Origin of the sequence: Mizugakiibacter sp. (genome assembly GCF_039680435.1) — a bacterium.
GTDB lineage: Bacteria > Pseudomonadota > Gammaproteobacteria > Xanthomonadales > Rhodanobacteraceae > Mizugakiibacter.
The window spans coordinates 1-56,849 of the sequence record NZ_JBDKSX010000125.1 but is presented as its reverse complement, the minus strand read 5'-3'; the positions used below and the strand labels follow the sequence as shown (position 1 = coordinate 56,849).

Here is a 56,849-nt window from a genome sequence, read left to right as displayed (position 1 = left end):
GTGCTGGCCGAGGCCGGCGTGCCGTTCGCGTTCACCGCGGCGGGCCTGAAGAAGCCGGAGAGCGAATTCTGGAAGCGCGTGCGCAAGGCCGTCGCCGACGGTCTCGACGAGCGCACCGCGCTGGCCGCGCTGACCACGCAGCCGGCGGCGATGCTGGGCGTGGCCGACAAGCTCGGCACGCTCGAGCCGGGGCGGTTGGCGCACTTCGTCGTCGCCGACGCCGACCTGCTGCGCGGCGACGACGCGCGCATCTACGAGACCTGGATCGACGGCAAGCGCTATCGCCAAGCCGACCCGGCCGCGCCGGACCCGCGCGGCGCGTGGAACCTTGCCTGGAGCGGCGGCAGCGGCCCGGCGTCGCTCGAGTTCCGCGGCAAGGACGGCGAGTTCGGCGCCAAGGCCGGCGGCGAGAGCTTCCCGGCGACGCAGGACGGCGCACGCCTGCTGCTATACATGCCCGGCAAGCTGCTCGGCAGCGCGCGCGAGCGCGTGGTCGTGGTCGCGCAGCTCGACGACGGCGCGCTGGACGGCCGCGCCGAGCTCGAGGACGGCCATCGCCTGCGCGTGCACGGCACGCTGGCGAAGCCGGCGCCGCGCGCGCTGGCCACGCTGCCGGCGAAGCCGCCGCTGCCATCCGAGCCGCTGCGCTTCCCGGCCGGCGCGTACGGACGCAACGGTCTGCCGCAGCAGCCCGCGGCGGTGGTCGTGCGCCACGCCACGCTGTGGACGCAGGGTCCGCAGGGCGTGCTCGAGGACGCCGACCTGCTGGTGGAAAAGGGCAGGATCGCGGCGCTCGGCAGGAACCTGAAGGCGCCGTCCGGCGCGCTCGAGATCGACGGCCGCGGCAAGTACGTCAGCCCCGGCATCATCGACCCGCACTCGCACATCGCGGTCAGTCGCGGCGTCAACGAGGGCACGCACGCGGTCACCAGCGAAGTGCGCATCGGCGACGTGCTCGACCCGACCGACATGATCATCTACCGCCAGCTCGCCGGCGGCACGACTTCCGCGCTGGTGCTGCACGGCTCGGCCAATCCGATCGGCGGGCAGTCGCAGATCATCAAGCTGCGCTGGGGCGCCGACGCCGAGGGGCTGAAGTTCAAGCGCGCGCCGGAGACGATCAAGTTCGCGCTGGGCGAGAACGTCAAGCAGTCGAACTGGGGCGACAACTTCACCACGCGCTATCCGCAGACGCGCATGGGCGTGGAACAGATCGACCTCGACAGCCTGCTCGCCGCGCAGGCCTACGGCGCCGCGCTGAAGGCCGGCCATGCCGCCGACGGCGGCCCGCTGCGCCGCGACCTGCGCCTGCAGGCGCTGTGGGAAGTGCTGCAGGGCGAGCGCCTGGTGCAGATCCACAGCTACCGCCAGGACGAGATCCTCGGCTTCATCCGCCTCGCCCAGCAGTTCCACATCGTGCCGACCTTCCAGCACGTGCTGGAGGGCTACAAGGTGGCCGACGCGATCGCCAAGCTCGGCGCCGGCGCGTCCACCTTCAGCGACTGGTGGGCGTACAAGTTCGAGGTGCGCGACGCGATTCCCTACAACGGCGCGCTGATGACGCGCCAGGGCGTCACCGTCTCGTTCAACTCCGACGACGACGAGATGGGCCGCCGCCTCAACACCGAGGCCGCCAAGTCGGTGAAGTACGGTGGACTGAGCGACGCCGAGGCGCTGGCGCTGGTCACGGTCAATCCGGCCAGGCAGCTGCACATCGACAAATACGTGGGCTCGCTGGAGCCGGGCAAGGACGCCGACTTCGTGATCTGGAACGCGCCGCCGCTGTCGACGCTGGCGGTGCCGCAGCAGACCTGGGTCGACGGCCGCAAGTACTTCGACCGCGCCGACGACCTCGCCGAGCGCGCGCGCATCGAAAGCGAACGCGCCGAGCTGATCGCCGCGGCGCTGCCCGAGCGCGTCAAGGCGCTGGCGCACGACGCCGGCAAGAAGGACGCCGACAAGCCCGGTGGAGCGCCCGAAGCCGCGCCGTCGCTGCTGCAGGGCGACGAGCTGCTGCGCCGCTACGCCGCGCGCCGCCCGATCTACCACGACGACGAGCCGGTGAACGGCTGCACCGACGCGGAGAGCCACTGATGAAGACCTCACTCTCCCTGCTGTTTGCCGCGCTGCTCGCCGCCGGCGCCGTCCATGCCGAAGCGCCGCGCGCCGACGGCACCGTGCTGCTGACCGGCGCCGACCTGGTCACCGTCAGCCACGGCACCATCAAGGGCGGCGAACTGCTGATCCGCGACGGCAGGATCGCCGCGCTCGGCGCCAAGGTCGACGCGCCCGCCGACGCCGAGCGCATCGACCTCGCCGGCAAGCGCGTGTATCCCGGCTACATCGCCGCCAACAGCGTGCTCGGCCTGACCGAGATCGAGGCGGTGCGCGCCACCAACGACATGGCCGAGGTCGGCGCGATCAATCCGAACACGCGCGCGCAGGTGGCGATCAACCCGGACAGCGAACTGCTGCCGGTCGCGCGCGCCAACGGCGTGCTGACCGCCAACGTGGTGCCGCAGCCGGGCAAGTCGGGCGTGATCGCCGGCCAGTCCGCGCTGGTCAAGCTGGACGGCTGGACCTACGAGGACATGACCCTGGCCACGCCGTCCGGCATGCACCTGTTCTGGCCGGAAGCGCGGCTGCCGGCGTGGCTGCCCGAGGACTTCCGCAAGCGCGCCAAGGAGGCCGCCGGGAAAAAGCTCGCGGCGCTCGACCTGGCGATGCGCGACGCCCGCGCCTACCAGGCCGCGAAGCGCGCGGGCACGGTGAAGACCGAAGACCTGCGCTGGGAGGCCATGCTGCCGGTGCTGGACGGCAAGGAGGCGCTGTTCGTCCATGCCGAGTCCAGCGCCGACATCCGCGATGCGCTGGCGTTCGCGCAGCGCGAGAAGATCGCGCGGCTGGTGCTGGTCGGCGGGCAGGACGCATGGCGCCTCGCCGACGAGCTGGCCGCGCGCAAGATCCCGGTGATCCTCGGCACCTCGCAGCGCCTGCCGCTACGCCGCTGGGAGGCCTACGACACCGCCTACGCCAACGCCGCGAAACTGGTGCAGGCCGGCGTGACCGTGGCGATCGCCAACCAGGGCGAATCGCAGGCGGCCTCGAACGAACGCAACCTGCCTTACCAAGCCGCCAGCTATGCGGCCTACGGCATGGGCGAGGACGCCGCGCTGCGCGCGATCACGCTGACGCCGGCGGAGATCCTCGGCGTGGCCGATCGCCTGGGCTCGCTCGACGTCGGCAAGGACGCCACCCTGTTCGTCGCCGACGGCGACGCGCTGGATGCGCGCACGCGCGTGCAGCGCGCGTGGATCCGGGGCCACGAGCTGGACATGGCCAATCGCCAGACGCGGCTGTACGAGAAGTACAAGTCGAAGTACGAGGGCAAGCCGCGGCCCTGACGGTCGCGGCGCCGCCGGCGCGGCTCAGGGCGTGCCGGCGGCGGGATCGCCCTCGACGTGGGCGGCGAGGGTCGGCGCGCGCCGCGCGCGTGTCGCCTGCTCGAAGGCGTAGGCGATGCCGAGCAGCCTCGGCTCGCTCCATTTGCCGGCGAAGAAGCTGATCCCCACCGGCAGGCCGTGCACGAGGCCGGCCGGCACGGTGATGTCCGGATAGCCGGCCACCGCGGCCGGCGTGGAGCTGCCGCCGTCGACGTGGTCGCCGTTGACCAAGTCGGTCGTCCAGGCCGGCCCGACCGTCGGCGCCATCAGCGCGTCCAGCCTGTGCGCCGCCAGCGCCGCATCGATGCCCTCCGGCCCCGCCATGCGCCTGGCCTTTTCCAGCGCATCGCGGTAGGCGGGATCGGCCAGCGAGCCACGCTTCAATGCGTCCTCCAGCCGATCCTGGCCGAACCACTGCAGCTCGCGGTCGGCGTGCGCGCGGTTCCACTCGACCAGATCGGCGATCGAGCGCACCGGCACGCCGCGGCGCGTGGCGAGGTAGGCGCCAAGGTCGGCCTTGAACTCGTAGCGCAGCAGGGTCATCTCGGCCTTGCCGAGCGCGTCGAGGTGCGGCAGCTCGACGTCGTCCACGACCTCGGCACCGGCGGCGCGCAACGCGGCGATGCTGCGCTCCAGCACCTCGCCGACACGCGGGTCGGCGCCGGCCAGTGCGCGCACCACGCCGATGCGCTTGCCGCGCAGCGCTCCGGCATCGAGGAAGCGGGTGTAGTCGGTGGCGTGCGCATCGGCCTCGGCGGTGGAGGGATCGCGCGGATCGCTGCCGGCGATGGCGCTCAGCAGCAGCGCGGCTTCCTGCACGCTGCGCGCCATCGCTCCGGCGGTGTCCTGGCTGCGGCTGATCGGCACGATGCCGGCGCGGCTGACCAGGCCCACCGTCGGCTTGATGCCGACGATGCCGTTGACGGCGGCGGGGCAGACGATCGAGCCGTCGGTCTCGGTGCCGACCGCGGCCGGCACGTAGCCCGCAGCCACCGCCACCGCCGAACCGGAGCTGGAGCCGCAGGCGTTGCGGTCCAGCGCGTACGGGTTGCGCGTCAGGCCGCCGCGGCCGCTCCAGCCGCTGGTCGAGCGGTCGGAGCGGAAGTTCGACCACTCGCTGAGATTGGTCTTGCCGAGGATCACCGCGCCGGCCGCGCGCAGCCGCGCCGCCACGCCGGCGTCGCGCGGCGCCGGCGCGCCGACCAGCGCCAGCGAGCCGGCCGTGGTCTGCATGCGGTCGCCGGTGTCGATGTTGTCCTTCAGCAGTACCGGAATGCCGTGCAGCGGACCGCGCAGACGGCCGTGCCGGCGTTCGGCGTCGAGCCGCGCGGCGATCGCGTCCGCGTCGGGGTTCAGTTCGATCACCGCATGCAGCGCGGGGCCGGACCGGTCCAGCGCGTCGATGCGCGCCCGCGCCTCGCGCGTCAGCGCACGCGCGTCCAGCGCACCGGCAGCCATCTGCTGCTGCAGCGTCTCGATCCCGGGCGGATCCTGCGGCGGCGCGGCGACGGCGCAGGCGCACGCGATCGCGCAGGAGACGGCGAAGGCGACATGCGGACGATTGCCGACCATGGGTTACCCTGCAGGCAGACGGGCCACGCGATCATGCCAGCGATCATGCCGGCCCGCGACCACACCGGCGCGGAAGTACAATGATGGACTTTCCTGCATTCGGGAGGCGATCGATGCGACCCAGGACACGCTACGTCCCGCGAACCGCGCTGGCGGCGCTGGCGCTCGGTGCGGCCTGTGCCGTCGCGGCGGCGCCCGCACTGGATTCGCTGGAACGGCGCATCGCCGCCTGCACCGGCTGCCACGGCGAGCGCGGGCAGGGCGGCCGCAACGACTACAATCCGCGCCTCGAAGGCCAGCCGGAAGGCTACATGTACGCGCAGCTCAAGCACTACCAGGCCGGCGCGCGCGCGTATCCGCGCATGGAGGCGATGGTGCAGTTCCTGCCCGACGCCTACCTGCACGAGATCGCGCAGTACTTCGCCGCGCTGCCGCCTTCGGGCCAGGCCGCCGGCGGCGTGGGCGCGGCGCCCGCCGTGCTCGAGCGCGGCCGCACGCTGGCCCTGCGCGGCGACGCCGCGCGCAAGCTGGATGCCTGCGCGTCCTGCCACGGCAGCGAACTCTCCGGCGTGCTGCCGACTTCGCCCGGCATCGCCGGCCAGCCGTACGCCTATCTCAGCGCGCAGCTCGGCGCCTGGCAGTCGGGCACGCGCCGCGCGGCGCATCCGGACTGCATGGCTGCAGTCGCGCACCGCCTCGGCGGCCGCGACATGCAGGCGGTGGCGGCGTGGCTGTCCACGCAGCCGGCGCGCGCGCCGCAGGCGATGGACGCGGCGACGCGCGAGGCGCTGTCGCGTTGCGGCAACGGGGGTGCGCCATGAGCCCGCGCTGGCTTCGCGGCATCTTCGCGCTGCTGCTCGTCGCGGCACTCGCCCCAGTGCACGCGGCCGACGACGCGGCGCTGGTGGCCAAGGGCGAATACCTCGCGCGCATCGGCGACTGCGTGTCCTGCCATACCGCGCGGGGCGGCGAGCCGTTCGCCGGCGGCCGCGGCATCCCGACGCCGTTCGGCACGGTATACGCGCCGAACATCACCCCGGATCGCACGCACGGCATCGGCGCGTGGAGCGCCGACGACTTCTGGCGCGCGCTGCACGAGGGCGTGGCGCCGGGCGGCGTGCTGCTGTATCCGGCGTTCCCGTACACCTCCTACACCTACGTGACGCGCGAAGATGCCGACGCGATCTACGCCTACCTGCGCACGGTGCAGCCGGCGTCGCACAAGAACCGCGAGAACGACCTGCGCTTTCCCTACAGCGTGCGCGCGCTGCTGCTCGGCTGGCAGGGGCTGTACTTCAAGCCGGCGACCTTCGCGCCCGATCCGCGGCGCTCGCCCGCGTGGAACCGCGGCGCCTACCTGGTGCAGGGCCTCGGCCACTGCGCCGCCTGCCACAGCCCGCGCAACGCGATGGGTGCCACCGATGCCGAGAACCGCTACGCGGGCGGCCTGATCCCCGAGCAGGACTGGTACGCGCCCAGCCTCAATTCGGCCGAGGCCGGGCTCGGCACCTGGAGCGAGGACGAGATCGCCGCGCTGCTGAAGACCGGGCGCTCGGCGCGCGGCGCCACCTTCGGGCCGATGAGCGAGGTGGTGTTCCACAGCCTGCAATACCTCACCGACGCCGACGCGCACGCGATCGCGACCTACCTGAAGTCGCTGCCGCAGCAGCCGGAGCCGCGCTCGGCGCGCGACGTCTACGTGTCGCGCTCGCTGGCCGCGCGGCTGACGACGCGCGGCGCGGAGATCTACCGCAAGGAATGCGCCGGCTGCCACGGCGACCGCGGCGAGGGTGTCGCCGGCATCTATCCGCCGCTGGCGAACAACCAGGCGGTGACCGCGCGCGTGCCGGCCAACCCGATCCGCATCGTGATGCAGGGCGGCTTCCAGGTGGCGACCGCGGCGAACCCGCGGCCGTACTCGATGCCGTCGTTCGCCGACCGCATGAGCGACGACGACGTCGCCGCGGTGGTCACCTACATCCGCGCCAGTTGGGGCAACAAGGGCCGCGCCGTGCTGCCGGACGAGATCAAGCTGTACCGCTCCGGCGAGTGAGCGCTCAGGCGCCGAGCGTGCCCTCGGCGTCGAGGTAGCGCACGCGCTTGGCGTCGCGGCGCGCCTCGACCAGCGTGCGCAGCGTCTCGCGCACGCTCGCCGCGTCGCGGATGTAGCGCAGGCGGATCACCGGCGTGGTTTCGTCGGTAGTGTAGACGGTGACTTCGCCGAGGCCGAACAGCCGTTCGAACAGCGACTGCTGGAAGCGGCTGTCGCGCACGCGGTACAGCTCGAGGTCGTCGGTGGTCTTGTTGAGCACGCCGCGCTTGAAAATAAGCCGCTGGTCGGTCAGCTCGTAGACGGTGCAGCGCGTCTGCAGCCAGCGCCACAGCGCGACAAAGACCGGCACGATCAGCCAGCACAGCAGCGTGCACAGCACGTACAGGCCGAGGTTGGAAAGCTGCGACGGTCCGCCCGTCCACGCGACTTTTTCATCCGGGGCCATGCGGGTCTCCTGGCGAGCGCCGCGCCGGTGCGGCGCGAGCGGATTCTAGCGCCGCCGCCAGCGCCCGCCACGGCGCCGGATCCCAGAAGCGGCGCGCCTGCCCGGAAGGCGAGGGCAGCACGAACACCGCGGTGGCGGCGATGCGCCAGTCTTGCGCGCCGTAGCGCACGGCGTGGCCGCAGTACGCCTGCGCGGCGTTCTTGCTGGTGAAGGCGACGTAGCGCGGCGCGTGACGCGCGATCTTGCGGCGCAACGCGAGCACGTCGAACGCGCCGTCGGGCAGCTCGTCGTCGTTGCCGTAATGGCGCTTGGCGAGATCGGTCAGGCCGATGCCGTAGTCGAGCAGGCTCGGGAACTCCTGCGGCGCGAGCCGGCGCGAGGTCAGCCCGACCGCGTGCAGCGTGCGCCAGAAGAAGTTGCCGGGATGCGCATAGTAGGCGCCGGCCTCCGCGGAGGCGCGGCCGGCCGCGGTGCCGCAGAACACCAGCTCCAGGCCGGGTTGCAGCAGGTCCGGCAGCACGTGGCGCGGAGTTCTAGCCGCCATCGGGATGCATGAAGAACAGGCCGAGGATGCCGAGCGCGTACAGCACGACGACGACAAACGAATCCAGCCCCATGCGCAGCAACTGGCGCTGCGGGCGGATCACCAGGCCGGCGATGTAGATCACGGTCAGCAGGATGCCGAGGCCGGTCAGGTAGAGATCGGTGGGGCGCGCATCCGGCAGCACGGCCTTGCCGGACAGCAGCGTCGCCATCAGGAACAGCACCGGCAGGAACGCGTTGCCGCCGAAGATGTCGCTGACCGCCATGCGGTAGTCCCCGAGGCGCATCGATTCGAGACCCGTCGAGACTTCCGGCAGCGCGGTCGCCGCGGCCAGCACGGTGGCGCCGAACAGCGCGCCCTGCATGCCGATCTTCGCCGCGATGTGCTCGCCGCTGATTTCCAGCGCGACGCCCGCGGCCAGCGTGACCAGCGCGCCGACGGCGAACACCAACGCGTGACGCGCCGTGCTGCGGCCGTTCGGCCGCGGCTTGCCGCCGCCGTCCGCGTCGCCGAAGCGCTTGCGCGTCTCGCCGATCACGAACAGCCCGGCGACCCAGAACAGCGCGATCAGCAGCGCGGCGGGCGTCATCCGCGCCACGATCAATCCGGCCGGCATGTGGTGGCCGATGATGGTCAGCGCCAGCACCGCGACCACCAGCGAGCCCTCGAGCACCAGCGTCGGCGACTCGGCGCGGTAGGTCAGCGCGGCGCTGCGGCCGAGCCCGAACAGATCGAGCGCCGCCAGCACCACCGTCTGGATGGCGATGCCGCCGAGGATGTTGCCGATCGCCACCTCCATCGCGCCGCGCGCCGCCGCGCTGCCGACGATGGCGATCTCCGGCAGGTTGGTGACGATCGCCAGCAGGATCATGCCGCCCAGCGCCTCGCCCAGGCCGAAGCGCGCGGCCAGCGCGTCGGTCGCATCCGACACGCGCGCGCCGGCGAACCACACCGCGGCGGCGGCCACGGCGAAGATGCCCAGCAGGGCGGACAGCGGCAGTGAGTCAGGCATGCGCTGCGTGCTCCGTTGCGCGTGATCATCGCATGCGGGGACGCGCCGATGCCGCAAGCGGCGCCATTCGAAGCGAGAAGCGGCCGTCCTGCGGACGGCCCCCTCACCCCGACCCTCTCCCCGCCGGGGAGAGGGAGACAAGACGGCTCGCGGGGGGGAGTGCGCGCAGACTCCCATCGCTTGATCCACGTGGCGAGGGCGTGGTGGGAGCAGGATGATGCGGCGTTACTCTTCCCCTCTCCCCGGCGGGGAGAGGGCAGGGGGAGGGGGACGCGCGCGCAGCGCGCGTTGCATGCGGACGAAGCCCAAGAGCGGCCGTCCTGCGGACAGCCCCCCTCACCCCAACCCTCTCCCCGCTGGGGAGAGGGAGACAAGACGGCGCACCGAGGGAGAGGGAGACAAGGCGGCGGCTCGCAGCGAAAGTGGCGTGACGAACGCTGGGGGCTCACTTCGTTCGACGCCGCCCATGCGCCGCCATGATGCACCGCCGCAAGCGCCATCGCGCCGTTCGTCCCTGTTGCGAGCCGCGGCTCGGGAGTATGGTCGGGCGATTGCCACGTCCCGATGGAGCCGTCCATGCGTCCGAATGCCCTTCGCCTCGCCCTGCTTTGCGCCGGCCTCGGCCTCGGTGCCGCTGTCGCGCCGGCGTACGCCGCGCCCGTGCCACAGTCGATGGTGGCCGGCCTGCAATGGCGTCTGGTCGGCCCGTTCCGCGCCGGCTGGAGCACGATGGCGGCGGGCGTGCCGTCGCAGCTCAACACCTACTATTTCGGTGCCGCCGGCGGCGGCGTGTGGAAGACCGAGGACGCCGGCCGCACCTGGCAGCCGCTGACCGACCACCTGCCCGCGGCGTCGATCGGCGCGATCGCCGTCGCGCCGTCCAACCCGGATGTGATCTACATCGGCAGCGGCCAGCCCGAGCCGCGCTACGACATCGCCGCCGGCAACGGCGTCTACAAGTCCACCGACGGCGGCAAGAGCTGGCAGCACCTCGGCCTCGACGCCACGCGCTACATCGGCGACATCGTGGTCGATCCGTCCGACGCGAACATCGTCACCGTCGCCGCGCTGGGCCACCTATTCGGCGACAACCCCGAGCGCGGCATCTACCGCAGCGAGGACGGCGGCAAGACCTGGAAGCACGTGCTGGCGATCGACGACGCCACCGGCGTGGTCGACCTCGCCGCCGATCCCGCGCATCCGCAGACGCTGTACGCCGCCGCCTGGCAGGCGCGCAACTTCCCGTGGCTGAGCTACTTCACGCCGATCGTCGGCAAGGGCAGCGGCATCTACCGCAGCGACGACGGCGGCAAATCGTGGGCGCGCGTCGGCGGCGAAGGCTGGCCCAGCGATCCGCTCGGCCGCATCGGCCTCGCCGTTACCGACACCGCGCAGGGCGCGCGCGTCTACGCCACCGTCGATTCCGAAAAGAGCGGCGGCGTGTACCGCTCCGACGACGGCGGCAAGCGCTGGCAGCGCGTCAACGACGACGCCGACACCTTCGGCAACTGGTACTTCAGCCGCCTCATCGTCGATCCGCGCAATCCCGACATCGTGTACGCCACCGGCCAGTCGATCCGCCGCTCCACCGATGCCGGCAAGACCTGGACCGAGTTCAAGGGCGCGCCCGGCGGCGACGACTACCACTACCTCTGGATCAACCCACAGCGGCCCGACCACATGATCGCCACCAGCGACCAGGGCACGGTGATCACCGTCGACGGCGGCAAGACCTGGTCGAGCTGGTACAACCAGCCGACCGGTCAGTTCTACCACCTCGCCACCGACAACCGCTTCCCGTACTGGATCTACTCCGGCCAGCAGGATTCCGGCACCGTCGGCATCGCCAGCCGCAGCGACTACGGCTCGATCACCTTCCGCGACTGGCATCCGGTCGGCGGCGACGAGCGCGATTACGACATCCCCGATCCCGCCGATCCGCTGATCGTCTACGGCTCCGGCCTCGGCGGCCGCGTGTCGCGCTACGACGCGCGCACCGGCCAGGTGGAGAACGTCTCGCCGTGGCCGGTGTCGAGCTACGGCGCGCGGCCCACCTCGGTGAAGTACCGCTACACCTGGATCGCGCCGCTGGTCGCCTCGCACAAGGCGCCCTATGCGCTGTACGCCGGCGCGCAGGTGCTGTTCCGCTCGACGGACCAGGGCCGCCACTGGGACATCATCAGCCCCGACCTCACCGGCAAGGTGGACGGCGCGCCGCGCTGCACGGGCGACGTCGCCGTCGCCGACGCGCGCGCCTGCGGCTACGGCGTGATCTACAGCATCGCGCCGTCGCCGCAGTCCAACGAGGAGATCTGGATCGGCACCGACGACGGCCTGGTCCAGCTCACCCGCGACGGCGGCAAGCACTGGAGCAACGTCACGCCGAAGCAGGTGCCGGCGTGGGCGCGCATCGACAGCGTCGACGTTTCCGCGCTCGACCCCGCCACCGCCTACGTCGCCGTCGACAACCACCGCCAGGACGACTTCCGCCCGCACGTGCTGCGCACGCACGACTACGGCAAGACCTGGCAGCAAGCGGACGCCGGTCTGCCGCCGGGCAACTTCGTCAGTGTGGTGCGCGCCGATCCGGTCAAGTCCGGCCTGCTCTATGCCGGCACCGACGCCGGCGCGTTCGTCAGCTTCGACGACGGCGGCCACTGGCGGCCGCTGCAACGGAACCTGCCCACCGCCTGGGTGCGCGACCTGCTGGTGCACGGCAACGACCTGATCGCCGCGACGCAGGGCCGCGCGATCTGGATCCTCGACGACGTCACGCCGCTGCGGCAGCTGGACGCGAAGCTGGCGAAGGCGCCGGCGCACCTGTTCGCGCCGGCCGACGCGGTGCGCGTGCGCCCGGACAACAACCACGACACGCCGCTGCCGCCGGAAACGCCGGTCGGCAGGAACCCGCCCGCGGGCGTCGCCATCGACTACTGGCTGGGCGCGCGCACCAAGGGCGCGGTCACGCTGGAAATCCTCGACGCGAACGGCAAGTTGGTGCGCCGCTTCGACAGCGAGGCCAAGCCGGAGACGGTGAACGCCAAGCGCTATTTCGCCGAGGATTGGCTGAAGCCGGCCGCGCCGCTGTCCGCCGCGCCGGGCATGCACCGCTTCTACTGGAACCTGCGCTACGCGCGCGCGCAGGCCATCCACTACGAATACAGCATCGCCGCCGTGTTCGGCGAGGACACGCCGGCCACGCCGCAGGGACCGTACGTGCTGCCCGGCAAATACACCGTGGTGCTGAAGGCCGGCGGCCGCGAATACCGCCAGCCGCTGACGGTGACGATGGACCCGCGCATCGACACGCCGCTCGCCGACCTGCGCGCCTCGCTGGACTTCTCCAACGCCATCGCCGCCGCGCTGGCCGACGCCTGGCGCGGCTACGGCGAGCAGCAGGCTGTGCACAAGCAGCTCGATGCGCTGGGCGACAAGCTGAAGCACGACGACGCCCACGCCGCGCTGCGCGACGAGGTCGCCGCCTTCGCCGCCAAGCTGTCGCCGAAGAACGACGACGCAGCCGCCGCCAGCCTCACCGATATCAGCGAAACCCTCGGCGCCATCGAAAGCGACGTCGAATCCGCCGACGTCGCGCCCACCGACGCCCAGCGCCAAGTCGTCGCCGCAGAGCAGGACAAGCTGAAGCGCGCGCTGGCGCAGTGGCAGACGCTGCGCGACGGCGACCTCGCCAAATTGAACGCCGACCTGCGCAATGCCGGCATGGCGGCGATCGGCGTGCCGGCGGTCGACAAGCTGGAGGTCGAATCGGTGGTGGAGGGGAAGGATTTGCCGTGAGGGGGCGATTTGCGAGCTCAACGGCAGAAATGGCTTCAAACAGACATCAGTGAACGTTGCGCTGTTTCCTGTGCCATCTTTGTGTTTAGCGCCGGGCGAGGAGTGTTGGACATGAAACGCGATATGGAACTCGTTCGCAAAATATTGCTTGCGCTCGAATCGGGCCAGGCAAACTTACCGATCGATGGATACGACGACGACATCATCAGGTATCACAAGGCCCTCGTCATCGAGGCAGGGCTCGCTGACGGATCGACGCTTAAGACCGGGGTCGGCTCCCGAGAAGTGCCCGCCGATGTAATGCTCACGAAGCTAACGTGGGCAGGGCATGAGTTTCTTGATACCGTCAGAAGCGACTCCGTATGGGCAAAGACGAAGCAGACGTTTGCTTCAAAGGGGCTAGACATGACGCTCGACTTGGTTAAGTCCGTTGCATCAAGTATAGCGACCGGCTTGATCCGCGGTGCGGCTGGCATCTAACAAGTGAAGAGCCAGAATGGTGTCCAGTACACATCTCTCTCGCTCGATAACACTGAGTCTGAAGCCACTCGTTTGTCTGGTCGGGCAAGTGAGGGTCTACATGCACAACCAATGAGAGACTGCTCAGTCAGGGGGGTAAGATATGGAGATTGATAACAACGGTGAGCCGTTGATCATTCGCAACGAGGTAGATGCGTGGGCAGCTCTTGAGGCCGCCGTTTCGGGGGGGCTGCGCTTTGATGTCACAAGAGTTCGGTTCGAAGGGTGGCCAACGTGGTCGCTGGACGCACAAGGGCGCGACTGGTACAGCACGGTGCCCACGCGCATCATGCCTCCACTGCTGGATGTGCAGAAGGACATTAACCGTGCTTTCGCGAGTGTGCAGTACGGCGACCCCAACTTGCGCAGGTTGCGCGAAGATGACCGCGAATCCCTTGAGGTCGTTGTCAAGGTCGAGAAGGGTTCGTCGATCTTCACCGCTGATCTATCTGGTCAACTTAACAAGATCGTGCAGGCGGCGCTTGAACGCATGAACGGGACGGAAGCTGTAATTACAGCGTTGGGTATAGGCCTGATGATCACCGCTGCGGTGACGTACAAGGCGTGGTTGGCGAACCGGCTGAAGGAGAAAGAGCTTCAGAGCCACACGGAACTGGAAAGCAAGAACATTGAATCGCGGATCCATTTGTCCCAAGAAGAAACGCGGCGGTTGGCCATCATGCGGGATGCCATGGTCCGGGAGCCGACATTGCAGACCGTCAATGAAGATACTCAGGCAACTACGAACAGGTTGCTCAAGGTGACGCGTCCAGGCGACACCATTGCGATGCGCGGCGTACCGATGACAGCGGAGGAAGCACACGAGATCGCGCAGCCTGAGCGGGAGCAGGCGAAAGAGCTGGAGATGCAAGGCGACTTCCGAATCATCGGCAATCGCACGGATAAGGGAGCTGGATTCCGCATCACGGTCCAGCGGGCATCTGATGGGTTGCAATTCGCAGCTGACGTTCTTGCCGAGTTGGCGTGGGGCGATAAGCAAGCTATTCAGAGAGCGGAATGGTCGAAGTCGTTGGTGATGCTGACGATTGAGGCCGAGATGCTGCGTGACAGGATTACGCGTGCGGTGGTAATCAGCGCGAAACCGGTAGAAGTGACGCAAGGTGATCACTAGCCCGCGTAGGGCGGGAGTATCCCGCCTGTCGGGATGAGGTAACGGCATGCCTCGCTATGTGCGCGCATTCATTCCCGGCGGCACGTTCTTCTTCACGGTGGCGCTGCTCGAGCGTCGGCGTCGGCTGCTCAACGAGCACATCGACCTGCTGCGGCAGGCTTTCGCCGACGTGCGGCGCGCCAGCCCGCGTAGGGCGGGAGCATCCCGCCTGTCGAGATGAGGTAACGGCATGCCTCGCTATGTGCGTGCATTCATTCCCGGCGGCACGTTCTTCTTCACGGTGGCGCTGCTCGAGCGTCGGCGTCGGCTGCTCACCGAGCACATCGACCTGCTGCGGCAGGCACTCGCCGACGTGCGGCGCGCCAGGCCATTTCGACTGGATGCGATCGCGGTGATGCCGGACCACCTGCACTGCATTTGGACGCTGCCGCCGGACGGCGCGGATTTTTCTTCGCGCTGGCACGCGATCAAGGCCGGCTTCTCGCGCGGAATCCCGGCGGGCGAACGCCTTTCGGAGAGAAGGCGGAAGAAGGGGGAACGCGGCATCTGGCAGCGCCGGTTCTGGGAACACGCCGTCCGCGACGAGCGGGATTTCGAGCGGCACGCGGACTACATTCACTGCAATCCGGTCAAGCACGGCCACGTCTCGCGCGCGGCGGATTGGCAATTCTCGAGCTTTCGCCGGTTTGTCGAGCGCGGCATCTATGCTACGGATTGGGGCGCCTCGGATGATGTTCGCGGCCTGGATATGGAGTGAACGCGACAGGCGGGATACTCCCGCCCTACGCGGGCTTCGCTATTCCATCCTGACCGTCGTGATGGGCTGAGCCTGCGAAGTTCGGCGTGCTCCGGCCGATCCCGGATGGATTTGGCCAGGTTTTCGGAGCTACACCTGCAACCGATCGCCCGGTTTCGCCACCAGTGCGTACAGCGCCGGCATCAGGAAAACGCTGATCGCCAGGCGCGAAAGCATGCCGGCCACGATCACCAGCGCGAACGGCCGCTGCGAATCGGTGCCCACGCCCGTGGCGAGCGCTGCGGGCAGCAATCCCAATGCGGCGACCAGCGCGGTCATCATGATCGGGCGCAGGCGCAGCAGGGCCGCTTCTTGGATCGCCTTGTCGATCGGCATGCCTTGCAAGCGCAGCTCGTTGACGCAGGAGATATAGACCACGCCGGTCAGCACCGACACGCCGAACAGCACGATGAACCCGATTCCGGACGAAACCGAGAACGGCGTGCCGGTCAGCCACAGCGCGATCAGCGCGCCGAACGGCGCCGATAGCAGCACGCCGGCGACGGTGATGAAGGGGAACTTGAAATTGCCGTACAGCACGAACAGCAGGCCGAAGATCACCACCAGCGTCAGCGGCAGGATCACGTTCATCTGCGCGCGCGACGCGGTGTATTCCTTGTACTCGCCGCCCCAGTCCAGCCGGTAGCCACGCGGCAGCGTGACGGCCTTGTTCACCTGCTGCATCGCGTCGTTTACCGCGCCGGCGAGGTCGCGGCCCTCCACCGAGAACTGCACGCCGATGTAGCGCGAATCGCTCTCGCGATAGATGAAGGAGGCGCCGTCGGTCTCGCCGATCGTCGCCAGTTCCTTCAGCGGAATCTGCTGGCCGCCCGGTGTGGCGACCGGAATGTTGCCGATCTCCTGCGGGTTGTCGCGGAAGCGCTGCGCCAGCCGCACCACCAGATCGAATTCGCGCTCGCCCTGCACGACCTGCGTGGCGGTGTTGCCGCCGATCGCGGTTTCGATCAGCGCGTTGACGTCGGAAACGTTCAGGCCGTAGCGCGCAATTTTGGCGCGGTCGATGCGGATGGTGAGGCTGGGCTGCCCGAGTTCGTGCACCAGCGTCACGTCGGTGATGCCGCGCACGTGCTGCAACACCTGCTTGATCGCCTTCCCCTTGTCCTGCAGCGTCTGCAGGTCGCGGCCGAACACCTTCACCGCCAAGGCACTCTTCAGCCCCGTCTCGGCTTCGTCCACCGCGTCCTCGGCCGGTTGCGTGTAGTTGAACTGGATGCCGGGAAGCGCCTGCAGCTTGCCGTCGATGGCGCGGATCAGCGCGGCCTTGTCGCGGTAGGCACCGTGCCATTGCGAATAGGGTTTCAGGCCGACGAAGAACTCGGCATTGAAGAAGCCCGTCGCGTCGGTGCCGTCGTCGGGACGGCCCAGCTCCGAAGCGACGGTAGTGACCACCGGAAACGAGCGCAGCACGTCGCGGATCTGCGGCGTGATCTTTGCCGCCTCGTCGAACGAGATGGTGTACGGCATCGTCGCGCGCACCCACAGCGAGCCTTCGTCCAGATGCGGCATGAACTCCGCGCCGATCGCGGGGACGAGCAGCAGCGACAGGCCCAGCAGGATCGCAGGGATGATCGTCGCAGGCCATGGCCTGGCGAGGCTCTTCCCCAGCCACTTCGCGTAGAACGTGCGCGTTTTCTCGAAGATCGCGTTGCGCCGCTCGCGCACGCCCTTGCGCATGAACAGCGCGCACAGCACCGGCAACAGCGTCAGCGTCACGATCAGGGAGCCGACCAAGGCGAAGATCATGGTGTCGGCCATCGGCTTGAACAGCGTGCCCGACGGTCCCGTCAGCACGTAGATCGGCAGGAAGCTCGCCACGATCACCGCGACCGCGTACACCAGCGGGCGATCCACTTCCGATGCGGCCTGGATGATGATCGCGCGCACGTCCATCGGCGCGTCGGTGGCCTTTTGCGCGGCGATCTCGCGGAAGATGTTCTCGACCATGAAGATCGCGCCGTCGACCAGGATTCCGAAGTCCACCGCGCCGATCGAGAGCAGGTTGGCCGAGGCGTTGCGCAGATCGAGGCACACGAACGCGAACAGCAGCGCCAGCGGGATGGTCACCGCGACGATCAGGCCCGCGCGCAGGTCGTAGAGGAAGAACACCAGCACCGCCGCAACCAGCAGCACGCCGGCCAGGAGGTTGCGCTCGACCACCCGGGTGGTTTCGTCGATCAGGTGGCTCAAGTCGTAGAACGGGTGGATCTTGACGTCGCGCGGCAGGACGTCCTGGTTGAATTCGCGCGTCTTGGCCTCGATCGCCCGCAGCACGTCCTGCGTCTTCTCGCCGGTGCGCAGCAGGATCACGCCTTCCACCGCGTCGTCCTGGCCCATGTAGCCGAATTCGCCGAGCCGCGGCGCGATGCCGAGCGTCACCGTGCCGACGTCTTTCACCAGCACCGGGGTGCCGTTGTGCACGGCCACCACCACATTGCCGATGTCTTCGAGCGTTTGCAGCCGACCCATACCGCGGACGTAATAGAACTGTCCGCCCTGCGAATAGAAACCGCCGCCAGCGTTGTCGTTGTTGGCGGCAAGCGAGGCTTCGACCTGCGGCACCGACAAACCGACCGCCGCGATCTTGCCCGGGTCGAGCAGCACCTGGTATTGCATGTCGCCGCCGCCGAAGGCGGAATCGTCGGCCACGCCCGGCACCGCGCGGTACTGAGGAGCGATCACCCAGTCCTGCAGCGTCTTCAGTTCGGTCGGCGAGCGATCGGGGCTTTGCAGCACGTAGCGGTAGATCAGGCCGGAAGGCGACGATAGCGGCGAGATGTCGGGCGCAACGCCGTCCGGCAGCCCGATGCCGCTCAGCCGATTGAACACGCGCTGGCGCGCGAAGTAGTTGTCGGTGCCGTCGCGGAAGGTCAGCGTGACATCCGACAGCCCGTACAGCGACACCGAACGCTTCATCACCATGTCCGGCACGTCGCTCATCGCGCGTTCCACCGGCACGGAAATCAGGCGCTCCACTTCCTCCGCCGAGTGCCCCGGCCACTGCGTGACGATGTCCACCATCGGCGGCGCAAGGTCGGGATACGCATCCATCGGCAGGCGCTCGAGCGCCCACCAGCCCGCGGCGAGCAACGCGGCGGAGAGCAGGATGATCAACAGCCGCTGCGCCAGCGCGAACGCGACGATGCGGTTGATGATCGACGCGTTGCGCGTCGCGGCTTCCGGCGGGGTGCTCATTGGCTCTGGATGAAGCTCAGGAACAACCCGCCGTCGCTGACGATGCGTTCGCCCGCGCGCAAGCCGGATGGAATCAGATAGCGGTCGCCGACGCGCTCGCCCAGCGTGACGTGACGGCGCGCATAGCTGTTGTCCTGCTGCGCCACGTACACGAACGGCAGATTGTCATCGTCGCGCAGGACCGCCGATACCGGAACCAGCAGGCCGTCGCGTGCTTCGTGCGATTCGATCCGCACGCGCACGTACATCTGCTTCTTCAGCGCGCCGCCCGGATTCGCCGCCTCGACGCGCGCCACCACCGCGCGCGTGTCGGGATCGACTTCCGCAGCCACGTTCGTCACCTTGCCGGGCAACGGCTTCGCGCTCTCGCCGAAGGCAATCGAGGCCGGATCGCCCGCATGCACCGATTCGACATCGTTGCCGAACACGTTCGCCTTCACCCACACGCGCGACAGGTCGGCGATGGTGAAGCAGGGCGTGCTGCCGGCCTGCAACAACTGCCCGGGCGAGATGTTCTTTTCCACCACCGTGCCCGCGATCGGCGCGCGGATCACGCCTTCCACGCGGTTCACGTCCTTGCCGGCGCGCAATGCGGAAAGCGCCTGTGGATCGATGTCCAGCGCGGTCAGCGCCTGCAATGCGGCGGCTCGATCGGCCTCCGCAGCGACGGCATCGGTCTGCGCCTGTTCGGCTTCGCGCTGCGAAATCGCGTGGTGCTCCTGCATGTCGGCGTCGTAATCCGCAATGCGGCGCGCGTTCGTTGCCGTCACCACGGCCTTGCGGTACGCGCCGAGCGCCGCGGCGAAATCCGGTGAGGTGACGGTGGCCAGCGGCTGCCCGCGTTTGACCCGGTCGCCTTGCGCCACCAGCAGCTTCGCCACCGGGCCGGAAAACGGCGCCAGCACCTGCGTGGCGCGATCCTGGTCGAAATCCACCACGCCGGTGGTATCGACGCTCGAATGGAAACGGGAGGGCGTTACGGTGTAGAGCGTGATGTGCTGGCGCTGCGTGGCGGTCAACGTGACGTTGCTGGCGGTATTGGCGCTTGTCTGCGCGACGTCTGCGCCTTTGGACGAACAGCCGGCCAGCAACATGAGGAGCACGATGAGCGCACCTGTCCAATACGTTCGCGTCCGGCTCCTCGACTGGCCCGGGACAAGCTGCGTCCGCGTGAACGAACGAAGTCGCGGCACGTCGCCGTTCGACTTCGGCCCCGACTTCGATTGAAGCCGGGGCTCGCGCTCGGGGCGAGCCGCGATGGGCGTCGCGCCATGTCTGGCCTTACTTCCGATCATCATGGGTCTCCGCCAATTCCGCGCGATGCCACCAGCCGCCACCCAGCGCCTGGAACAGCGCGGCGGTGTCGGCGTAACGGCTGGCCTGCGCCTGCACCAGCGCGATACGCGCCTGGCTGTAGGCCTGTTCGGCGCTGAGCAGCGCGAGCTGGTCGATGTAGCCGTCGCGCAACTGTCGCCGAGAAAGATCGAGCGTGGTGTGTGCAGCCCGCTCTGCTATCGCGGCGGCTTGCAGGGTTTCCGCATCGTGCTGCAAGGCCGTCAGCGTATCGGCCACGTTCTGGAACGCCGTCAGCACCGTGCTGCGGTACTGCTCGGCTGCCTGCGTGTACGCGGCTTCCGCCGCGCGCTGCTGATGCAGCAACTGGCCGCCCTGGAAAATCGGCGCCAGCACGTCCGCGCCCAGCGTCCAGAAGCCCGTGCCTGTCTTGAACACCTGGCCGATCGCGAGTGCGGAGCTGCCGGCGTCCCCGCTCAGCGTGATGTTGGGAAAGCGCTGCGCGATCGCCACGCCGACCTGGGCGCTGGCCGCATGCCAGTTGGCCTGGGCCTGGCGAACATCGGGCCGCTGCTCGACCAGTTTCGACGGCAGGCTCAGCGGCAGGTCCGCCGGCAGTTGCAGGTCGGCGAGATCGAAGTCCGCGATGGACGCCTGCGCCGGTAACTTGCCGGTCAGCACCGCCAGCAGATGCCGCTGCTGATCGCGCTGCTGGAGCAACGACGGCAGCGATCCCTGCGTCTGGGCGAGCTGCGTTTCCTGCGCGGACACGTCCAGTTGGCTGGCGTCGCCCTTCCGGTAGCGATAGCGCATCAGCTCGACCGACTGCGTTTCGATCCTGATTTGTTCGCGCGTCGCGTCGATTTGCGCCTTCAGCGAAGCATCGGTGATCGCCGCCACCGCGACATTCGACGTCAGCGTGTTCCACGCGGCGATCATCTGGAAGCGCGTGCTCTGCGCCTGGGCTTGCAACGATTCGACGCTGCGGCGATTCAGACCGAACACATCCGGCGTGTACGACACGCTGACCTGCGGCGTGAACAGGTTGTACAGAAGCGCGTTGTTGCTGGGCACAGGCGCCAGCGAAGCGGGTTGCTTGTATCGCGTCGCATTGAACTCGGCGTCCACTTGCGGGAGATACGCGCCGCGCTGCGCCAGCACGGCTTCGTGCGCGGCGGTCAATGCGGCCTGCGCGGCCTTGAGGTCGGGATTGTCGGCAAGCGCGGCTTCGATCAGCGCGTTCAACTGCTTCGAGTGGAACAGCGTCCACCAATCGCCGGCGATGTCGGCGCCGGTGTCAAAGCGCTGCGCGTTGCCTCCGGCGATGTCCGGCGTCGCCACGGTCGCCACCGATGGCTGCGCCGTGTAGCGATCCGTGTCCGGCGGCGCCGGTTTCCGGAAATCCGGCCCGACCGCGCAACCTGCGAGCGCCAGCGCGCATGTGACGGTGCACACCCGCGCGCCGACGCGTCTCGCGAGCGTTTGCGTCCACGTTTCGTGCATACATGCCGTTTCCGCAGGACGTCAAAGCGTGCAACGATATAACGTTTCAATTGCCCACGGTAGGCCTGCCGGAAGTCACGGCCGTTGGCGCACGAAAATGCCTGCTTCAGGATCATCCTCGGGGACAAGATCCCGAAGGACGACCAGAAATGGCGGGTCCAGCGGCGCGAGGACGGCCTGCTGACGCTGGGCCCGCGGCATGCGCCCGCCTCCGTTCTCGACGTGTACGGCGCCTCGACCGCCGACGGCAGCCTGTTCAAGCTTTACCACTACTGCCGCAGCGGCCCCCGGAGCGTTCGGGGATTCCGGTGTGGCCGCCGCCTCAACGCACTTGCAGCCAGTGCACGTACACGCCGCGCGCGCGATCCTCGTCGCGGTGGCCTTCGCGGGTGTCGACGACGATGCCCCAGGCGGTGCGCAGGTTCTCGCCGAAGTGGCGCACCACCCGCACGTGCTCGTCGCGCCGCAGCGGGAACAGCGTTTCCAGCACCATCACCTTGTCGCGCTCCCACACCAGCACGGCCGGCTGTCCGGCGGTGCCGCGCCAGCCGATGAAGACCTCCACGTGCTGCGGCTCGTGGTTGCTGCGGTTGTCCAGTTTCCAGCCTTCCGTCTTGCGCAGCAGCGATTCGAGGTCGGGAGCACTCCAGTCGATTTGATGGGCCGTCGGCTTGTGATAGGTCATGCAGGTAGCCTTCCCGTAAGGCGGGGCGGCCGGTTCCGCAACCGGCGCGCGTGCCGGGCGTGCCCGAATGCCGCGGGACCGTGCGATACCCTCGCGACAGGCATGACGATCGCCGCAGCGAAGGACGGCCGGCATGCGCGGTTCGCGGATGCCCGGCCGTTCGGCTCGCCTTGTTCCGGTTATCGGCAGCGTGCAGGATTCCTTGAGGGCGGCATGGTGCGGCGCCGCTTGTCCGGCCCCGGACGCCGCGCTCCGGCGCGGAGCGTGCGCTCCGCGCACGAGCCGCCGCCCGGTGGTCGTGCTGTGGCAAGATGTTTCGTGTGCGGAGCGCACGCTACGCCCGGAGTGGCGTAGGGATCGGGTCAGGTCGCTGCACGGGGTGCTGAAGTGGTGCTGGAAACCGAACGGCTGACGCTGCGGCGCTTCGCCTACGAGGACGCCGCGTTCATCGTCGAACTGCTGAACGATCCTTCGTTCATCGAGAACATCGCCGACAAGGGCGTGCGCACGCTGGACGACGCGCGCCGCTACCTCGACGACGGTCCGCTCGCCAGCTACGCGGCGCACGGCTTCGGGCTGTGGCGGGTCGGCCTGAAGGCGGACGACACGCCGATCGGCATGTGCGGCCTGCTGAAGCGCGACGCGCTGGACGATCCCGACATCGGTTACGCCTTCCTGCCGCGCTACGCCGGTCGCGGCTACGCCCACGAGGCCGCGGCGGCGACGCTGGCCTGTGCGCGCGACGCGTTCGGCCTGCGCCGCGTGGTCGCCATCGTCAGCGCCGGCAACGCGCGCTCGATCGGGCTGCTCGGCAAGCTCGGCTTCGCCTACGAGCGCGAGGTGCTGCTGCCGCACCACGCTGCGCCGATTCCGCTGTACGGCTGGCGGGCGGAGGCGGTGGTCGGCGCGGCGTAGAGGGGGCGGACCATGCAGATCGCGACCCTGTTCCAGAGCGAAACGCTGCGCGTGGTCGATTTCCGCTGCGATGCCGGGCCGGATACGCGGCCGTATCCGGAACAGCACGCGGACTTCTCGATGTCCTACGTGCGCCGCGGCAGCTTCGGCTACCAAAGCCGCGGGCGCGCCTGCGAACTGGTGGCGGGGGCGGTGCTGGTCGCCCACCGCGGCGACGAGTTCACCTGCACGCACGACCATCACCTGTGCGGCGACGAGTGCCTGTCGTTCCGCTTCGCGCCGGCCGCGGTCGAGGCGATCGGCGGCCGCGGCGCGATCTGGCGCACCGGCGGCGTGCCGCCGCTGCCCGAACTGATGGTGCTGGGCGAGCTGGCGCAGTCCGTGGTCGGGGGCGGCAGCGACGTCGGCCTGGACGAGGTCGGGCTGGCGCTGGCGGCGCGGTTGACCGATGCGGTATCCGGCAGGCCGCGCGCGCCGGTCGCGGTGTCGGCGCGCGATCGCCGCCGCGCGGTGCGCGCGGCGCTGTGGATCGACGTGCACGCACGGCAGCCGATCGGCCTCGAGGACGCGGCGCACGAGGCCGGGCTGAGCGCGTACCACTTCCTGCGCGTGTTCGCCAACGTGGTCGGCGCGACGCCGCACCAGTACCTCGTGCGGTCGCGCCTGCGCCACGCGGCGCGCCTGCTGTCCGACGACGCGCGCCCGATCACCGACGTGGCCTACGACGTCGGCTTCGGCGACGTCTCCAACTTCGTGCGCACCTTCCGTCGCGCGGCAGGCGTTTCGCCGCGGCGCTTCCGCCAGGCGGCGCGCGGCGAGCGCAAGTTTTTCCAAGAGCGCCTGGCCGCGCCGCGCCTAGGATGACCTCCCGTTCACGGAGGTCATCATGTACGACCATATCGGCCTGAAAGTTAAGGATCTGGCCGCCAGCGTGCACTTCTACACCGCCGCGCTGGCTGGCCTCGGCTTCGGGCTGTGCACGCAGGGCGACGGCTACGCCGGTTTCGGTCCGCCGGGCGAGCCGGCGCTGTGGCTGTACGCCGCCAAGGCGGCGAAGGGCAGCGGCATGCACGTCGCCTTCCGCGCATCGAGCCGCGAAGCGGTCGACCGCTTCCATGCCGCCGGCCTGGAAGCGGGCGGCGGCGACAACGGCGCGCCCGGCGTGCGCAGCGACTACAGCCCGACGTACTACGCCGCGTTCCTGCTCGACCCCGACGGCCACAACGTCGAGGCGGTGTGCATGCGCTGAGCGCACGATGGTCGCCTGTAGGCAGGCTCCTGCCTGATGGCGCGGTGCCGCGGGTCGCCTGTGCGCAGGCTCCTGCCCGATGGCGCGGAGTCGTGGGGCGCCTGCACGCAGGTTCGTGGCCAGCGCACCGCTTGTAGGAGCCTGCGTGCAGGCGACCGCACGGTTCGCCCGCTCATCGCGAGGAGGCAAGGCGTGGCGACGCGCCGCTTTCGTTCACGCGAGCATGAAATCGGTGTACTGGAAGCGGCCTTCGCGCAGCACGGATTCGCCGCGTTCCAGGCGCGGCGGTGCGCGGAACAGCGGGCCGTCGTAGCTGAGCGTGTGGAATTCGCCGCGCTCGCCGCACGGGTCCACGCCGGCAGGCAGTTCGTCCAGCAGCGCGGCGTCGTAGTCGCGGCCGCAGAACGACGCATCGAGCTGGGTGGTGTCGACGCAGGTCAGCACCGCGCGGTGGCCGCGCGCGATGAAGTGCCTGGCCAGCTTGGCGGTGTCCTCGCCCCACAGCGGATAGACGCCCTGCCAGCCCAGGCGGTGCAGCAATGTCTCTCGCCAGGCGCGCACGTCGTCGAGGAACAGGTCGCCGAAGGCGATGTGGTGCAGCGCCGGCGTGCCGATGTGCGCCTCGGCGAGCGCCCTGGCGAAAGCGGTTTCGTAGGCCCCGTTGGATGACGGCCAGTCGAGCTCCGCCTCGATCAGCGGCAGGCCCAGCGCGTCGGTCTGCGCGCGCAGCACTTCGCGGCGGATGCCGTGCATCGCCACGCGGTCGTAGGTGCGGGTGACGGTGGTGACCAGGCCGGCGACCCGCCAGCGCGGATCCTCCCGCAGGCGCTCCAGCGCCATCAGGCAGTCCTTGCCGCCGCTCCATGCGATCAGGATCGGGGTTTCCATGGGCCGATTGTACGCGCGAGCGAGCGCGGGGGGCCGCTCGGCGCCAGTGGCCGCGTCAGGCGCGCAGCGCGTCCAGCGTGCGGCGCACCGCGGCGTGGGCGATGGCGATGTTCGGGTCGCGCTGCAGCGCGTCGCGGTAGCTGCGCGCGAAGCCTTCCGTGTCGACGTTGCCCGCGATCATGCCGGCGATGCGACGGCGCAGAGCGGCGAGCGTTTCCGCGTCCGGCGCGGTGTCGGCCTCGAGCAGCTCGTCCATCTCCACGATCAGCCCGGTCAGCGGGCGCAGCCACGCGAACCAGGGATCGGCCGTGACCAGGTCCAGCAGCGCGCTGGTCGAGGGGATCGGGCCGAACAGGCGCTCGTAGCCGGCGCGCGTTTCCGCCAGCAGCGCCTTGTGCAGGTCGAGCAGGGCCTTGCGCAGCGCGGCCAGCGGTTCGCGCGCGAATGGCGGAGGCGAGGCGGAAGCGTTCATCGCGTGCACCGTGCGCCAGGGAGCGCCTCGAATCTAGCACGCAGGCGACGGCGCCGCGGTCCGCAAACGCATCGGGCCGCGCGAGGCGGCCCGATGTTCCTGCAACTGCCGGCAGCCTGGGCTCAGGCGGCCTGGCGCGAGGCGCGCTTGCGGTCGTTCTCGGTGAGGTGCCGCTTGCGCAGGCGGATCGCCTTCGGCGTGACTTCGACCAGCTCGTCGTCCTCGATGAACTCCAGCGCCTGCTCCAGCGACATCTTCACCGGCGGCGTCAGCAGCACGTTGTCGTCCTTGCCGGCGGCGCGGATGTTGGTGAGCTGCTTCTCGCGCAGGGCGTTGACGGTGAGGTCGTTGTCCTTGGCGTGGATGCCGACCAGCTGGCCCTCGTAGATGTCCTCGCCGGCGTTGATCAGCAGGCGGCCGCGTTCCTGCAGGCCCATCAGCGCGTACGGCGGCGCCTTGCCGGTGCCGTTGGAGATCATCACGCCGTTGGGGCGCTTGGCGATCGCGCCCTCGGAGCGCGGGCCGTAGTGATCGAACACGTGGAACAGCAGGCCGGTGCCGGCGGTGAGCGTGCGGAACTCGGTCTGGAAACCGATCAGTCCGCGCGCCGGGATCATGTACTCGAGGCGCACGCGGCCGCGGCCGTCCGGCTCCATGTTCTTCAACTGGCCGCGGCGCATGCCGAGGCGTTCCATCACGCCGCCCTGGAACTGCTCCTCCAGGTCGACGACGAGCTGCTCGTAGGGCTCCTGCAGGACGCCGTCGATTTCCTTGACGATCACCTCGGGGCGCGACACCGCCAGCTCGTAGCTCTCGCGGCGCATGGTCTCGATCAGCACCGACAGGTGCAGCTCGCCGCGGCCGGACACCTTGAACTTGTCCGGATCCTCGGTTTCCTCCACGCGCAGCGCGACGTTGTGCAGCGTTTCGCGCAGCAGGCGGTCGCGCAGCTGGCGGCTGGTCAGGAACTTGCCGCCGCTGTAGTCCTTGCTGCCGGCGAACGGCGAGTTGTTGACCTGGAAGGTCATGCTGATGGTGGGTTCGTCGACGGTCAGCGCCGGCAGCGCCTCGGGCGCGGCGGGGTCGCACACCGTGTCGGAGATGCCGAGGCCCTCGACGCCGGAGATCGCGACGATGTCGCCGGCCTGCGCCTCGGGCACCTCGCGGCGCTCCAGGCCCATGAAGCCGAGCACCTGCAGCACCTTGCCGTTGCGCTTCTTGCCTTCGCGGTCGATCACCGCGACCGGCATGTTGGTGCGCACCGTGCCGCGCTGGATGCGGCCGATGCCGATCAGGCCGACGTAGCTGTTGTAGTCGAGCTGGCTGATGCGCATCTGGAACGCGCCGGCCGGGTCGACCTGCGGCGGCGCCACGTGCTTCATGATCGCCTCGAACAGCGGCGTCATGTCGCCTTCGCGCGCTTCCGGATCGAGGCTGGCGTAGCCGTGCAGGGCCGAGGCATAGACCACCGGGAAGTCGAGCTGCTCGTTGGTCGCGCCGAGGCGGTCGAACAGGTCGAAGGTGGCGTTCAGCACCCAGTCCGGGCGCGCGCCGGGGCGGTCGATCTTGTTGATCACCACGATCGGCTTGAAGCCCATCTGGAAGGCTTTCTGCGTGACGAAGCGCGTCTGCGGCATCGGGCCGTCCATCGCGTCGACCAGCAGCAGCACGGAGTCGACCATCGACAGCACGCGCTCGACCTCGCCGCCGAAGTCGGCGTGGCCCGGGGTGTCGACGATGTTGATGCGGTTCTCGCGCCAGGTGATCGCGGTGTTCTTGGCGAGGATGGTGATGCCGCGCTCGCGCTCCTGGTCGTTCGAGTCCATCACGCGATCGGGCACCACGGCGCGTTCGGAGAGCGTGCCGGACTGCTTCAGCAGCTGGTCGACCAGTGTGGTCTTGCCGTGGTCGACGTGGGCGACGATGGCGATGTTGCGGAGGTTTTCGATGGACATGCGTTTGGGCGGACGGCGCGGTGGCCGACTCGAATGGGCCGAATGGCAAACGCGCCAGTATAGCGTTTTTCGCGCCCGCCCGCCGCAGCGGCGGCGCGCCGGCAAGGCGCTGTTAAGCTAGCCGGCCACTGCCCAGGAATGAGCCCATGACCGACGCCCTCATCGCCCGTTTCCAGACCAGCCGCGGCCCGATCCGCGTGCAACTTTACGCCGACAAGACCCCGCTGACCGTGGCCAATTTCGTCAACCTGGCGCGGCGCGGCTTCTACGACGGCCTGAGCTTCCACCGCGTGATCCCCGATTTCATGGTCCAGGGCGGCTGCCCGAACGGCGACGGCCGCGGCAATCCCGGCTACCGCTTCGAGGACGAGTGCCGCGCGGACCTGCGCCACGACCGTCCGGGCGTGCTGTCGATGGCCAACGCCGGCCCCGGCACCAACGGCAGCCAGTTCTTCATCACCCACGTCGCCACGCCGTGGCTGGACGGCAAGCACACCGTGTTCGGCGCGGTGCTGGATGCCGAGGACCAGAAGGTGGTGGACGCGATCCGCCAGGGCGACGCCATCGAGTCGGTGACGATCGAGGGCGATGCCGACGCGGTGCTGGCGCAGATGGCCGAGCGGGTCGGCCAGTGGAACGCGGTGCTGGACGCGCGCGGCTGAGGCCGGTGCGGCGGGCGCGGACGGCAGGTGCCGCCCGCGCCTTCGCCTCATGGCGCCTTCGGCTTGAACAGCAGCCGGTACAGGAACAGCAGGACGATCGCGCCGATCACCGACATGATGAAGCCGGCCGGCTGGCCCGCCTGGTACCAGCCGAGCGTCTGGCCGAGCCAGCCGGCGAGCAGCGAGCCGGCGATGCCGAGCAGGCCGGTGACGATGAATCCGCCGGGATCCTTGCCGGGCATCAGGAACTTGGCCACGACGCCGATCACCAGGCCGATGACGAACATCCAGATCCAGTGCAGCATGCGCCTTCTCCTTTGCGGATGAGTCTCCACGCCTGCCCGCCGGGCCCGGCGGGCAGGCCGATCATGCGCGCTCCGGCATGACTTTGCGCCGCTGCTGGGTGCGCGGCCCGCTGTGTTAAAATCCCGCTTTCCCTCCTCGCGAGTGACTCCCATGCTGAAGCTTGCGAAGCGCATGGGCCGCGCCAAGCCGAGTGCGATCATGGTGATCGCCGACAAGGCGAAGCGGCTCAAGGCCGAAGGCCGCAACGTCGTCAATTTCTCGATCGGCGTGCCGAACTTCCTGCCGGGCGAACACGTCTACGACGCGGTGCGCGCGGCGCTGGCGAAGGACTCGGGCCAGTACGGCTCCAACCGCGGCCGCGAGGACCTGCTCGATGCGTTCCTGAAGCACCTGGAGCAGGGCGGCTTCAAAGGCTACGAGCGCAAGCACTGCGCGACCGCGATCGGCGCCAAGCACATCCTGTACAACCTGGCCGAGGCGCTGCTCGACGAGGGCGACGAGATCGTCTTCCCGACGCCGTACTGGACCAGCTATCTCGACATCGCCGAGATCCTGGGCGCGAAGGTCACGCAACTGCCGTGCCCGCCCGAGCAGAACTACAAGCTGACGCCGGCGCAGCTCGACAAGGCGCTGGCCAGCAAGCCCAAGGTGTTCCTGTTCAACAACCCGTCCAACCCGACGGGCATGGTGTACACGCGCGAGGAGATCGTCGCGCTGGCCGAGGTGGTGGCGAAGCACCCGGACACCTGGGTGATCACCGACGACATCTACAACCGCATGGTGTTCGACGGCGTCGGCTACCACAACTTCGTGCACGTCAGGCCGGAGCTGCGCGATCGCGTGATCGTGGTCGACTCGATCTCCAAGACCTACGGCATGCCCGGCTGGCGCTGCGGCTTCATGGCCGGGCCGGAGAGCGTCGCGCAGGCGGTGGTGACGCTGAATTCCAACCACATCACCAACGTGCCGGAGATTGTCACCGTGGCCGCGCTGGCCGCGCTCAGCGGCCCGCAGGACGTGCCCGCGCGCAAGTGCGCCGAGTTCGCCGCGCGCCGCGACGAGGTGCTGGCCGCGCTGAGCGCGATCCCCGGCGTGAAGTGCCCGCGGCCGCAGGGCGCGTTCTACGTGTTCCCCGACATCTCCTGCGCGTTCGGCAAGTCGCATGACGGCAGGAAGATCGCCAACGACGTGGATCTGTGCGCCGCGCTGCTCGATGCGAAGAGCGTCGCCTGCGTGCCCGGTTCCGCGTTCGGAGAGCCGCGCGCGCTGCGCATCTCCTACACCTGCCCGCAGGCGCAACTGACCGACGGGCTGAAGCGCATCCGCGAGTTCTTCGCCGAACTCGCCTGAAACGCATCGGCAGGGTGGGCCTCGGCCCACCGTGTTTCGCGTCGGTGGGCCAAGGCTCACCCTACGACAAGCAAAGGAGTTTCGTGATGAAAGCCCCCGTCCGCGTTGCCGTGACCGGCGCCGCCGGCCAGATCGGCTACGCCCTGCTGTTCCGCATTGCCGCCGGCGACATGCTCGGCAAGGACCAGCCGGTGATCCTGCACCTGCTCGAGATCACCCCGGCGCTGCCCGCGCTGAACGGCCTGGCGATGGAGCTGAACGACTGCGCGTTCCCGCTGCTCGCCGGCATCGTCGCCACCGACGACGCCAACGTCGCGTTCAAGGACGCCGATTACGCGCTGCTGGTCGGCGCGCGTCCGCGCGGCCCGGGCATGGAGCGCAAGGACCTGCTGGAAGCCAACGGCGCGATCTTCGCACCGCAGGGCAAGGCGCTGAACGGGCACGCCAGGCGCGACGTCAAGGTGCTGGTGGTCGGCAACCCGGCCAACACCAATGCGCTGATCGCGCAACAGAACGCGCCGGACCTCGATCCGCGCTGCTTCACCGCGATGGTGCGCCTCGACCACAACCGCGCGCTGTCGCAGCTCGCCGAGAAGACCGGCGCGCACACCACCGACATCCGCAGGATGATCATCTGGGGCAACCACAGCTCGACCCAGTACCCGGACATCCACCACGCCACGGTGAAGGGCAAGGCCGCGACCGGCCTGGTCGACCAGGCCTGGTACAGGGACACCTTCATCCCGACCGTGCAGCAGCGCGGTGCGGCGGTGATCAAGGCGCGCGGCTCCTCGTCGGCCGCCTCGGCGGCGTCCGCCGCGATCGACCACATGCGCTCCTGGGCGCTCGGCACCGAGGCCGGCGACTGGGTGTCGATGGCGATCCCGACCGACGGCTCCTACGGCATCGCTCCGGGCGTGATCTACGGCTACCCGGTGACCTGCGCGAACGGCAAGTACGAGATCGTGCAGGGCCTGGAGATCGACGCCTTCTCGCGCGAGCGCATGGACGCGACCAGCAAGGAGCTGCGCGAGGAGCGCGCCGGCGTCGAACACCTGTTCGCCAAGAAGTAAGCGGCGGCTTCGCGCATGCGCGACGAAGGGCGGCCACTGGCCGCCCTTCGCATGTGTGGCGAACGACGACTGCGCATATTCGCAACGGCCTACGACCTTGGTCGGGACGCCGGCGCCGCAGGCTTGCACTAGGCTAGCGCCGTCACCCGCGACGGGGGCGGCCATGCGCTACGAAGACGCCTATCGGCGCTCGATCGTGGAGCCGGAAGCGTTCTGGGCCGAGGAGGCGCGGGCCATCTATTGGCACACGCCGCCGCAGCGCATCCTCGATTACGCGAACCCGCCGTTCCGCAGGTGGTTTGTCGGCGGCACCACCAACCTCTGCTACAACGCGGTCGACCGCCACCTGGAGGCGCGGCCGGACCAGCTCGCGCTGGTGGCGATGTCGACGGAGACCGGCATCACCCGTCGCATCACCTACCGCGAGCTGCACCGCGAGGTGAACGCGTTCGCCGCAGTGCTGCAGGAACTCGGCGTTGGCCGCGGCGATCGCGTGGTGATCTACATGCCGAACTTCGCCGAGGCGGTGTTCGCGATCCTCGCCTGCGCGCGCATCGGCGCGATCCATTCGGTGGTGTTCGGCGGCTTCGCCGCGCACAACCTCGCGCTGCGCATCGACGATGCGAAGCCGAAGCTGCTGATCTGCGCCGATGCCGGCATGCGCGCCGGCAAGGTGGTGCGCTACAAGCCGCTGGTGGACGAGGCCTGCGCGGCGGCGCAGTCGCCGCCGCCGGCGGTGCTGGTGGTGCGGCGCGGGCTCGATCCCGACCTCGCCATGCAGCCGGCGCGCGATCTCGAATACGCGCCGCTGCGCGCCAAGCACGCCAACGCACGCGTGCCGGTGGCCTGGCTGGAATCGAACGAGCCGAGCTACCTGCTGTACACCTCGGGCACCACCGGCAAGCCGAAGGGCGTGCAGCGCGACGTCGGTGGCTATGCGGTGGCAATGGCGCTGTCGATGCGCACGGTGTTCGACGTCGGCGCTGGCCAGGTGATGTTCTCCACTTCCGACATCGGTTGGGCGGTGGGGCACTCCTACAACGTATACGGTCCGTTGATCGTCGGCGCCACCTCGCTGCTGTACGAGGGCCTGCCGACGCATCCCGACCCCGGCATCTGGTGGCAGCTGTGCGCGGAATACGGCGTGCGCAGCATGTTCTCCTCGCCGACGGCGATCCGCGTGCTGAAGAAGCAGGATCCGGCCTGGCTGAAGAAGCACGATCTGTCCACGCTGAAATGGCTGTTCCTCGCCGGCGAACCGCTGGACGAGCCGACCGCGAAGTGGATCAGCGAAGGCATCGGCAAACCGGTGATCGACAACTACTGGCAGACCGAGACCGGCTGGCCGGTGCTGACCCTGCTGCCGGGCCTGGATTTGAAGCCGCAGAAGTTCGGCTCGCCCGGCCTGCCCAACCTCGGCTACCGCATGCGCGTGATCGACGAGGTCACCGGCGCAGATGCCGCCGCCGACGAGAAGGGCGTACTGACCATCGTGCCGCCGCTGCCGCCGGGCTGCCTCAGCACGATCTGGGGCGACGACGCGCGGTTCCTGAAGGGCTACTTTGGCCACTTCAAGGAACTGCTGTACAGCTCGCTGGACTGGGCGATCCGCGACGCCGATGGCTACTACTTCATCCTCGGCCGCACCGACGACGTGATCAACGTCGCCGGCCATCGGCTGGGCACGCGCGAGATCGAGGAGGCGGTGGCGACCCACGCCGCCGTCGCCGAGGCCGCGGTGATCGGCGTTGCCGACGAACTGAAGGGACAGGTGCCGGTGGTGTTCGCCACGCTGAAGGACGCCGCCGCGGACGCCGCCGCGCGGGCTGCCGCCGCCGAGGGCATGCTGGAGCGCGTCGCCGCGATGCTGGGCGCGGTGGCCAGGCCAGCGCGCATCTACATCGTCAATGCCTTGCCGAAGACGCGCTCCGGCAAGCTGCTGCGCCGCTCGCTGGCGGCACTGGCGCAGCGCACCGATCCCGGCGACCTGTCCACCCTGGACGACCCGAACGCGCTGGAGGAGATCAAGCGCGCGCTGGCGCGCGGACCGGAGTGGGGCGGCTAGGGCGGGAGCTATCGGGGACGGGCCCGGCGGCGGGACGCGCGGATCGGCTAAAATGTCGTTTTTGCGCGGAGGTCCCATGAGCCAGCCTGCCTCTCCAGGCGCGCGTTTCCGCGCCGCCGTCGCCGCCGAGAAGCCGCTGCAGATCGTCGGCGCGATCAACGCCTACGCCGGCATCCTGGCCGCGTCGGCCGGCTTCAAGGCGCTGTACGTCTCGGGCGGCGGCGTGGCGGCATCCAGCCGCGGCATTCCCGACCTCGGCATCACCACGCTGGAGGACGTCGCCATCGACGTCGAGCGCCTGACCAGCGTGGTCGACCTGCCGGTGCTGGTCGACATCGACACCGGCTGGGGCAGCGCCTTCAACATCGCGCGCGCGATCAAGACGATGATCCGCGTCGGTGCGGGCGCCGTGCACATCGAGGACCAGGTGCAGGCCAAGCGCTGCGGCCATCGTCCCGGCAAGGAGCTGGTGCCGAAGGAGGACATGGCCGACCGCATCAAGGCCGCCGCCGACGCGCGCAGCGACGACCAGTTCACGATCATCGCGCGCACCGACGCGATCGCGGTGGAAGGCCTGGACGCGGCGATCGAGCGCGCACGGCTGTGCGTCGAGGCCGGCGCCGACATGATCTTCGCCGAGGCCGTCACCGAGCTGCCGATGTACCGCACCTTCAAGGACGCGGTGGGCGTGCCCGTGCTGGCCAACATCACCGAATTCGGCAAGACGCCGCTGTGGAGCAGCGAAGAGCTGGCCGCGGTCGGCGTCGACATGGTGCTGTACCCGTTGTCCGCCTTCCGCGCCATGGCCAAGGCCGCGCTCGGGGTGTACGAGGCGATCCGCCGCGACGGCCACCAGCGTGCCGTGGTCGACGCCATGCAGACCCGCACCGAGCTGTACGACAAGCTCGGCTACTGGGACTACGAGCGCAAGCTCGACGAACTGTTCGGCAGCCGCAAGGAAGACTGAAGTGGCCGCGCCGACGCCGCCCGCCGAGCCCGCTGCGCCGCGCGCCCGCGAGGGCCGGCGCAACTGGGACGCGCTGGCCGCGGTGGTCGCTGCGCTGATCGGCTTCCTCGCGCTGGTGGTGTCCGGCTACACGGCGTACATCCAGCGCCAGCAGGTGCGCGCCCAGGTCTGGCCGTTCCTGGTGGTCGGCAACGACGACCTGGCGCAGTCGGTGCTCGTCTACAACAAGGGCGTCGGGCCGGCGATCGTGCGCACCGCGCAGATCTGGATCGACGGCAAGCCGCGGCCGGACTGGCAGCACGTGCTCGACGCGCTCGGCGTCGCCGAACCGCGCCGCTTCATCCAGTCCACCCTCAATCCCAATGTGCTGACGCCGGGCTCGGAGCTGCAGATGATCCGCTTTCCCGACAAGGAGGTCTGGCAGCACTTCCGCACGCAGGCGCTGCACCGCATGAGCATGGCGGTGTGCTTCTGTTCGACGCTGGACGAATGCTGGATGTACAGCGACCGCCACCCGGTCGGCTACAAGGCGCCCACGCTGCTGGTGCAGCCGGTCGACCGTTGCCCGCGGCTGCCCGTGGCCGAGATTTTCAACAACTGAGACGACGACACGAGCAAAGCGTCGCCCCGCCGCGTACCGGTTGCGGTGCCGGCCCGATTCGGAGAGAACCATGAGCGAGAACGCCCAGCAAGTCCTTCCCAAGGCCAAGAAGTCGGTCGCGCTGTCCGGCGTCGCCGCCGGCAACACCGCGATCTGCACGGTCGGCCGCAGCGGCAACGATCTGCACTACCGCGGCTACGACATCCACGACCTCGCCACCAAGGCGAGCTTCGAGGAAGTGGCGCACCTGCTCGTGTACGGCGTGCTGCCGACCTGGTCGGAGCTGAACGCCTACCGCGCCAAGCTGAAGCGGCTGCGCGGCCTGCCGGCGCCGGTGAAGGGCGCGCTGGAGCTGCTGCCGGCGTCCACCCACCCGATGGACGTGCTGCGCACCGGTGCCTCGGTGCTGGGCACCGTGCTGCCGGAGAAGGACGACCACAACCTCGCCGGCGCGCGCGACATCGCCGACCGCCTGATGGCGAGCTTCGGCTCGATGCTGCTGTACTGGTACCACTGGAGCCACAACGGCAAGCGCATCGAAACCGAGACCGACGACGATTCGATCGCCGGCCACTTCCTGCAACTGCTGCACGGGCGCAAGCCCAGCGAGCTGTGCGCGCAGGCGCTGGACAAGTCGCTGGTGCTGTACGCCGAGCACGAGTTCAACGCCAGCACCTTCACCGCGCGCGTGATCGCCGGCACCGGCTCCGACATCTACTCCTGCATCACCGGCGCGATCGGCGCGCTGCGCGGCCCGAAGCACGGCGGCGCCAACGAGGTGGCGATGGACATCATCGCCCGCTACCGCAGCGCCGACGAGGCCGAGGCCGACATCCGCGCGCGCGTCGAGCGCAAGGAGATCGTGATCGGCTTCGGCCATCCGGTCTACACGATCGGCGATCCGCGCAATCCGATCATCAAGGAGATCAGCCGCAAGCTGTGCCAGGAAGGCGGCAACGTGCGCCTGTTCGAGATCTCCGAGCGCATCGAGACGCTGATGTGGGATCTCAAGAAGATGTTCCCCAACCTCGACTGGTACTCGGCCAGCGCCTACCACATGATGGGCGTGCCGACGCTGATGTTCACGCCGCTGTTCGTGATCGCGCGCACCTCCGGCTGGAGCGCGCACGTGATCGAGCAGCGTGCCGACGGCAAGATCATCCGCCCGAGCGCGAACTACACCGGGCCGGAAGACCGCGCCTACGCGCCGATCGAGAAGCGCTGACTCCGACGGTAGCGCGGTGCACGCGAAAGGGAGCCTGCGGGCTCCCTTTCCGTTTTCCGGGTCGCGCGGCTTCGGTGTTCACGGTATAAGCCGGGTGGGTGCGGCGGGCATGGCCGCGACGGCAAGAGGGCGCTATGCGCGGGAGAACGCGGGCGGTGCGATGGGCGTGCGGCTGCGGCCTGATTCTCGCCGCCGGCCTTGCGCAGGCTGCGCCGTCGATGGCCTTGGACCGGTTTGGCGCGTGGCTCGGCGGCTACCAGCCGGACATGCGGATCCGGCTCGGCGTCGACGCCAGCGGCGGCCCGCAGGGCACCACGATAGACGCCGAAAGGGATTTCGGGCTGGATCGCCGTCATCCGATCGGCCGCGCGCGCGTGGATTTCCTGCTCGGCGACCATCAGGGTTTCGGCCTCGACGCTTATCGCTACGACGACCGCGGCGCGCGCACGCTGGATCGGCGCGTGATCTACGACGGCAACGCCTACGACATCGACGCCGCGATCCGCAGCAGATTCGGCATGGATTTCGTCAGCGCCGCCTGGCACTGGTGGCTGGATGCCGGCGAGCACGATGTGGTCGGCGTGGGCATCGGCGCGGCGTACTACCGGCTTGCCCTCGACGTGGTGGGCGAGGTGACGGTCGACGGCCCCGTCGGCGGCAGCGCCGCCGCGACCAGCCACCACAGCGAGGCGGCATGGGCGCCGGTGTTGACGCTGGGCTGGCGACACGCGTTCACGCGCGACGTCCGCGTCTACGTCGATCTTTCCGGGGTGCGCAAGAATGCCGGGTCGCTGCAGGGGCACATCTTTTCCGGTGCGCTGGGCGTCGAGTACTTCCCGTGGGAGCACGTGGGCCTCGGCGTCGAGTACGCGGCCAACCGCATCCATCTCGACAAGGACGGCCGCGACTACGCGGCGCGATTGCGGTTGCGTCTGCAGGGGCCGGCGGCGTTCATGCGCGTGCGCTTCTGAACGGTGCGCCTGCGGCGCCCGGCCCGACACGCGGATCGGGGCCGCGGGCGTTCCGGTCAGGCCAGCCCTTCTTCCTTCAGCACGCGCTGCACGGCCGCGTCGGCCTGCATGCGCTGGAAGAAGCGCTCCAGGTGGCGCAGTCCGGACAGGTCCACGCCCTGGCCCGGGGCCCAGCGCATCACCACGTACAGGTAGGGATCGGCGATCGAGCGCGTGCCGGCCAGCCAGTCGCGGTCCGCGAGCTGCGCGTCGGCGCGCTCGAAGTAGCCGCGCAACTGGGCGCGCGCGGCGACCTTGCTCTTCTCGATCGCGCCCTCGTCGCCGAGGTAGGCGGTGGCGCCGAACAGCGGCTTGAAGGCCGGGTGCAGGTCGGAGTTGAGGAAGGCCAGCCAGCGGTTGACTTCGGCGCGTCCGCGCGGCGTGCCGTCGCCGCCGAGCCCGGCCTGCGGATGCGTGTCGGCGAGGTAGTTGAGGATGGCGACGTTCTGGGTCAGCACCCAGCCGTCCTCGCCCTCGAACACCGGCACGGCGCCGGCCGGATTCAGCTTGAGGAAGGCCGGCATCTTGCGTTCTTCGCGGCTGATCCGCTGCGTCTGGTACGGCTTGCCGATCCATTCCAGAACGATGTGGTCGGCCAGCGCGCAGGTGCCGGGTGAGTAGTAAAGCTTCATGCGTGTCTCCTAGCGTCGATCGTGAAGGGCAGCACGCTAGGCTGCGGCGGCGCGTCGCGCAGAACAAGCGGAAATTGGTGCGATTGGGGAAACGCTGCGTTTCCGTCGCCTGCAAGGACGACCTCGTGCGCGCGCTACAGCGCGGCGGCGAGCCGCGTGCCTTGGTCGATCGCGCGCTTGGCGTCCAGCTCTGCGGCGACGTCGGCGCCGCCGATCAGGTGCACGCGCAGGCCGACGGCCTGCAGTTCCGCCGCCAGCGTGCGGTTGGGCTCCTGGCCGGCGCAGATCACCACGTGGTCGACCGCGAGCGTCTGCGCCTTGTCGCCGATGCGCAGGTGCAGGCCGTCGTCGTCGATGCGCTCGTAGCTCACGCCGCCGAGCATGCGCACGCCCTTGTGCTTGAGCGTGGCGCGATGCACCCAGCCGGTGGTGCGGTTGAGCCGCGCGCCCAGCCGGCCCTGCGTGCGCTGCAGCAGCCAGACCTGGCGCGCCGGCGGCTCGGGCGTGGGCGGCGCGAGTCCGCCGCGCGCGGCCAGCGCGGTGTCCACGCCCCATTCGCGCGCCCAGCGCGCGATGTCGGTGGTCGGCGAGGGCGCCGGCTGGATCAGGAACTCGGCGACGTCGAAGCCGATGCCGCCGGCGCCGACGATCGCCACGCGCGCGCCCACCGGCGCGCCGCGCTGCAGCACGTCGACGTAGCTCAGCACCTTCGCGTGGTCGTCGCCGGGGATGCGCGCCGCGCGCGGCGTGACGCCGGTCGCCAGCACCACCGCGTCGTAGCCGCCGGCGGCCAGCGTCGCGGCGTCGGCGCGCGCGCCGAGGCGCAGGATCACGCCGGTGTCGGCGAGGCGATGGCCGAAATAGCGCAGCGTCTCGGCGAATTCCTCCTTGCCGGGGATGCGCTTGGCCATGTTGAACTGGCCGCCGATCGCGTCGCTCTGCTCGTACAGGGTGACGGCGTGGCCGCGCTCGGCCAGCGCGGTGGCGCAGGCGAGGCCGGCGGGGCCGGCGCCGACCACGGCGTAGCGCTTCTTCGCCGCCGCCGGCGCCAGCACCAGTTCGCTTTCGTGGCAGGCGCGCGGGTTGACCAGGCAGGACGCGCGCTTGTTCTCGAACACGTGGTCGAGGCAGGCCTGGTTGCAGGCGATGCAGGTGTTGATGCGGTCGGCGCGATCGGCGCGCGCCTTCGCCACCCACTCGGGATCGGCCAGCAGCGGGCGCGCCATCGACACCAGGTCGGCATCGCCCGCGGCGAGCACGCGCTCGGCCACGTCGGGCATGTTGATGCGGTTGGTGGCGACCAGCGGGATCGCCACCTCGCCCTTCAGCTTGCGCGTCACCCACGCGAACGCGGCGCGCGGCACCGAGGTGACGATGGTCGGCACGCGCGCCTCGTGCCAGCCGATGCCGGTGTTGATCAGCGTGGCGCCGGCGGCCTCGACCGCTTTCGCCAGCGCGGCGATCTCATTCCAGTCCTGGCCGTCCTCGACCAGGTCCAGCATCGACAGGCGGTAGATGATGATGAACTCGCGGCCGACCGCCTCGCGCGTGCGGCGCACGATCTCGACCGGGAAACGCATGCGGTTCTCCAGGCTGCCGCCCCAGCGGTCCTGCCGCCGTTTGGTGCGCGCGGTCAGGAACTGGTTGATCAGGTAGCCCTCCGAGCCCATCACCTCGACGCCGTCGTAGCCGGCGTCCTGCGCCAGTCGCGCGCAGTCGGCGAAGTCGCGGATGGTGCGCTCGACGCCGCGCCCGGTGAGCGCGCGCGGCGTGAACGGCGTGATCGGCGACTTGATGCGCGAGGGCGCCACCGACAGCGGGTGGTAGCCGTAGCGCCCGGCGTGCAGGATCTGCAGGCAGATGCGCCCGCCTTCCTCGTGCACCGCGCGCGTCACCTGGCGATGCCGCGCGACGTGCCACGGCATCGACAGCCGGCCGGCGAACGGCTTCAGCCAGCCCTCGACGTTCGGCGCCAGCCCGCCCGTCACCATCAGGCCGACGCCGCCGCGCGCGCGCGCGGCGAAGTAGGCGGCCAGCTTCGGGTAGTCGCGCGCGCGGTCTTCCAGCCCGGTGTGCATCGAGCCCATCAACACGCGATTGGGCAGGGTGCAGAAGCCGAGGTCGAGCGGGGCGAACAGGTGCGGATAGCTCACGGCGGGCCTGCGAACGATTCAAACGATCGTTCGAGAATGCCCGCTGCGCGCCGCGTCGGCAAGCCCGCGGCGCGCGACAGCGCCGTTCAGTCCCAGCCGCGCAGCACCAGCTTGCCGATGCTGCGGCCGGATTCGAGCCGCGCGTGCGCCGCGCGCAGGTTGGCGGCGTCGATCGGCGCCAGCGTCTCCGCCAGCGTGCTGCGCAGCGCGCCCGCGTCCACCAGTTCGGCCACGCGCGCCAGGATGCGGTGCTGCTCGACCATGTCCGGCGTGTGGTACAGCGAACGCGTGAACATGAATTCCCAGTGCACGCTCGCGCTCTTGTTCTTCAGCGGCTCGAGGTCGACCGCCGCCTTCATGCCGACGACCAGGCCGATGCGTCCCTGCGGCGCGACCAGGTCCGCCATCTGCGGCCAGTACGCCTCGGCGGCGGTGAAGCAGCCGATCGCGTCGACGGCCGCGAGGCCGAGCGCCTCGATCTGCGGCCGCAGCGGCTGGCGATGGTCGACCACGTGATCCGCGCCCATGCGCCTGCACCATTCGACGGTCTCCGCGCGCGAAGCGGTGGCGATCACGGTGAGACCCGCGCGTCGGGCCAACTGGATCGCGATCGAGCCGAGGCCGCCGGCGCCGGCCAGGATCAGCAGCGTGCGGCCGCGGTCGGCGCCTTCCGGGTCGAAGCCGAAGCGGTCGAACAGCAGCTCCCATGCGGTCAGTGCGGTCAGCGGCAGTGCCGCGGCTTCCGCGAAATCGAGCGTTTTCGGCATCGGCCCGGCGATGCGCTCATCGACCAGCTGGAACTGCGCGTTGCTGCCGGGGCGGTCGATCGCGCCGGCGTAGTAGACGCGGTCGCCGGGCTTGAACAGCGTCACCGCATCGCCGACGGCCTCGACCACGCCGGCCGCATCCCAGCCGAGCACGCGCGGCGAGGGTTCGACCGCGGCCTTGGGCGCGCGCACCTTGGTGTCGACGGGATTGACCGACACCGCCTCGACGCGCACCAGCAGGTCGCGGCCCGTGGGCACGGGCCGGGGCAGTTCGACGTCGACCAGCGACTGCGGATCGCCGATGGGGAGATAGCGGGTGAGGGCGATGGCTTTCATGGCGGCTCGCGTGGGAGAGAGGGTGTGTGGAGTCCGCGCCCGCAGGCGCGCGCCGGTGCCCGCGCTCAGCCGCTCGTCTGCTGCTCGCGCAAGCGTTGCGCCTGGCCGCGCCGCGCCGCCCACCAGCCGAGCCCGCACACGCCGGCAACCAAAACCACGTCGAGCAGGTACTCGGCCCAGCCGAAGCGGTCGAACCAGGCGGCGACCAGGCCATCGTGGCTGATCATGCGCGCGGCGGTCCAGGCAATGGCGCCGGCGCCGACGTAGACGATCGCCGGGAAGCGCACGATCAGTTTCAGGATCAGGGTCGAGCCCCACACCACCAGCGGCACGCTGACCAGCAGGCCGAGCACCACCAGGCCGAGGTGGCCGTGCGAGGCGCCGGCGATCGCCAGCACGTTGTCGAGGCCCATCAGCGCATCGGCGACCACGATGGTGCGCATCGCGCTCCAGAAGCCGACGGCCGCCTTGATCTCGTGGCCTTCGCCGGGCTCGTCCTGGCGCAGCAGCTTCCAGGCGATCGGCAGCAGGATCAGCCCGCCGACCAGCATCAGCCCCGGTACCTTCAGCAGGTAGACCACGACGGCGGTCAGCGCGATGCGCACCGCGACGGCGCCGAACGTGCCCCAGAAGATCGCCTGATTCTGCAGGCGCTTGGGCAGATTGCGCGCGGCCAGCGCAATGACGATGGCGTTGTCGCCGGCCAGCACCAGGTCGATCAGGATGATCGACAGCAGGCCGGAGAAGAACTGCGGGGTGAGGAAATCCATGCATGCTCCGTGGTGCGCGCGATCTTCCGCGATGACGGCGGGCGCGCGCACGGCCCGACGTCACCGCGAAAGTCTCGCTCGCAGCCCGCAGGCTGCCGCGACGACCGGGGCAGGGCATGCCCGTGATGACGGCCGGCGCGCAGGCCGCCGGCGCGAGGCGCGGCAGCCAGGGAGCTACTCCCCTTCGAGGTGTACAGCGGCGGCATTCTCCGCAGCGTTGTGGCACGCCGTCAAGCGCGGCGGCTCAATCCCCGAATGCATAGGCATGCATGGCCAGGCTGCCGAACTCCCACGAGCGGTGCAGCGCGCGCGCCGCGCCGCCGCCGGCGCCCCAGGCGACGAACAGCGGCCACAGGTGCTCGGGCGTCGGATGCGCCTGGAGCGGCTGCGGTGCCTGGTGCAGCCAGTCCTGCGCGGCGGCGCGGTCGCCGGCGAGCAGGCGCGCGTCCAGCCAGTCGGCGAAGGCGCCGGCCCAGCGCGGCGTGGCGCGGCCGTGCCAGTCCAGCGCGTGCAGGTTGTGCACGAAGCCGCCGGAGCCGATCACCAGCACGCCTTCGCGGCGCAGCGGCGCCAGCGCCGCGCCGAGGCGGAAGTGCCAGGCCGCGTCCGCGCCGGGATTCACCGCCAGCGGCACCACCGGGATCTCTGCGTCGGGGTACATGCGCCGCAGCGGCACCCACACGCCGTGGTCGATGCCGGCGTGCGCGTCGATGCGCGTGTCGAAGCCGGCCGCGCGCAGCAGGTCGGCGGCGTGCGCGGCGAGCGTGGGTGCGCCGGGCGCCGGGTAGCGCAGCGCGTACAGCGGCGGCGGGAAGCCGTGGAAGTCGTGCACGGTCGGCGGCTGCGCGTGTGCGCCCACCGTCGCCTGGCGCGCGCCGAAATGCGCGGAGGCGACGATCAGCGCGGTCGGCCGCGGCAGCTCGCCGCCGAGCGCGTCGAGAAAGCGGCCCGCGGGCGAATCGTCCAGGGCCAGCGTCGGCGCGCCATGGGACACGAACAGCGCAGGCATGGCGGGCGAGGCATGCATGGGGCGGTCCTCGTGGGCGCGGCGCGCCGCGGGCCGGCACCAGCGTAGCGGCTCCCGGCGTCTGCGTCAGGCATGTTTCCCGCCTTCTGCGCGGGCGGCGCGCGCTTTCCGCCGCCGGCGCGACCGCACCGGCGCTGAGCGGCGCGCCGAGTTCTGGCAAAATTACGCGTTCCGCGGCGTGCCTGCCGCGGCCGTCCTCCCGCGCGCCGCGCGCGCCCCGTCCCACAGGAAATGCCGATGGCCCACCACGACATCCGCTCCGCCAAGCGCCCCGATCCCGACCAGCCGATGCGCGACATCGCCGACTACGTCGCCGACTACCGCATCGACTCCGCCGAGGCGTACGAGACCGCGCGCTACATGCTGATGGACTCGCTCGGCTGCGCGATGCTGGCGATGAAGTTCCCCGAATGCGTCAAGCACCTCGGGCCGGTGGTGCCGGGCGCGACCCTGGCTGGCGGTGCGCGCGTGCCGGGCACCAGCCACGAGCTTGATCCGGTGCAGGCGGCGTTTGCGATCGGCACGCAGATCCGCTGGCTGGACTTCAACGACACCTGGCTGGCCGCCGAGTGGGGCCATCCCTCCGACAACCTCGGCGCGATCCTCGCCGTCGCCGACTACCTCAGCCGCAAGGCCGAGCGCGAGGGCGGCACGCCGCTGAGCGTGCGCGACGTGCTGACCGCGGCGATCAAGGCGCACGAGATCCAGGGCTGCTACGCGCTGCAGAACAGTTTCAACCGCGTCGGCATGGACCACGTGATCCTGGTGCGGCTGGCCTCGTCCGCGGTGACGACGCACATGCTGGGCGGCGACAAGGACGCGATCGTCACTGCCGTCTCGCACAGCTGGATCGACAATGGCGCGCTGCGCACCTACCGCCACGCGCCCAACACCGGCCCGCGCAAGAGCTGGGCCGCCGGCGACGCCTGCCGCCGCGCGGTCACGCACGCGCTGAACGCGGTCGACAAGGGCGTGGTCGGCTACCCCTCGGCGCTGAGCGCGAAGACCTGGGGCTTCTACGACGTGGCCTTCAAGGGCCAGCCGTTCCGGTTCGAGCGCCCGTTCGGCAGCTACGTGATGGAGAACGTGCTGTTCAAGATCAGCTTCCCGGCCGAGTTCCACGCGCAGACCGCGGTCGAGTGCGCGATGAAGCTGCACGCGCAGGTCGCCGGCCGGCTCGACCAGATCGAGCGGATCGTGATCGAAACCCAGGAGGCCGGCTGCCGCATCATCGACAAGACCGGCCCGCTGGCCAATTACGCCGACCGCGACCACTGCATCCAGTACATGGTGGCGGTGCCGCTCATCTTCGGCCGCCTGACCGCCGACGACTACTCGGACGCGGTTGCGGCCGATCCGCGCATCGACGCCCTGCGGCAGTTGATGCAGGTCAAAGAGAACCCCCAATTTACCAAAGACTATTTCGACGCGGAAAAGCGTTATATCGGCAATTCGGTGCAGGTGTTCTTCAAGGACGGCAGCAATACGGAGAAAGTGTCCGTCGATTATCCGATCGGCCACCGCAAGCGGCGCGGCGAAGGCATCCCCGTGTTGCTGAAGAAGTTCGAGGGGGCGTTGGCCGGCCATTTGCCGGGGCGTCGGGCGGACGCGATCCTGGCCGCATGCCGCGATGCCGCCCGTTTCGAGGCCATGCCGATCCATCGGCTGATGGACTTGTTCGCGCTGTGACCGGGCTGAATAGGTTCTGAAAGGTCGGGCGAGTCATCACGGGCAAATGTTCGTTTTTTGCTAAACTCGTCCCGCCTCGCAAGGGGTCGCTATTACAAGGCTTCGAAAGCCGATACGCCGTACGTTCGCATACGAATGCGTGCCGCGCGGGGTGGCGCGGTCGCGAAAAACGAGAAGAGGAGATTCCGATGAAACGTAAGGGCCTGTTTGCGCTGATCGTCCTGGCGCTGGGCGGCGTGGGTGCCGCTCACGCCGCGGACTACAGCAACTGGTACATCGCCCCGCGCGTCGGCGCGGTGTTCCCCGACAGCAACCGCCAGACGCAGGAGTCGCCCCTGCTCGGTCTCGGCGCCGGCTACTGGGTCAACCCGAACTTCGCGGTCGACTTCGAAGCCACGCACAACAACGCCGACTTCAAGGACAGCTCGCCGCGTCCCGGCAAGCAGTGGGAGAGCGTGGGCCTCGACGTGGCCGGCCGCTGGATGTTCAGCGACTGGAGCGGCTGGCGTCCATACCTGATGGGCGGTATCGGCGCGCTCAAGCATGCGGCGGTGGCCTCGGGCCAGCCGCCCGCCAACGGTGCTGCTGCTGGCGGCTACGTGCACGGCTGGGGTCCGATGGCTACTGCCGGTGTGGGCATCCAGAAGGCGCTGACCGATCGCGTCGCGTTCCGCGGCGAAGTCGCCTATCGCTGGGACCGCGACACGGCATCGGCGAAGTACGCCGGCCTGTCGGACCACCGCTCCTACGGCGACACCCTCGCCACGCTGGGCCTGGTGATCTCGATGGGCCAGGCCGCTCCGGCCCCGGCGGCGGCTCCGGCCCCGGCCGCGCCGACCTGCGAGCAGCTGGACGACGACAAGGACGGCGTCAACAACTGCGACGACAAGTGCCCGAACACCCCGGCCGGCACCATCGTCGGCCCGGACGGCTGCCCGCAGAAGGTCGTGATCGACCTGCGCGGCGTGAACTTCAAGTACGACCGTCCGAAGTCGGGCGAGACGGACATCTCCAAGGTCCTGAAGGAGCCGACCGAGGAGTCGATGGGCATCCTCGACCAGACCGTGGATACGCTGAAGCGCTATCCGCAGGTGCGCGTCGAGGTCGACGGCTACACCGACTCCAAGGGCAAGGACGACTACAACCAGGCGCTGTCCGAGCGCCGCGCGAAGATCGTGTACGACTACCTGGTCTCGCACGGCATCGACGCCAGCCGCCTGGATGGTCCGAAGGGCTTCGGCGAGACCAATCCGATCGACACCAACAGCACCGACGAAGGCCGCGCGCGCAACCGTCGCGTGGAACTGAAGGTGCTGGATCAGGGCGCGCAGCAGTAAGGCGAGCCGATCCGCGGCACGAGGAAAAGCCCGGCGCAAGCCGGGCTTTTCTTTGGTTCCCCTCCCATCGGAGGGGCGGTGTCCGCCGCCGGCGGCCCTACAGCCGCAGTTCGACCGCGGTCTTGACCGAGTTGGCGATGAAGCAGGCGGCGTGCGCGCGTTCGTGCAGCTTGGCGTAGTCCTCGGTGCCGGGCTGCTTGTCGCCGCCGAAGGCGACGCGCGGCGCCAGCACCGCGCGCACCACGGCCATCTTGCCGTCGGCGTCCTTGTCGAGATACGCGATCGCGGCGTCCTCGTAGCGGTCGATCACGTAGCCGCGGTTCGCGGCGACCGCGAAGAAGGTCAGCATGTGGCAACTGCTCAGCGCCGCCAGCAGCAGCTCTTCCGGATTGCTGGCGTCGGGGTTGCCGGCGTAGGCGCCGGCCGCGGCGGAGTTGCGCAGGACCTGGCCGCCCTCGAAATGCACGTCGTGGTCGCGATCGTAGTTGCCGCGCTCGAACGGGCCGCCGTTGCGCGACCAGACGGTCTTGATGTGGTGTTCGGACATGGACGCTCCTCGCAGGGCTTGTCGCGCCGAGGCAGTGTGCCTAGGCTCGCGTGATGGACAAGCGTAGCCCAACTGTCGCGCCGCCACCGGCATCGAGGCACGGCCTGGCGCGCGTGCTGTCGAAGCTCGGCGTGTGCTCGCGCAGCGAAGCCGAGCGGCGCATCCGCGCGGGGCGGGTCAGCGTGGACGGCCGCTGCGTGCGCGATCCGGAGCGTCCGACCGACGCGGCATGCGAACGTATTGCGCTCGACGGCGTCGCGCTCGGCGGCGCCGAGCGTGTCTACCTCATGCTCAACAAGCCGCGCGGGCTGGTGGTCAGCGCCGCCGACGAGCGCGGCCGCGACACGGTGTACGCGCTGTTTGCCGGAGCCGGCCTGCCGTGGCTGGGGCCGGTCGGCCGTCTCGACAAGGCCAGCGAGGGCCTGCTGCTGATGAGCAACGACACCGCGTGGGCGGCGGCGATCACCGATCCGCGCACGCATCTCGACAAGACCTACCACGTGCAGGTGGCGGGCGTGCCGGACAGCGACGCGCTGGCGCGCATGCGCTCGGGCGTCGTCGCGGACGGCGAGCGGCTCGCCGCCAAGCGCGTCGCCCTGCTGCGCGCGGGCAGCAGGAACGCCTGGCTGGAGGTGGTGCTGGACGAGGGCCGCAACCGCCAGATCCGACGCCTGCTGCAGGTGCTCGGTTTCGAGACGCTGCGGTTGGTGCGCGTGGCGATCGGCCCGCTCGAGCTGGGCGAGCTTGGCAAGGGCGCCTGGCGGCCGTTGAGCGCCGCCGAAGTCGCCGCGCTGGATGCGCGGACGCCGGCATCGCCACCCGCGCGCTGAGCGCGCCGGGAGCGCCGAAACGTCAGGCCTGGTGCGTCAGGTGCAGGCGCTTCGGCGCCGCCAGCCGCTCGAATTCGCCGAACGGCATGCGCAGCAGTTCGGTATGGGTGCCGGCGTTGAAGGCGATGTCCCCGCCGCTGGCGAGGCTGTCGTCGACGTAGGTCTCGATGCCGTACAGGTTGCCGAAGGGCGGTATTGCGCCCGCCTCGCAGTCCGGGAACCGGTCGCGGAACTCGGCCTCGGTCGCCAGTCCGGCGGTGGCCGCGCCGGCGGCCTGGCGCAGGCGACCGAAGTGGACGCGCTGCGCGGCGGGCAGCACCACCATCGCCAGGCGGCCGTCCAGTTTCACCATCACGGTCTTGGCCAGCACGCTGCCGTGGATGTGCGCGCTGGCGGCGGTCTCCTGCGCAGTGACCGCACGCGCGTGGTGGATGGTTTCGTAGGGGGTGTGCTGATCGTGCAGGTAGCGCTGCAGACGGGGCTCGGGCATGGCACTGCTCCGCGTGGCCGGCTTCGCTCCGATCGGCGCGGCCCGGTTTGGCGGCACGCGCGGCGCGGTCCATGGCCGCGGCTGGAGCTGCGCCGGCAGCCCCGGTGGGGCGCGCGCAGCTCCACGCCCAGCTTACTCCCGCCCGCGGCGCGCGACAAAAAGCCGCGCGCCAGCGCTTTTCAGGCCTTCAGCACGCCGAGCCGGCGACCGACCTTGGTGAACGCGGCGATGGCGCGGTCGAGGTGCTCGCGCGTGTGCGCGGCGCTCATCTGCGTGCGGATGCGCGCCTGGCCCTGCGGCACCACCGGGTAGAAGAAGCCGGTGACGTAGATGCCCTCGTCGAGCAGGGCGGCGGCCATCGCCTGCGCCTTCGGCGCGTCGTAGATCATCACCGGCACGATCGGGTGCACGCCCGGTTTGATGTCGAAGCCGGCCGCCGTCATCTGCTCGCGGAAGTAGCGGGTGTTGGCCTGCAGGCGCTCGCGCAGGTCGCCGGCCGAGGCCAGCATGTCGAACACCTTGATCGCCGCGGCCACCACGTGCGGCGGCAGCGAGTTGGAGAACAGGTACGGCCGCGAGCGCTGGCGCAGCATCTCGATGATCTCGCCGCGGCCGGTGGTGAAGCCGCCCAGCGCGCCGCCCAGCGCCTTGCCCAGCGTGCCGGTGAAGATGTCGATCCTGTCCATCACGCCGTGCACCTCGGCCGAACCGCGGCCGGTGGCGCCGAGGAAGCCGGTGCAGTGGCATTCGTCGATATGCGCCATGGCGCCGTACTTTTCGGCCAGCGCGGTGATCTCGTCCAGCCTGGCGATGAAGCCGTCCATCGAGAACGCACCGTCGGAAGTGATCAGCTTGGTGCGCGCGCCGGCGGCGTCGGCGGCCTTGAGCTGCGCCTCGAGATCCGCCATGTCGCTGTTGGCGTAGCGGTAGCGCTTGGCCTTGCACAGACGAATGCCGTCGATGATCGAGGCGTGGTTCAGCGCATCGGAGATCACCGCGTCCTCTTCGCCCAGCAGCGGCTCGAACAGGCCGCCGTTGGCATCGAAGCAGGCGGCGTAGAGGATGCTGTCCTCGGTGCCGAAGAACGCCGCGATCTTCTGCTCCAACTGCTTGTGCAGGTCCTGCGTGCCGCAGATGAAGCGCACGCTGGCCATGCCGAAGCCGTGGCTGTCGAGCGCGTCCTTGGCCGCCTGGATCACCTCCGGATGATCGGCCAGGCCGAGGTAATTGTTGGCGCAAAAGTTCAGCACGCGGCGGCCGTCGGCCAGCGTGATCTCGGCCGACTGCGGCGAGGTGATCACGCGCTCGGCCTTGAACAGGCCCTGCGCGCGGATCGAGTCCAGCTCGGCGGTGTAACGGCCCTTGGTGGCGACGGTGTAGGTCATCGGGTCAGTTCCACGAGCACACGACTTTGCCGCAGTTGCCCGACTCCATCAGGTCGAAGCCCTTCTGGAAGTCGTCGATGGCGACCTGGTGGGTGAGCACCTTCTGCAGCGGGAAGCCGGTCAGCAGCATCTGCGTCATCTTGTACCAGGTCTCGTACATGCGCCGGCCGTAGATGCCGTGCAGGGTCAGGCCCTTGAAGATCACCTTGTCCCAGTCGATGCCGGTGCCCTTGGGCAGCAGGCCGAGCAGGGCGACCTTGCCGCCGTGGTACATCACCTCGAGCATGTCGTTGAAGGCGCGCGGGTTGCCGCTCATCTCCAGGCCGACGTCGAAGCCCTCCATGTGCAGGTCCTTGACCACGTCCCGCAGCGACTGCTGGGAGACGTTGACCACGCGTGTCGCGCCCATCTCGGCGGCGAGCTTCAGGCGATAGTCGTTGACGTCGGTGACCACCACGTTGCGCGCGCCGACGTGCTTGGCGATGCCGGCGGCGATGATGCCGATCGGGCCGGCGCCGGTGATCAGCACGTCCTCGCCGATCAGGTCGAATTCGAGCGCGCAGTGCGCGGCGTTGCCGTAGGGATCGAAGAACGCGGCCAGCTCGGACGGGATCGCGTCCGGGATCGGCCACAGGTTCGAGGCCGGCATGGCGAGATATTCAGCGAACGCGCCGGCGCGGTTGACGCCGATGCCGACCGTGTTCGGGCACAGGTGCTGGCGGCCGGCGCGGCAGTTGCGGCACATGCCGCAGACGATGTGGCCCTCGGCGGAGACGCGCTGGCCGACGCTGTAGCCGCGCACGCCGGGGCCGATGTCGACGATGCGGCCGACGAACTCGTGGCCGATCACCAGGCCGGGCTTGATCACGCGCTGCGACCACTCGTCCCACTTGTAGATGTGCAGGTCGGTGCCGCAGATCGCGGTCTTTTCCAGCTTGATCAGCACGTCGTTGGGGCCGATCTCGGGTACCGGCACCTCTTCCATCCAGATGCCCTTGGCGGCGTCGCGCTTGACCAGGGCTTTCATCGTCTGCGGCATGGCGGAATCTCGCACGGACTGCGGCCGGCGGCCGCGCAGCCCCGCATTATACGGCGCGGCGCGCGGGCGCCGCTGCGGGGCTCAGCTCGTGGCCAGCGCCGAGGGCCGGCCGCCTTCGGTGACCAGCCGGCGCAGTTGGTCGCGCTCCAGCGGCTGGGCGAACAGGTAGCCCTGCAGGCGGTCGACGCCGTGGTGCTCGAACCAGGCCAGTTGCGGGCCGGTCTCGATGCCCTCGGCGACCACGTCCAGGCCGAGGCTGCGCGCCAGCGTGATCATCGCCGCGACGATCGCGGCGTCCGGCGTGTCGCCCAGCACGTTGTCGACGAAGCTGCGGTCGATCTTCAGCGTGTCCACCGGCAACTGGCGCAGGTGGCTCAGCGAGGAGTAGCCGGTGCCGAAGTCGTCCAGCGCCACGCGCACGCCGATCGCGCGCAGGCGGTGCAGGCATTCGATGGTGCGGTCGGCGTCGCCCAGCGCGCTCGATTCGACGATTTCCAGCTCCAGCCGGTGCGGGGTCAGGCCGGTGGAGTACAGCACGTTGCGCACCAGCTCGGGAAAGTGCTCGCGCTCGAAGGAGCGCGCGGAGATGTTCACCGCCACGCCGATGTCGAGGCCGTGGCGGTGCTCCCACAGGCGCGCCTCGCGGCAGGCGCTTTCCAGCACGTAGCGGTCGAGATCCTCGATCAGGCCGAGCTGCCCGATCTCGTCCATGAACAGCGCCGGCGCCAGCACGCCGCGCTTCGGGTGGCGCCAGCGCACCAGTGCCTCGGCGGCGCACACGCGGTGCGCGCCGCGGGTCATGATCGGCTGGTAGAACAGCTCGAACTCCTCGTGCAGCAGCGCGCGGCGCAGCTCGGCCTGCAGGCCGAGCCGGGTCAGCGCCAGCGAGTTCATTTCCGCGGAGAAGAACTGGAAGCGGTTGCCGCCCTCGTCGTGGGCGCGCTGGCAGGCGCTTTCGGCGGCGGCGATCAGCGTGCCGGGCTTGACCGCGTCGTCGGGCGACACCGCGATGCCGACGCTGGCCGACAGCGCCAGCTCGCGGCCGGCGTCGTAGAACGGCGCGCGGATCGCGGCCAGCAGGTCGTCGGCGATGGTGGCGAGGTCGCCGAAATTGGACACGCGCGGCACCACCTGCACGATACGGTCGTCGGACAGCCGCGCCGGCCGCGGCCAGCCGGGCTGCGCGCAGGACTCGATGCGGTTGGCCGCTTCCGCCATCAGCGTCTCGGCGGTGATCACGCCGAGCGTGCCGGCCAGGGTGTCGGCCTGGTCGAGCCGCAACAGCAACGCCGCGGTGCGGTGGTTGGTCTGGCGCAGCTGCATCTCCAGGTCGGCGAGCAGGCGGCGGCGGTTGGGGAAGCCGGTGACCGGGTCGAAGTCGCGCAGTTGGCGCAGCGCCTGGTCGGCCTTCTGCGCGCGGCTGCGTTCGTCCTCCAGCAGCCAGATCACCAGGCCGAAGCCGATCAACTGCTGCGCGGCGAGATCCAGCACGCCGGTGTAGCGCGCCCACGGCAGCGGCTGCGCGGTGTAGGCCTGGCCGACCTGCAGCACCAGCGCCAGCAGCATCTCCAGGCCGTACGCGCCGAGCGCCACCGCGGCGATGCGCCCACCCATGCTGCTGCGGCGCACGTACCGCCACAGCACCGCGGCCGCCGCCAGGTAGGTGGTGGCCATGATCGCCTGGCGCAGGCCGTCGCGCAGCAGGGCGCGCTCGGTCATCGCGGCCGGGTCGTTGGCGAACGCCAGCGCGCAGATCGCGGCGAACACCAGCGCGCCGGTCATGGTGTAGCGCAGCCAGCGCGGCGGCAGCGGCCGCGAGGCTACCGCGGCATAGGTGGCGAACGCGACCAGCACCGCCTGCGCGTAGGCGGCGCCCAGCGAGATCACGGTGAGCATGCCGCGCGCGGAAGCGAGCGAGGTACTGCCCGGCGTGCCGGCGAGGTCGGTGGCCATCCAGGCCAGGGTCAGGTACAGCGCCAGCGCCGCGAACGACATGCCCCACAGGCGCAGGTGCGCGTGGCGATAGACGCCGAAGTAATAGGCGAAGATCGCGGCCTGCAGCACCGCACCGAGCGACTGGGCGGCAAACAGCACCAGCTCGAGCGTGAGCGTTGCCATCCGGACCCCGCCGCTATACGGCCTGTGTTGCGCCCGCCTATGAGACTCGACGGCCCCGCGCTTGTAAAGCGGCAGCCGCCGTTCCGGGCGTGGGCGGGCGAGGGCGCACGGCTACAATGCGGCGATGCCCGGTCCCGACACCCGCCCGCTGGCGATCTACCTGATGGGTCCGACCGCCTCGGGCAAGACCGCGCTGGCCTGCGCGCTGCGCGAGCGCTTCCCGCTGGAGATCGTCAGCGTCGATTCCGCGCTGGTCTACCGCGGCCTCGACATCGGCACGGCCAAGCCGGATGCGGCGACGCTGGCGCGCCATCCGCACCGGCTGATCGACATCCGCGACCCGGCCGCGCCGTACTCGGCCGCCGAATTCCGCGCCGACGCGCTGGCGGCGATGGCGGACATCGTCGCGGGCGGCCGCGTGCCGCTGCTGACCGGCGGCACCGGATTGTACTTCCGCGCGCTGCAGCGCGGCCTGTCGGCGCTGCCCGCGGCCGATCCCGCGCTGCGCGCGCGGCTGGCCGGGGAGGCGGACGCACTCGGCCTCGCCGCCATGCATGCGCGGCTGGCCTGGGCCGATGCGGACGCTGCGGCGCGCATCCGTCCGTCCGACCGCCAGCGCGTGCTGCGCGCGCTGGAGGTGATCGCGCTGACCGGCCGTCCGCTGTCCGCGCAGCAGGGTGCGCCGCGGCCGCCGCTGCCGTACCGCGTGCTGAAGCTGGCGCTGGTGCCGGACGCGCGCGCGCCGCTGCATGCGCGCATCGCCGCGCGTTTCGACGCCATGCTGGCCGCCGGCTTCCTCGACGAGGTGCGCCGCCTGCGCGCGCGCGGCGACCTGCGCGCGGAGTTGCCGGCGCTGCGGGCGGTCGGCTACCGCCAGGCATGGGAACATCTCGACGGCGCGACCGATGCGGCTGCCTTCCGCGAGCGCGCCGTGCATGCCACCCGCCAGTTGGCCAAGCGCCAGATCACCTGGCTGCGCGGCGAGCCCGACGCGCGCTGGCTGGACCCCGAGCGCCCCGGCCTGCACGCCGCCGCGGCGCAGGCCGTAACCGCATTCCTGCCGGCGTGACGGGGTCGGCTTTCTCCGGGTGTTTAAAAGCGATTAAGATTCACCGGCCTTGGACCGGGGCGGCGGCCTCCTGCCGCAATGCGCTTAGCCCGGTTCCGACGTTGCCACGGGGAGAGAACCAAGATGTCAAAAGGCCAATCGCTGCAGGATCCGTTCCTGAACGCCCTGCGCCGTGAACGCGTGCCGGTGTCCATCTACCTGGTCAACGGCATCAAGTTGCAGGGGACGGTCGAGTCCTTCGACCAATTCGTGGTGCTGCTGCGCAACACGGTCAGCCAGATGGTCTACAAGCACGCCATCTCCACCGTCGTGCCCAGCCGCAACGTGCGCGTCGGCGGCCCCGGCGAGGCGCATGCCGGAGCCGAGCCCGCCGAGGCCGAGAGCAGCGAAGGCTAGGCAGTCCTGTTCGAACGTCAAAAGAAAGGCGAACGCGCGCTGCTGGTGCTGCCGCACGCGCGCGGCGAAGGCGATGCCGCGCGCCGAGCGGACGAGTTCGCCGAGCTGGCGAAGTCGGCCGGTGCGCAGGTGCTGGACCGGATCGCCGCGCGCATCGACCAGCCCAACCCGCGTTTCTACCTCGGCAGCGGCAAGGCCGACGAGGTCGCCGAGCGCGTCAAGGCGCTGGAAGCCGACCTGGTGCTGGTCGACCACGCGCTCAGCCCGGTGCAGGAGCGCAACCTCGAGAAGCACGTCGGCGCGCGCGTCGTCGATCGCACCGGCCTGATCCTCGACATCTTCGCCCAGCGCGCGCGCTCGCACGAGGGCAAGCTCGAAGTCGAGCTGGCGCAGCTGAAGCATCTCGCCACGCGCCTGGTGCGCGGCTGGACCCACCTGGAGCGCCAGCGCGGCGGCGCGATCGGCCTGCGCGGCCCCGGCGAGACCCAGCTCGAGACCGACCGCCGCCTGCTCGGCGAGCGCGTCAAGCTGCTCACCCGCCGCATCGAGAAGGTGCACACCCAGCGCGAGCAGCAGCGCCGCGCGCGCCTGCGCACCACGGTGCCGCGCGTCGCCCTGGTCGGCTACACCAACGCCGGCAAGTCGACGCTGTTCAACGCGCTGACCGCGGGCTCGGTGTACGCCGCCGACCAACTGTTCGCCACGCTCGATCCGACCGTGCGCCGCATCGAGGGGCTGAGCTGCGGCCCGGCGGTGCTGGCCGACACCGTCGGCTTCATCCGCGAGCTGCCGCACGACCTGGTCGCCGCGTTCCGCGCCACCCTGGCCGAGGCGCGCGACGCCGACCTGCTGCTGCACGTTTCCGACGCCGCCGACCCCGAGCGCGATCGCCTGATCGCGGTGGTGAACGGCGTGCTGGAGGAGATCGGCGCCGCCGGCGTGCCGCAGTTGCACGTATTCAACAAGATCGACCTGAAGGACCTGCCGCCGCGGCTGGAGCGCGCCGGCGACGGCCGCGCCGAGCGCGTGTGGATTTCCGCCGCCACGGGCGCGGGCCTCGACCTGCTGCGCGAAGCGCTGGGCGAACGCCTCGGCGGCAGCCGCGTGCGCGCCGAGCTGCGCCTGCCGCCGCGCGCCGGGCGGCTGCGCGCGCGCCTGATCGCGCTGGGCGCGGTCGCGCGCGAGCGCCACGCCGAGGACGGCGGCTGGGTGCTCGACGTCGACGCGCCGCAGGCCGTGCTGACGCCGCTGCTCGGCGCCGTCGGCGCCGAGGATGCGCGCCTGCTGCGCGCGCTGCTCGGCGACGCCTGAGCCGCAACGGCCCCGCGGGCGCCGGCGCAGGCCGGCTTCGCTTGCTGCCCCGGCGCGATACCCCTAAAATTTCAAGCGCTTCCGCTGCGGCTTCCGACCGGCGACCTCGCCGCCGGCCCCGCCGCTCGACCACGACACCTGCGTGTTCGGTTATCGCCGGCGCCCCGCGCGCCGGTCCCGGCCACGCCCTCGAGGAGCCTGACCCATGCCCTGGAACGAACCCGGCGGAAACCCACGCGACCCGTGGGGCGGAGGCAGTCGCGGTCCCGATCTCGAGGGGACGCTGCGCCGCCTGCGCGAGCGCTTCGGCCGCTTCGGCGGCGGTGGCGGCGGGCTGTTCTCGATCCTGCTGGCCGTGGTGCTGGCGCTGGTGCTGATCGATTCGTTCACCGTGATCAACGCGCGCCAGGTCGGCGTGGTGCTGCGCTTCGGCCGCTTCGAGCGCGTGCTGCCGCCCGGCTTCCACCTGAAGTTCCCGCATCCGGTCGAATCGGTGACCAAGGTCGAGACCACGCAGGTCAAGTCGGTCACCGACCAGGTGCGCATGATCACCAACGACGAGAACATCGTGCTGGTGGACTTCAACGTGCAGTTCCAGATTTCCGACGCGCGCAAGTACCTGTTCTCGATGCGCGACCCCGAGGACACGCTGCGCCAGGCCGCCGAGGCTTCGGTGCGCTCGGTGGTCGGCGCCAACACCATGGACACGATCCTGTCCGCGCAGGGCGCCGAGCTGGTGTCGAAGACGCGCGACGCGCTGCAGAAGATCCTGGACGGCTACGACTGCGGCCTCACCGTCACCGAAGTGAACTTCCAGAACGTTTCGCCGCCGCAGGAAGTGAAGGCGGCGTTCGACGACGTCAACAACGCGCGCGAGGACAAGCAGCGCATCGAGAACGAGGCGCAGGCCTACGCCAGCAAGGTGGTGCCCGAGGCGCGCGGCGAGGCGGCGCGCATCACCGCCGACGCGCAGGGTTACAAGGCCGAGCGCGTCGCCAGCGCCGAAGGCGAGTCCTCGCGCTTCGAGCAGATCCTGCAGCAGTACCGAGCCGCGCCCGACGTGACCAAGCGGCGCCTGTGGCTGGAAACCGTCGAGAAGGTGCTGGCGGGCGCTCCCAAGGTGATCGACGGCAGCCGCGGCAAGAACCTGATCTACCTGCAGCCCGACGGCGCCGCGGCGCCGGCCCGCGCGCTGCCCGGGGCCGTCGCCGGCGCGGCGTCCGCCAACGACGCTGGCGCAACGGGAGACAAGCCATGAAGGCGTTATCCGCGATCATCGCCGCGCTGATCGTGCTGGTCGGCATGAACGGCGCGTTCGTGGTGGGTGAGGGGCAGACCGCGCTGCTGCTGCAGTTCGGCCGCATCGTCGCCACCGACTACGCGACGGGCCTGCACTTCAAGTTGCCGCTGGTGCAGCAGGTGGTGCGCTTCGACAAGCGCATCCTCACGCTCGAGGCGCAGCCGGAGCGCTACTTCACTGCCGAGAAGAAGAGCGTCAACGTCGACTTCTACGTGAAGTGGCGCATCGCCGACGTGGCCGCCTACTATCGCGCCACCGCCGGCGACGAGTTGCAGGCGGCGCAGCGGCTGACGCCCATCGTCAAGGACGCGCTGCGCTTCGAGGTCAACGCGCGTCCGCTCGACGAGCTGATCTCCGGCGGCCGCCAGGACATCACCGAGCGCGTGCGCCAGCTCACCGACGCGGCCACGCGCAAGACGCTCGGCATCGCCGTCACCGACGTGCGCATCAAGCGCATCGACCTGCCGGACGAGGTCAGCGAATCGGTCTACAACCGCATGAAGGCGGAGCGCCTGCGCATCGCCAACGCGCTGCGCTCCACCGGCAAGGAAGAGGCCGCCAAGATCGAGGCCGACGCCGACCGCCAGAAGCAGGTGCTGCTGGCCGACGCGCAGAAGCAGGCCGCGCAGGTGCGCGGCGACGGCGACGCCAAGGCGGCGGCAATCTACGCCGCGGCCTACGGCAAGGATGCCGGCTTCTTCGCGTTCTACCGCGGCCTGCAGTCCTATCGCACCGCGCTGGGCGACGGCAAGAGCGTGATCCTGCTCGACCCCGGCTCGGACTTCATGCGCCAGTTCAGCGAAGAACCCAAGCGCTGAGTCGCGCCGATGCCGCACAACCTCGCCGCGGCGCTGTGCCTGGTGCTGGTGCTGGAAGGGCTGGCGCTGTTCGCCGCCCCGCGCGGCTGGCA

50 protein-coding genes (1 of these 50 running past the window's edge) are annotated in these 56,849 nt (G+C 70.0%); 28 read left to right on the top strand and 22 right to left on the bottom strand.

The window, feature by feature from the left end; all coding sequences use genetic code 11:
- Both ABFC67_RS13605 and ABFC67_RS13600 read left to right on the top strand, forming a co-directional pair.
- Positions 1-2,094: the 3' portion of an amidohydrolase family protein gene (locus ABFC67_RS13605; RefSeq protein ID WP_346738571.1), read on the top strand. It extends 1,089 nt beyond the left edge of the window; the window shows 2,094 of its 3,183 coding nt (coding positions 1,090-3,183); its start codon lies off the left edge, out of view; it ends in the stop codon at positions 2,092-2,094.
- Positions 2,094-3,404, top strand: coding sequence for an amidohydrolase family protein (locus ABFC67_RS13600; RefSeq protein ID WP_346738570.1), 1,311 nt, complete (start codon positions 2,094-2,096; stop codon positions 3,402-3,404). Before ABFC67_RS13605 ends, ABFC67_RS13600 begins: the two co-directional genes overlap by 1 nt.
- A 24-nt stretch (positions 3,405-3,428) precedes the next feature.
- Here the strand turns inward: ABFC67_RS13600 and ABFC67_RS13595 are convergent, their stop codons facing one another.
- On the bottom strand, positions 3,429-5,015 hold the full coding sequence (locus tag ABFC67_RS13595; RefSeq protein WP_346738569.1) for an amidase: 1,587 nt from the start codon (positions 5,013-5,015) through the stop codon (positions 3,429-3,431).
- Between the two features lie 113 nt (positions 5,016-5,128).
- Between ABFC67_RS13595 and ABFC67_RS13590 the strand changes: the two genes are divergently transcribed.
- Both ABFC67_RS13590 and ABFC67_RS13585 read left to right on the top strand, forming a co-directional pair.
- The gene (locus tag ABFC67_RS13590; RefSeq protein ID WP_346738568.1) at positions 5,129-5,836 is read left to right on the top strand and encodes a c-type cytochrome; all 708 of its coding nucleotides are present in this window, start codon (positions 5,129-5,131) and stop codon (positions 5,834-5,836) included.
- The gene (locus ABFC67_RS13585; protein WP_346738567.1) at positions 5,833-7,068 is read left to right on the top strand and encodes a c-type cytochrome; all 1,236 of its coding nucleotides are present in this window, start codon (positions 5,833-5,835) and stop codon (positions 7,066-7,068) included. Before ABFC67_RS13590 ends, ABFC67_RS13585 begins: the two co-directional genes overlap by 4 nt.
- Before the next feature lie 4 nt (positions 7,069-7,072).
- Here ABFC67_RS13585 and ABFC67_RS13580 read toward each other — a convergent pair whose 3' ends face one another.
- From ABFC67_RS13580 to ABFC67_RS13570, 3 genes are read right to left on the bottom strand one after another with little or no spacing between them, the layout of a single operon-like run.
- Complete coding sequence (locus ABFC67_RS13580) at positions 7,073-7,513, bottom strand: PH domain-containing protein (RefSeq protein WP_346738566.1); 441 nt, start codon at positions 7,511-7,513, stop codon at positions 7,073-7,075.
- Positions 7,500-8,057, bottom strand: coding sequence for a mismatch-specific DNA-glycosylase (locus ABFC67_RS13575; RefSeq protein ID WP_346738565.1), 558 nt, complete (start codon positions 8,055-8,057; stop codon positions 7,500-7,502). Before ABFC67_RS13575 ends, ABFC67_RS13580 begins: the two co-directional genes overlap by 14 nt.
- Positions 8,047-9,069, bottom strand: coding sequence for a hypothetical protein (locus ABFC67_RS13570; RefSeq protein WP_346738564.1), 1,023 nt, complete (start codon positions 9,067-9,069; stop codon positions 8,047-8,049). The genes ABFC67_RS13575 and ABFC67_RS13570 overlap by 11 nt, the downstream gene beginning before the upstream one ends.
- Positions 9,070-9,645: 576 nt before the next feature.
- Here ABFC67_RS13570 and ABFC67_RS13565 point away from each other — a divergent pair.
- From ABFC67_RS13565 to ABFC67_RS13545, 5 genes are all read left to right on the top strand, one after another.
- Entirely contained in the window at positions 9,646-12,864 is a 3,219-nt protein-coding gene (locus ABFC67_RS13565; RefSeq protein WP_346738563.1) for a hypothetical protein, read from the top strand.
- Positions 12,865-12,975: 111 nt separating this feature from the next.
- Positions 12,976-13,344, top strand: coding sequence for a DUF2513 domain-containing protein (locus tag ABFC67_RS13560; RefSeq protein ID WP_346738562.1), 369 nt, complete (start codon positions 12,976-12,978; stop codon positions 13,342-13,344).
- Positions 13,345-13,486: 142 nt separating this feature from the next.
- Positions 13,487-14,515 carry a hypothetical protein gene (locus ABFC67_RS13555; protein WP_346738561.1) on the top strand — a complete coding sequence of 343 codons (1,029 nt, stop codon included), beginning with the start codon at positions 13,487-13,489 and terminating at the stop codon, positions 14,513-14,515.
- Positions 14,516-14,561: 46 nt separating this feature from the next.
- Positions 14,562-14,735, top strand: a complete 174-nt coding sequence (locus ABFC67_RS13550; RefSeq protein WP_346738560.1) for a hypothetical protein — start codon at positions 14,562-14,564, stop codon at positions 14,733-14,735.
- A gap of 9 nt (positions 14,736-14,744) precedes the next feature.
- Complete coding sequence (locus ABFC67_RS13545) at positions 14,745-15,272, top strand: transposase (RefSeq protein ID WP_346738559.1); 528 nt, start codon at positions 14,745-14,747, stop codon at positions 15,270-15,272.
- Positions 15,273-15,401: 129 nt separating this feature from the next.
- Here the strand turns inward: ABFC67_RS13545 and ABFC67_RS13540 are convergent, their stop codons facing one another.
- The 4 genes from ABFC67_RS13540 to ABFC67_RS13525 all read right to left on the bottom strand — a co-directional run bounded on the left by ABFC67_RS13540 (position 15,402) and on the right by ABFC67_RS13525 (position 22,005).
- Entirely contained in the window at positions 15,402-18,524 is a 3,123-nt protein-coding gene (locus ABFC67_RS13540) for a CusA/CzcA family heavy metal efflux RND transporter (RefSeq protein ID WP_346738558.1), read from the bottom strand.
- Positions 18,521-19,618: an efflux RND transporter periplasmic adaptor subunit gene (locus ABFC67_RS13535; RefSeq protein WP_346738557.1), complete on the bottom strand. Its 1,098-nt coding sequence runs from the start codon at positions 19,616-19,618 to the stop codon at positions 18,521-18,523. Before ABFC67_RS13535 ends, ABFC67_RS13540 begins: the two co-directional genes overlap by 4 nt.
- 187 nt (positions 19,619-19,805) lie before the next feature.
- Positions 19,806-21,320, bottom strand: a complete 1,515-nt coding sequence (locus ABFC67_RS13530) for an efflux transporter outer membrane subunit (protein ID WP_346738556.1) — start codon at positions 21,318-21,320, stop codon at positions 19,806-19,808.
- A 322-nt stretch (positions 21,321-21,642) separates the two neighbouring features.
- The gene (locus ABFC67_RS13525; protein WP_346738555.1) at positions 21,643-22,005 is read right to left on the bottom strand and encodes a hypothetical protein; all 363 of its coding nucleotides are present in this window, start codon (positions 22,003-22,005) and stop codon (positions 21,643-21,645) included.
- 387 nt (positions 22,006-22,392) lie between these two features.
- Between ABFC67_RS13525 and ABFC67_RS13520 the strand changes: the two genes are divergently transcribed.
- The 3 genes from ABFC67_RS13520 to ABFC67_RS13510 are packed head-to-tail and all read left to right on the top strand — an operon-like array spanning position 22,393 to position 24,169.
- The gene (locus ABFC67_RS13520) at positions 22,393-22,920 is read left to right on the top strand and encodes a GNAT family N-acetyltransferase (protein ID WP_346738554.1); all 528 of its coding nucleotides are present in this window, start codon (positions 22,393-22,395) and stop codon (positions 22,918-22,920) included.
- A 12-nt stretch (positions 22,921-22,932) separates the two neighbouring features.
- Positions 22,933-23,784, top strand: coding sequence for an AraC family transcriptional regulator (locus ABFC67_RS13515; protein WP_346738553.1), 852 nt, complete (start codon positions 22,933-22,935; stop codon positions 23,782-23,784).
- 22 nt (positions 23,785-23,806) lie between these two features.
- Positions 23,807-24,169, top strand: coding sequence for a VOC family protein (locus tag ABFC67_RS13510; RefSeq protein WP_346738552.1), 363 nt, complete (start codon positions 23,807-23,809; stop codon positions 24,167-24,169).
- A gap of 213 nt (positions 24,170-24,382) precedes the next feature.
- Here ABFC67_RS13510 and ABFC67_RS13505 read toward each other — a convergent pair whose 3' ends face one another.
- The 3 genes from ABFC67_RS13505 to typA all read right to left on the bottom strand — a co-directional run bounded on the left by ABFC67_RS13505 (position 24,383) and on the right by typA (position 27,484).
- Positions 24,383-25,057: an ATP-binding protein gene (locus tag ABFC67_RS13505; RefSeq protein ID WP_346738551.1), complete on the bottom strand. Its 675-nt coding sequence runs from the start codon at positions 25,055-25,057 to the stop codon at positions 24,383-24,385.
- 55 nt (positions 25,058-25,112) lie between these two features.
- On the bottom strand, positions 25,113-25,529 hold the full coding sequence (locus tag ABFC67_RS13500; RefSeq protein ID WP_346738550.1) for a hypothetical protein: 417 nt from the start codon (positions 25,527-25,529) through the stop codon (positions 25,113-25,115).
- Between the two features lie 122 nt (positions 25,530-25,651).
- A complete protein-coding gene (typA, locus tag ABFC67_RS13495; protein WP_346738549.1) occupies positions 25,652-27,484 on the bottom strand; it encodes a translational GTPase TypA in 1,833 nt (610 codons plus the stop codon).
- Between the two features lie 146 nt (positions 27,485-27,630).
- On the opposite strand from typA, the gene ABFC67_RS13490 reads away from it, so the two are divergent.
- Positions 27,631-28,146, top strand: a complete 516-nt coding sequence (locus ABFC67_RS13490; protein WP_346738548.1) for a peptidylprolyl isomerase — start codon at positions 27,631-27,633, stop codon at positions 28,144-28,146.
- Positions 28,147-28,193: 47 nt separating this feature from the next.
- On the opposite strand, the gene ABFC67_RS13485 is transcribed toward ABFC67_RS13490, so the two are convergent.
- Positions 28,194-28,451, bottom strand: coding sequence for a GlsB/YeaQ/YmgE family stress response membrane protein (locus tag ABFC67_RS13485; RefSeq protein ID WP_346738547.1), 258 nt, complete (start codon positions 28,449-28,451; stop codon positions 28,194-28,196).
- A 151-nt stretch (positions 28,452-28,602) separates the two neighbouring features.
- Here ABFC67_RS13485 and ABFC67_RS13480 point away from each other — a divergent pair, with 151 nt between their 5' ends.
- From ABFC67_RS13480 to ABFC67_RS13450, 7 genes are all read left to right on the top strand, one after another.
- On the top strand, positions 28,603-29,802 hold the full coding sequence (locus ABFC67_RS13480; protein ID WP_346738546.1) for a pyridoxal phosphate-dependent aminotransferase: 1,200 nt from the start codon (positions 28,603-28,605) through the stop codon (positions 29,800-29,802).
- An 86-nt stretch (positions 29,803-29,888) separates the two neighbouring features.
- Positions 29,889-30,875, top strand: coding sequence for a malate dehydrogenase (locus tag ABFC67_RS13475; RefSeq protein WP_346738545.1), 987 nt, complete (start codon positions 29,889-29,891; stop codon positions 30,873-30,875).
- A 163-nt stretch (positions 30,876-31,038) separates the two neighbouring features.
- Positions 31,039-32,940 carry a propionate--CoA ligase gene (prpE, locus tag ABFC67_RS13470; RefSeq protein WP_346738544.1) on the top strand — a complete coding sequence of 634 codons (1,902 nt, stop codon included), beginning with the start codon at positions 31,039-31,041 and terminating at the stop codon, positions 32,938-32,940.
- A 76-nt stretch (positions 32,941-33,016) separates the two neighbouring features.
- Entirely contained in the window at positions 33,017-33,907 is an 891-nt protein-coding gene (gene prpB / locus ABFC67_RS13465) for a methylisocitrate lyase (RefSeq protein ID WP_346738543.1), read from the top strand.
- Position 33,908: 1 nt separating this feature from the next.
- Positions 33,909-34,508: a hypothetical protein gene (locus ABFC67_RS13460; RefSeq protein ID WP_346738542.1), complete on the top strand. Its 600-nt coding sequence runs from the start codon at positions 33,909-33,911 to the stop codon at positions 34,506-34,508.
- 70 nt (positions 34,509-34,578) lie between these two features.
- Positions 34,579-35,733 (top strand): 2-methylcitrate synthase, encoded by a 1,155-nt coding sequence (gene prpC, locus ABFC67_RS13455; RefSeq protein WP_346738541.1) that lies wholly within the window; start codon positions 34,579-34,581, stop codon positions 35,731-35,733.
- Positions 35,734-35,957: 224 nt separating this feature from the next.
- On the top strand, positions 35,958-36,704 hold the full coding sequence (locus tag ABFC67_RS13450; RefSeq protein WP_346738540.1) for a hypothetical protein: 747 nt from the start codon (positions 35,958-35,960) through the stop codon (positions 36,702-36,704).
- A 56-nt stretch (positions 36,705-36,760) separates the two neighbouring features.
- Here ABFC67_RS13450 and ABFC67_RS13445 read toward each other — a convergent pair whose 3' ends face one another.
- From ABFC67_RS13445 to ABFC67_RS13425, 5 genes are all read right to left on the bottom strand, one after another.
- Entirely contained in the window at positions 36,761-37,375 is a 615-nt protein-coding gene (locus ABFC67_RS13445) for a glutathione binding-like protein (RefSeq protein ID WP_346738539.1), read from the bottom strand.
- 134 nt (positions 37,376-37,509) lie between these two features.
- Complete coding sequence (locus ABFC67_RS13440) at positions 37,510-39,528, bottom strand: NADPH-dependent 2,4-dienoyl-CoA reductase (RefSeq protein WP_346738538.1); 2,019 nt, start codon at positions 39,526-39,528, stop codon at positions 37,510-37,512.
- 86 nt (positions 39,529-39,614) lie between these two features.
- On the bottom strand, positions 39,615-40,631 hold the full coding sequence (locus tag ABFC67_RS13435; protein WP_346738537.1) for a zinc-binding alcohol dehydrogenase family protein: 1,017 nt from the start codon (positions 40,629-40,631) through the stop codon (positions 39,615-39,617).
- A 65-nt stretch (positions 40,632-40,696) separates the two neighbouring features.
- Complete coding sequence (locus tag ABFC67_RS13430; protein WP_346738536.1) at positions 40,697-41,401, bottom strand: TerC family protein; 705 nt, start codon at positions 41,399-41,401, stop codon at positions 40,697-40,699.
- Between the two features lie 244 nt (positions 41,402-41,645).
- Complete coding sequence (locus ABFC67_RS13425; RefSeq protein ID WP_346738535.1) at positions 41,646-42,428, bottom strand: class III extradiol ring-cleavage dioxygenase; 783 nt, start codon at positions 42,426-42,428, stop codon at positions 41,646-41,648.
- A gap of 237 nt (positions 42,429-42,665) precedes the next feature.
- Between ABFC67_RS13425 and ABFC67_RS13420 the strand changes: the two genes are divergently transcribed.
- Both ABFC67_RS13420 and ABFC67_RS13415 read left to right on the top strand, forming a co-directional pair.
- Positions 42,666-44,117, top strand: a complete 1,452-nt coding sequence (locus ABFC67_RS13420; protein ID WP_346738534.1) for a bifunctional 2-methylcitrate dehydratase/aconitate hydratase — start codon at positions 42,666-42,668, stop codon at positions 44,115-44,117.
- Between the two features lie 188 nt (positions 44,118-44,305).
- Positions 44,306-45,454 (top strand): OmpA family protein, encoded by a 1,149-nt coding sequence (locus ABFC67_RS13415; RefSeq protein WP_346738533.1) that lies wholly within the window; start codon positions 44,306-44,308, stop codon positions 45,452-45,454.
- Positions 45,455-45,551: 97 nt separating this feature from the next.
- Here ABFC67_RS13415 and ABFC67_RS13410 read toward each other — a convergent pair whose 3' ends face one another.
- On the bottom strand, positions 45,552-46,001 hold the full coding sequence (locus tag ABFC67_RS13410) for an OsmC family protein (RefSeq protein WP_346738532.1): 450 nt from the start codon (positions 45,999-46,001) through the stop codon (positions 45,552-45,554).
- Positions 46,002-46,054: 53 nt separating this feature from the next.
- On the opposite strand from ABFC67_RS13410, the gene ABFC67_RS13405 reads away from it, so the two are divergent.
- Entirely contained in the window at positions 46,055-46,831 is a 777-nt protein-coding gene (locus tag ABFC67_RS13405; RefSeq protein WP_346738531.1) for a pseudouridine synthase, read from the top strand.
- A 22-nt stretch (positions 46,832-46,853) separates the two neighbouring features.
- Here the strand turns inward: ABFC67_RS13405 and ABFC67_RS13400 are convergent, their stop codons facing one another.
- From ABFC67_RS13400 to ABFC67_RS13385, 4 genes are all read right to left on the bottom strand, one after another.
- Complete coding sequence (locus tag ABFC67_RS13400) at positions 46,854-47,321, bottom strand: YbaK/EbsC family protein (RefSeq protein ID WP_346738530.1); 468 nt, start codon at positions 47,319-47,321, stop codon at positions 46,854-46,856.
- 179 nt (positions 47,322-47,500) lie between these two features.
- The gene (kbl, locus tag ABFC67_RS13395) at positions 47,501-48,706 is read right to left on the bottom strand and encodes a glycine C-acetyltransferase (RefSeq protein ID WP_346738529.1); all 1,206 of its coding nucleotides are present in this window, start codon (positions 48,704-48,706) and stop codon (positions 47,501-47,503) included.
- Positions 48,707-48,710: 4 nt separating this feature from the next.
- Entirely contained in the window at positions 48,711-49,733 is a 1,023-nt protein-coding gene (tdh, locus tag ABFC67_RS13390) for an L-threonine 3-dehydrogenase (protein WP_346738599.1), read from the bottom strand.
- Positions 49,734-49,826: 93 nt separating this feature from the next.
- Complete coding sequence (locus tag ABFC67_RS13385) at positions 49,827-51,863, bottom strand: bifunctional diguanylate cyclase/phosphodiesterase (RefSeq protein ID WP_346738528.1); 2,037 nt, start codon at positions 51,861-51,863, stop codon at positions 49,827-49,829.
- Between the two features lie 124 nt (positions 51,864-51,987).
- On the opposite strand from ABFC67_RS13385, the gene miaA reads away from it, so the two are divergent.
- From miaA to hflC, 5 genes are all read left to right on the top strand, one after another.
- Entirely contained in the window at positions 51,988-52,932 is a 945-nt protein-coding gene (gene miaA, locus ABFC67_RS13380) for a tRNA (adenosine(37)-N6)-dimethylallyltransferase MiaA (protein ID WP_346738527.1), read from the top strand.
- A gap of 123 nt (positions 52,933-53,055) precedes the next feature.
- Positions 53,056-53,328: an RNA chaperone Hfq gene (gene hfq / locus ABFC67_RS13375; protein ID WP_346738526.1), complete on the top strand. Its 273-nt coding sequence runs from the start codon at positions 53,056-53,058 to the stop codon at positions 53,326-53,328.
- 6 nt (positions 53,329-53,334) lie between these two features.
- Positions 53,335-54,639, top strand: a complete 1,305-nt coding sequence (gene hflX, locus ABFC67_RS13370) for a ribosome rescue GTPase HflX (RefSeq protein WP_346738598.1) — start codon at positions 53,335-53,337, stop codon at positions 54,637-54,639.
- A 205-nt stretch (positions 54,640-54,844) separates the two neighbouring features.
- Entirely contained in the window at positions 54,845-55,897 is a 1,053-nt protein-coding gene (hflK, locus tag ABFC67_RS13365; protein WP_346738525.1) for an FtsH protease activity modulator HflK, read from the top strand.
- On the top strand, positions 55,894-56,757 hold the full coding sequence (gene hflC / locus ABFC67_RS13360; RefSeq protein WP_346738524.1) for a protease modulator HflC: 864 nt from the start codon (positions 55,894-55,896) through the stop codon (positions 56,755-56,757). Before hflK ends, hflC begins: the two co-directional genes overlap by 4 nt.
- Positions 56,758-56,849: the final 92 nt, after the last annotated feature.

Coding starts and splice junctions, on each gene's coding strand:
- ABFC67_RS13600 (WP_346738570.1), top strand. CDS start 2,094: ATGAAGACCTCACTCTCCCTGCTGTTTGCCGCGCTGCTCGCCGCCGGC.
- ABFC67_RS13595 (WP_346738569.1), bottom strand. CDS start 5,015: ATGGTCGGCAATCGTCCGCATGTCGCCTTCGCCGTCTCCTGCGCGATC.
- ABFC67_RS13590 (WP_346738568.1), top strand. CDS start 5,129: ATGCGACCCAGGACACGCTACGTCCCGCGAACCGCGCTGGCGGCGCTG.
- ABFC67_RS13585 (WP_346738567.1), top strand. CDS start 5,833: ATGAGCCCGCGCTGGCTTCGCGGCATCTTCGCGCTGCTGCTCGTCGCG.
- ABFC67_RS13580 (WP_346738566.1), bottom strand. CDS start 7,513: ATGGCCCCGGATGAAAAAGTCGCGTGGACGGGCGGACCGTCGCAGCTT.
- ABFC67_RS13575 (WP_346738565.1), bottom strand. CDS start 8,057: ATGGCGGCTAGAACTCCGCGCCACGTGCTGCCGGACCTGCTGCAACCC.
- ABFC67_RS13570 (WP_346738564.1), bottom strand. CDS start 9,069: ATGCCTGACTCACTGCCGCTGTCCGCCCTGCTGGGCATCTTCGCCGTG.
- ABFC67_RS13565 (WP_346738563.1), top strand. CDS start 9,646: ATGCGTCCGAATGCCCTTCGCCTCGCCCTGCTTTGCGCCGGCCTCGGC.
- ABFC67_RS13560 (WP_346738562.1), top strand. CDS start 12,976: ATGAAACGCGATATGGAACTCGTTCGCAAAATATTGCTTGCGCTCGAA.
- ABFC67_RS13555 (WP_346738561.1), top strand. CDS start 13,487: ATGGAGATTGATAACAACGGTGAGCCGTTGATCATTCGCAACGAGGTA.
- ABFC67_RS13550 (WP_346738560.1), top strand. CDS start 14,562: ATGCCTCGCTATGTGCGCGCATTCATTCCCGGCGGCACGTTCTTCTTC.
- ABFC67_RS13545 (WP_346738559.1), top strand. CDS start 14,745: ATGCCTCGCTATGTGCGTGCATTCATTCCCGGCGGCACGTTCTTCTTC.
- ABFC67_RS13540 (WP_346738558.1), bottom strand. CDS start 18,524: ATGAGCACCCCGCCGGAAGCCGCGACGCGCAACGCGTCGATCATCAAC.
- ABFC67_RS13535 (WP_346738557.1), bottom strand. CDS start 19,618: ATGTTGCTGGCCGGCTGTTCGTCCAAAGGCGCAGACGTCGCGCAGACA.
- ABFC67_RS13530 (WP_346738556.1), bottom strand. CDS start 21,320: ATGCACGAAACGTGGACGCAAACGCTCGCGAGACGCGTCGGCGCGCGG.
- ABFC67_RS13525 (WP_346738555.1), bottom strand. CDS start 22,005: ATGACCTATCACAAGCCGACGGCCCATCAAATCGACTGGAGTGCTCCC.
- ABFC67_RS13515 (WP_346738553.1), top strand. CDS start 22,933: ATGCAGATCGCGACCCTGTTCCAGAGCGAAACGCTGCGCGTGGTCGAT.
- ABFC67_RS13510 (WP_346738552.1), top strand. CDS start 23,807: ATGTACGACCATATCGGCCTGAAAGTTAAGGATCTGGCCGCCAGCGTG.
- ABFC67_RS13505 (WP_346738551.1), bottom strand. CDS start 25,057: ATGGAAACCCCGATCCTGATCGCATGGAGCGGCGGCAAGGACTGCCTG.
- ABFC67_RS13500 (WP_346738550.1), bottom strand. CDS start 25,529: ATGAACGCTTCCGCCTCGCCTCCGCCATTCGCGCGCGAACCGCTGGCC.
- typA (WP_346738549.1), bottom strand. CDS start 27,484: ATGTCCATCGAAAACCTCCGCAACATCGCCATCGTCGCCCACGTCGAC.
- ABFC67_RS13490 (WP_346738548.1), top strand. CDS start 27,631: ATGACCGACGCCCTCATCGCCCGTTTCCAGACCAGCCGCGGCCCGATC.
- ABFC67_RS13485 (WP_346738547.1), bottom strand. CDS start 28,451: ATGCTGCACTGGATCTGGATGTTCGTCATCGGCCTGGTGATCGGCGTC.
- ABFC67_RS13480 (WP_346738546.1), top strand. CDS start 28,603: ATGCTGAAGCTTGCGAAGCGCATGGGCCGCGCCAAGCCGAGTGCGATC.
- ABFC67_RS13475 (WP_346738545.1), top strand. CDS start 29,889: ATGAAAGCCCCCGTCCGCGTTGCCGTGACCGGCGCCGCCGGCCAGATC.
- prpE (WP_346738544.1), top strand. CDS start 31,039: ATGCGCTACGAAGACGCCTATCGGCGCTCGATCGTGGAGCCGGAAGCG.
- prpB (WP_346738543.1), top strand. CDS start 33,017: ATGAGCCAGCCTGCCTCTCCAGGCGCGCGTTTCCGCGCCGCCGTCGCC.
- prpC (WP_346738541.1), top strand. CDS start 34,579: ATGAGCGAGAACGCCCAGCAAGTCCTTCCCAAGGCCAAGAAGTCGGTC.
- ABFC67_RS13445 (WP_346738539.1), bottom strand. CDS start 37,375: ATGAAGCTTTACTACTCACCCGGCACCTGCGCGCTGGCCGACCACATC.
- ABFC67_RS13435 (WP_346738537.1), bottom strand. CDS start 40,631: ATGAAAGCCATCGCCCTCACCCGCTATCTCCCCATCGGCGATCCGCAG.
- ABFC67_RS13430 (WP_346738536.1), bottom strand. CDS start 41,401: ATGGATTTCCTCACCCCGCAGTTCTTCTCCGGCCTGCTGTCGATCATC.
- ABFC67_RS13425 (WP_346738535.1), bottom strand. CDS start 42,428: ATGCATGCCTCGCCCGCCATGCCTGCGCTGTTCGTGTCCCATGGCGCG.
- ABFC67_RS13420 (WP_346738534.1), top strand. CDS start 42,666: ATGGCCCACCACGACATCCGCTCCGCCAAGCGCCCCGATCCCGACCAG.
- ABFC67_RS13415 (WP_346738533.1), top strand. CDS start 44,306: ATGAAACGTAAGGGCCTGTTTGCGCTGATCGTCCTGGCGCTGGGCGGC.
- ABFC67_RS13410 (WP_346738532.1), bottom strand. CDS start 46,001: ATGTCCGAACACCACATCAAGACCGTCTGGTCGCGCAACGGCGGCCCG.
- ABFC67_RS13405 (WP_346738531.1), top strand. CDS start 46,055: ATGGACAAGCGTAGCCCAACTGTCGCGCCGCCACCGGCATCGAGGCAC.
- ABFC67_RS13400 (WP_346738530.1), bottom strand. CDS start 47,321: ATGCCCGAGCCCCGTCTGCAGCGCTACCTGCACGATCAGCACACCCCC.
- kbl (WP_346738529.1), bottom strand. CDS start 48,706: ATGACCTACACCGTCGCCACCAAGGGCCGTTACACCGCCGAGCTGGAC.
- tdh (WP_346738599.1), bottom strand. CDS start 49,733: ATGAAAGCCCTGGTCAAGCGCGACGCCGCCAAGGGCATCTGGATGGAA.
- ABFC67_RS13385 (WP_346738528.1), bottom strand. CDS start 51,863: ATGGCAACGCTCACGCTCGAGCTGGTGCTGTTTGCCGCCCAGTCGCTC.
- miaA (WP_346738527.1), top strand. CDS start 51,988: ATGCCCGGTCCCGACACCCGCCCGCTGGCGATCTACCTGATGGGTCCG.
- hfq (WP_346738526.1), top strand. CDS start 53,056: ATGTCAAAAGGCCAATCGCTGCAGGATCCGTTCCTGAACGCCCTGCGC.
- hflK (WP_346738525.1), top strand. CDS start 54,845: ATGCCCTGGAACGAACCCGGCGGAAACCCACGCGACCCGTGGGGCGGA.
- hflC (WP_346738524.1), top strand. CDS start 55,894: ATGAAGGCGTTATCCGCGATCATCGCCGCGCTGATCGTGCTGGTCGGC.